Origin of the sequence: Cryobacterium algoritolerans, from assembly GCF_004402785.1 — a bacterium.
GTDB classification, from domain to species: domain Bacteria; phylum Actinomycetota; class Actinomycetes; order Actinomycetales; family Microbacteriaceae; genus Cryobacterium; species Cryobacterium algoritolerans.
Window position 1 is genome coordinate 1 of the sequence record NZ_SOFP01000054.1, and the last position, 50,712, is coordinate 50,712.

The window sequence follows — 50,712 nt, forward strand, 5'->3', positions numbered from 1 at the left end:
AAAATGAAGCTCCGCTCCCGCCCCGCCCCGCCCTGCCCCGCCGCGCCACGCCCCGCCGCGCCCCGCCCCGCCGCGCCGCGCTCGCGAGAGTGCACTTTTGGCCCTAAAACCACCGCCGAAGGGGCGAAAAGTGCACTCTCGCGGAGAGCCGGCGACCGACCCTGGAACTGACACCGGCGAGCAGGTCCAGCCCGGCCAGCCCGGAGAACTCGGCCTGCCCGGTGCCGTCCGCATCGCCTTGGTCTGCGGCGATCGCGACCGAGACGACGAGACGCGCCGGCGCCAGGGCTTCGAGGTTCAGGTGCGCTCTGGCGGTGCGATTCATTTCCCGATGAGACGCGGCGGCCGGGGACCAATGGCACTGGCGCCGGGCCGCATCGGGTTGACACTTTCGGCATGCTCGGCGAATCGAATACACAACAAATTGAAGATGTGCTGGACGCCGCGGTGATCGGCAGGATCGGCTGCCACGTCGACGACCACCCCTACATCGTTCCGATCACCTACTCCTATTGCGGTATTCCGACGGCAGCGTCTACGGGCACAGCGCCACAGGCACGAAGGTGCGGATGATGCGCGCCAATCCCGCGGTGTGCTTTGAGGTCGAACGTGTCGACGACCAGGGCCACTGGCAGATCGTGATCGCCTGGGGAATCTTCGAGCAGCTGCACGGCGATGAGGCGAAGGCCGGAATGCACACCCTCGCCACCCGCTTGGCGCCGATGCTGACCGGCACGACCGCGCAGCCTCACCTCGGCCCAGACGGGACTCCACTTGCGTCCCCTCACGCGCACGACTCCGCCCCGACGCCACACGAGAGGCAGGTGCTCTTTCGCATCAGGCTCACGGAGAAGACCGGCCGGTTCGAGAAGCGGTAGCGCCGGTCGGGAAGAGGCGGGTGCTCTTTCGCATCAGGCTCACACAGGCTCACGGAGAAGACCGGCCGGTTCGAGAAGCGGTAGCGCCGGTCGGGAAGAGGCCGGCCGACAGGCGGAAGATCTCGCCTAGTGCCAGCTCAACGGCGGACTGACCAGGCCGTCGACGTGCGCGCCCGCCGGATCCGTGTCGACGGCGACGATCCGGTTGCGCCCGTCGACGTGGACCACGGTCGGCTCGTACGCCCTGGCCTCCTCGGTGCTCATCTGGGCGTAGGAGATGATGATGACGAGGTCACCCTCGAGGGCCAGCCGGGCGGCCGCGCCGTTGACGCCGACCACCCCGCTGCCGCGCTCCCCCGCGATGAGGTACGTTTCGAACCGGCTCCCAGTGTTCACGTTGACGATGCTCGCCATCTCGCCGGGAAGCAGGTCGGCAGCATCCAGCAGGTCCAGGTCGACCGTCAACGAGCCCACGTAGTGCAGGTCGGATTGCGTCACGGTAGCGCGGTGGATCTTGGACTTGAACATGGTGCGTTGCATCGGCGGGCAACCCTTTCCACAAGAGAACCGGCGGAAACCGCCCCGCGTTACGCGGAAGCGAGGATGTCGACGACGAAAACGAGAGTATCCGTGCCGGTGATTCCCGCGGTGGTGTTGCCGGTCGTGCCGTAGCCGAGTGCCGGCGGGATGACGATGACGACCTGGGATCCGACCGTCTGGCCGATCAGCCCCTGGGCGAAGCCGGGAACGACGTTGCTCGTGGCGAATGTGGCCGGGCCACCCTTGCCCCAGCTCTGGTCGAAGACCTTGCCGGTCCCCCAAATGACGCCGGAGTACTGCACTGTCACGGTCGCGCCATCGGCGACGACGCCGCCGGTGCCCTTCTTGAGCACCTCGGTCTTGAGCTCGGCTGGCGCTTCTGCCTTGGGCACCTTCACGGTCGGTGTGCCGTCCTTGGCGAGCGTGACCGCCGGGAAGCCGTCCTGGGGCTTCTGGTCCTTGCCGTTCGCGCGGGTCGCCACCTTGCCCTTGACGTCGATGACGAAGATGATGTTGTCGGTCGCGGCGACCTTGAGGTCGGTGTTGCCCTTGGTGCCGAAGGCGTCGGCGGGCGGAACGACGACGGCGACTCGGGAGCCCACGTTGGAGCAGGCGATGCCCTTGAGGATGCCGGGGATGATGCTGGCGGTCTTGGCGACCGTGACGGTCAGTCCGGCAGCCTTGCCGTACCCGCCGCCGTTGAGCTTCGCCCCCGTGGAGGCGTTGTAGGCCGTGTATGCGATTTCAACGGCTTCGCCGTTCTTGACGGCCGCACCCTTGCCCTTGGTGACCTCAGTGCGCTCGGTGGTCTTGGCCGTGAGCGGCGAGGTGAACTTCACGGTGGGTTCGGCGTCGGCCTTGCCCGTCACCTTGACGGCATCCGAGCTCTTGCCGGAATCGGTGCAGGTGAGAGCCGTCGCGGCCGAGGTCGACTCGGCCGACGGGGACCCGCTGCACCCGGAGAGCGCGAGGACGGCCACTGTGGCAACGGAAATGAATACGGGGAGTTTACGCACGCTGATCTCTCTGTTCGTCAATGGGCCTCGAACAGTATGACCTGTCGACATCCGTGCTTGCTGTGTCTGCACGAACCGGGCGCCCGAACCGGGCGCTCGAACCGGGCGCCCGCTCGACGGTCAGAGCCCCTCGGCGATCGCGGCCGTGGCGAAGAGCCAGGCCTCTCGCGTGCGCGGTGCGAGCGCCTCGATGTTCAACGGCCCGCCGGCGACGAGGGCCGGGTCGTACGGCACGTCGACGACGGCGCGGGTGAGCTGGCTGAAGTGGTCGTGCAGCCGGCGGGAAAGCGCGCGGTCCGCGGTCTTGGCCGGCGAGGCGAGGATGGTCACGGCCTGGGCGACCTTGTCGCCATGGCCCTTCAGCCGCAGCCCGTCGAGCAGCGACGCCGCCCCGTAGGCGGTGTCCTCACGGATGGTCGAGACCACGACGAGCTGGTCGGCGGTCTCGACGGCCGCTTCCCAGTTGGAGGCGCGCATGTTGTTGCCGGTGTCGATGATCAGCACCCGATAGAACCGGCTGAGCGCGGCGTGGAGCTTCCCGAAGGCGACGTCGTCGATGCTGGCGGCCCCGGCCGGGTCGAGGTCGGAGGCGAGGGCGTCGAACCGGGCGTCGCCCTGGTTACGCACGTAGTTGTCGAGGTCGCCGACCCGGGCCGAAGTTGAGTAGGCGAAGTCTTCCAGGTCGCGCAGGAGGTCGACTGCGGTGTTGGTGTGGTGCGCGGTCTGCGCCCGCACGCCGAGGGTTCCCATCGTCTCGTTGTTGTCCCAGGCGAGGGTGTAACCGCCGCGATGGATGCCGAAGGTCGCCGCGATCAGCAGAGTGGCGGTGGTCTTGTGCGCGCCGCCCTTCGGGTTCAGCACGACGATGGTGCGCGGGCCGATCAGACTGCGCTGCACGGAAGCAACCGCCGATCGGCGCGAGAGTTCAACGGTGCCGGGTCCGGGAGAGACCAGTCCGCCGGACAGCCTGCGCACCGTACCCTGCCAGCCCTGTTGGGCCGGACCCTCCACCATCGGCGGCCGTGAGCTCATGAAGTCTGACAGGTTCGGGCCAGCGCCGGCGGGTGCGGCGCCCGTACCGGATGCGCTGCCGGAAACGGAAGCACGCACCGGCAAACCGGCGGCCGCCGGGCGGTCAGACGGTTGCGTCGGCTCGTCGTCGACATCCTCGTCGAGATCGCGGTCGAACACGAGGTTCTCGAAAAGCCCGGCGCCGGGCTCCGCGGACGGCGCCGCTGCCTCGAACGCGGTCCGGTCATCGCCGGCCGTCGCATCGGGAGCAGGCTCGATCATCGTGGATCGGTATGCCGCCGGTTCGACCGCGACCTCCGCGGAGTCGTCATGATCGCCGCTGTCCGGTGAGGTTTCCCCTGGGAGGGCGAGCGGGCGGGTCGTACTGGGCATGGCGGCCGCGGGGATGAAGTCTCCGTCCGCGTCCACGTCGCCGTCGGGGTGAACGATCAGGGGCGACTGGCCCTGCTCGTCCTCCGCGGTCAGTCGGACCGGGCGACCGATCGTGCGGGCAGTCGCCGCGACCCGATTGATGATTTCCTCGCGGACGCCGGCCTCGTCGACGGCGGTGATCCGCTGGCTCTCGCCGTCGATGGTCAGCTCGCCCGTGCCGTCGCTCCGGATCATCGCGCGGATGCGGGGAAGGGCGGAATCGTTCTTCTTCATGTGAACCTTTGTTCGTCGAGCTCAGCTCAATAAGCGTGAACACGCCGGAGTTGCCGTCGATCGTGCCCTCCCCAGCCTAACCGGGCGGTCGGCGTCCTCCCCCCGTTGGGCCGAAAACCGGCTTCACCGGCGACCTGGCCGGAGCAGGCGACAATTCCTCGACTGACGTCCCGTGGGCGGGAAGACGGACGGAAAGAGGATTGCATGGACCCCCGACCGGGGGTCATCATTGAGCGCATGAAAGATCGTGACTGGGTGTTGCTCGCCTACTGCCGATCCTGCGGGGTCTACGGCACGGCGGTCGTTGATGATGACCGCCACGTTTCCTGGCCGGAAGTCGTGCACGAACTCGATGGCAGCCTCGCCGAACGGCAGGACGCCAGGGAGGAACAGTCCTGGACCATCGGCGCCGCATAGCGGCGCAGTCGCTCCTGCGAGGCCCGGGCGGACACGAATCCCGGAGGATGAGAATTCAGGCGCGCCCGGAAGTTCAGGCGGGCCCGGAAGTCAAGGCGGGCCCGGAAGTTCAGGGCAGCGGGCCCAGGCCCTGGTGGGCGAGCCAGCGGAGGGCTCGCCCGCCGGCTCGGGTGCCGTGGGTGTCGTCGTGGTCGCGTTGCCGTCGGCATTCCACCAGGTCGTCCCCCGGGGCGATGTGCGGATCGCGGCAGGAATTCGCGTAACTGGTGTAATCGGTTTCGAGCAGGAGTTCGTCGTCAGTCATGACCCTGTGTTTCTGGTTCTGTCACACCGGGTGCCAGCGCCGTTGCCGGCCTCGGTGCGTGGACTTGGTTCGGTTGCGGCCGTGCACGTGCCGGTCCGCAGTTCGCAGCGGACCGGTGGTCACGTTTGCACCAGCCGGCCCGAAGACACTCGGATACTGCGGCGAGACTGGGGCGAGGCCGAATTGTTGAATGACAGGGTACGTCCCCGCCCGGCGAAACTCCCCTGGATCCCGCGAATTGGTCGTCGCCCTACGGCGTGGGCGGGTGTCGGTGGTGGTTCGGCGGCGGCGAGCGGTGCCCGTCGACCACATGCTTAAGGAGGTGCGGCGGCGGCCCGTCCCCGTGAATCGGGTGCGGGTGGGACCCGGGATGGGGTGGCGGCTGGTGGTCCGGGTGTGGCGGGGTCGGCGGTCCCGCCGCAGGCGGGGCGGCATCCTTCACCTCGACGACGACCGCCTGTGCGGGGCCGAATTCCTCGGGGTCGCCCGCCTCGGACGCTTCGGCAGAAAGTTCTTCCTCCGGTACGCCGTAGTAGCGGTAGAGCTCGCTCTCCTCGTCGACCGTGATCGAGCCGCGATCGCTCTCGATCCTCGGCCCGTTCCTGATCTGGGTGCGGTCGAAGGCGACGAGGATTCTGGATCCGTCGATCTTCGCCCCGGCCAGGGGCACGAACGACTCTGACATGCCGAACAGCCCGGTGCGCACCGTCACGAAGGCCGGATTCCCGGAGGCCTCGCTGAGGAAGACCTGCTCGACAGAGCCGATTTTCGCCCCGTCGCTGGTGACGACGATTCCCCCGTGGACGACGATGTCGTCGATGCGTTCAAGGGTGATCATGGTGAGCTCCTTCGGGACGGCCTGCACCAGTCTCGCGCGTCGTCGCCCATTGTCACGCGCTCGCGGCAATCATTGCGAGCACGCTCAGGCCAACCGTGACCGGCGCCAGCACCAGACCGAACAGGGCGTAACCCCGCCAGGTGATCAGCACGTTCATCTTCTCCAGCCGGCTGTGCCAGAGCAGGGTCGCCAGCGATGCCCAGGGTGTGATCAGCGGTCCGACGTTCGCGCCGATCAGCACGGCCAGCAGCCGCTTCGTCCCGTCAGCGACCGGCTCGAGCGCCAGATAGGCCGGCAGGTTGTTGATCAGGTTCGCGCCGACCAGGCTCGCGCCGGCGAGCCGAAACAGGTCCGCCGGCGCGTTCCCGGTGCCGGCCACAACCGTGAGCAGTGCCGGCAGGCCGAGGTGCGCCAACGCCTCCATCACCAGGAACAGGCCGGCGCTGAATACGAGCAGCGACCAGGGGATCAGTGCCGGGCCGAGCACCCTCGGCCGGCGCACCAGGAACGTCACCGCGAGCACTACGGCCGCAATGGCCGACGGGATCCAGACTGGGATGCCCACGACCAGCGCCGGCAGGAGGGCGACCAGCACGGCGGCGCTGACCCCGAGCAGCACCCGGTCGCGGGCACCGTATGCCGGCGCCCCGGTCGTTCCGGACGTGCGGGTGCGCTGCACCGGCACACTCTCGTATTTCTTGCCGAGCTCCTTGCGGAAGACGAGGGCCACCATGGCGAGCGGCACGATGATCGCGACCAAAGCCGGCGCCGCCGTGAGGGCGGCGAATCCCAGCGGAGTGACACCGCCGAGCCTGTGCTGCGCCAGCAGGTTCGTCAGGTTGGAGATCGGCAGCAGCAGGCTCGCGGTGTTCGCCAGCCAGACGGTCGTCAGGGCGAACGGCAACGGCGGCAGACCGACCTGGCGGGCCACCACCACTACCACCGGCGTGAGCAGCACCGCAGTGGTGTCGAGCGAGAGGAAGACCGTCGTCAGGATGGCGAAGCCGGCCACCCACAGCCAGAGCAGCCAGGCCCGGCCGCCTCCCCAGTGCCGCAGCCGGAGCGCCACCCAGCGGAAGACCCCAGCCTCGCTGCAGAGCTCGGTGACGACGGTCATCGCGATGACGAAGAGCAGGATCGGGCCGACCCGGTCGGCGAGGGTGAGCAGCGCGTCGACCGGTAGCACGCCCGTCAGCACGGCGACGGCGCCGAGCAGGAGCAGCACCGCACCGATCACCGCGAGAACCATGAGTCGGAGTGTAGCGGTCAGCGGCTCAGCCGCCGGGCACGGAGTCCTGGTGCAGCTCCCCCAGCATCATCTTCATCACCTTTCCGGTGGCCGTGCGCGGCAGCGTCTCGACGAAGTGCACGTGGTCAGGCACCTTGAAGCTCGCGATCAGGTAGCGGGTGTGGGTGAGCAGGTCGACCGCGGTCACGGCATGGTCCGGCCGGAGCACGACGTAGGCCTTCGGTCGTTCGCCCCACTTCTCGTGCGGGATGCCCACCACGGCCACGTCGAGCACGGTCGGGTGCGAGAGGATCGCGTTCTCCACCTCGATCGAGGAGATGTTCTCCCCGCCGGAGATGATGATGTCCTTGACCCGGTCCTTGAGCTCGAGGTACCCGTCGGGGTGCATCACCGCCAGGTCGCCGGTGTGGAACCAGCCTCCCCTGAACGCCTCCAGGGTCGCCGCAGGATCCTTGTAGTAGCCGAGCATGACGTTATTGCCGCGCAGCACGATCTCGCCGATCGTGCTGCCGTCGCGGGGAACGTCGGCCATCTCCGGGTCGACGACGCGCGCCGATTCGGCCTGCAACATCCCGACGCCCTGGCGGGAGATCATACGGGCTCGCTCGTCTCCCGGCAGGGCGTCCCAGTCCGACTGGTATTCGCAAATCGTGTACGGGCCATAGACCTCGGTGAGGCCGTACACGTGCACGACCTTCACGCCGAGGCGTTCCAGCTGTTCGATCACGCTCGGGGCGGGCGGGGCGCCGGCCGTCGTAATGCTCAACGGTCGCTCCAGCGGGTGCGCCTCTGCCGCGTTCGCGATCAGGCTGCAGACTGTGGGGGCACCGCAGAGGTTGGTGATGCCGAGGGTGTCGATGGCCGTCCAGACGTTTCCCGGGCGTACCGCGCGCAGGCAGACGTGGGTGGCGCCGGCCGCCGTGACGGCCCAGGGCGTGCACCAGCCGTTGCAGTGGAACATCGGCAGTGTCCACAGGTAGACCGAGTCGCTCGTGAACGAGTTGTGGAATACCTCGCCGAAGGAGTTCAGGTAGGCGCCGCGATGGGAGTAGACAACGCCCTTCGGCTTGCCGGTCGTGCCGGAGGTGTAGTTGATGGTCAGGGGGGAGCGCTCGTCGTCGATGTCCCAGCGGAGCGGCCGGGGATCGGCCAGGGCCGCGGCATCCGCGGCGGCAAGGAAGGATTCGAGGCTCTCCTGCCCGAAATCGAGGCCGCTGGAGGCAAGCCCGAACTCGGCATCGGGCATCTCGATCACGCCGGTGAGGAACGGCGACGCGGGGCGGGAGTCGCCGACCGTCGCGACCAGCTCGGCGTCGACGAAGAGGAGCGTCGCCTCGGAGTGCGCGAGCACATACTCGATCTCCGGCCGGGCCAGCCGGGAGTTCAGCGCGATCAGGATCCCGCCGGCGAGCGGCACCGCGAAGTGCGCGATCAGCATCTCCGGCACGTTCGGCGCCAGGAACACGACCCGGTCCCCCGGCGCGATCCGGGCGCGGATGCCTCGCGCCAGCCGTTCGGCGGCCGCCCGGAACTCGCTGTAGCTGTAGCGGCGGCCGCCGTAGAGGATGGCGTCCTTGTTCGGGTACACCTCCGCGGACCGTTGCAGGAACCGCATCGGGGTGAGCGGGGCATCGTTGGCCAGGCCAGTCGCCGGTTCGATGCCGCTGGTCTGGTCAAGCAGGTTCATCTGTTCGAACACGTGGGGACTCCTTTGTCCATCGTTTGCTGCGAGAGTGGAGCGGTTACGTCGTGCCGGAGATCAGCGGAATGCGCTGATGCCGGTGAGGTCCCTCCCGATCAGGAGCGACTGCACGCTCTCGGTCCCCTCGTAGGTGTGCAGGGATTCGATGTCGGCGAGGTGCCTGATCACGTGGTTTTCGAGCAGGATGCCGTTGCCGCCGAGCATGTCCCTGGCCATGGCCGCGATCTCCCGCGCCGCCCTGGTGTTGTGGTATTTCGCGAGCGAGGCCTGGATCGGCCGCAGCGTGCCGGCGTCGTCAAGCGCGGCCAGGCGCAGGCAGTGCAGCTGCATGGAGGTGAGCTGGGAGAGCATCATGGTCAACCGCTCCTGCACGAGCTGGAACGCGGCGAGCGGCTTGCCGAACTGGATGCGCTGCGTGGAGTAGTTCAGAGCGGCCTCGAAGACGGCGGTGGCATGGCCGAGGGCCGACCAGGCCACCCCGAGCCGGGTCGCGAAGAGCACAACGGAGGCCTCCTTGAAGGTGCGCGTGCCGGGCAGCACGGCCTCCAGTGGAACGCGTGCGCCGTCGAGCACGATCCGGGCCTGGTGGATCGCGCGCAGCGACCCCTTGCCGGTGATGGTGGTCGCGTGGTAGCCGGGATTGTCCTGTTCGACCAGGAAACCGCGCACATTTCCGTCGTCATCCCTGGCCCAGACGACGGTAACATCGCCGACCGAGCCGTTGCCGATCCACTTCTTCTCGCCGGTGATCACCCATTCGTCGCCGTCGCGCGTCGCGGTCGTCTCGAGGCCGACCGAGTCGGAGCCGTGGTCGGGTTCGGTCAGGGCGAAGGCACCCAGCTTCTCGGCCCGGGCCAGTGGCACGAGCCAGCGCCGCTTCTGCTCTTCGCTGCCGAAGAGGGCGATGCTGCGCAGCGCCAGCCCGCCCTGCACGGCGACCACGGTGCCCATCGACCCGTCGCCGCGGGAAATCTCCATGTTGACCAGCCCGGCAGCGAGGGCCGACATCGGGGTGAGTCCCTGACCGACGACACCGTCGGTGAGCAGATCGAGTTCGCCGAGTCTGCGGGCGAGGTGGAGCGGGTATTCGGCCTTGTCCCAGGCCTCGTTCACCTCATCCAGAGTCTCCTCGGCGAAGGCGCGGGCTCGGTCCCAGAATGCCCGGTCTGCGGCGGGAACGTCGGCGAAGAGACCGTAGTAGTCGGTGTCGAGCGGAGTGGATACGTCGTAGTCGGCCACGGTTTTACCTTTCGGGGAGTGGTGAGGAGTGGTGAGGAGTGGTGAGGAGTGGTGAGGTTACGGGTGGAAGAGGGTGCCGCGGGCGGCGAGGGCTGCGCCGGAGCGGTCCAGCAGCGGGGTCAGCCCGCCGGTGTGGTGCGGGAAGTTGGCCCCGAGGATCATGCAGGCATCGATGTCGGCGGCGCTCTGCACCGTGCCGTCGGCAAGCATCCGCCCGGCCTCATCGGCCAGGCCGTGAAGGAGCATTGCGCGCACGGCGGCGGTGCCGACCGGAAGCTCGGCTCGTTCGACCGGCGACGGCAGGATCGACTGGATCGCGTCTGCCGCGGCGGGAGTGAGGCGGCCGTCCGGCCCGACGTAGCTCGGCAGTGACAGTTGCACGAGGCGGCGCAGGCTCGGGCTCACCGTGAACCGGTCGCCGAGGCACTGTCCGAGGTGGGCGAGGATGTGCAGCTGCACGGGGGGACCGATGTGCCGGATCAGGGTGAGCGGCGTCATCGGGAACCCGTCGGCGACGAGCGCGTCGTCGACGAGTCTCGCATCCGCGCCCGCGTCGATCAGGCGGAGGGTGTCGCTGAACCAGCGGGTGATCAGCCGGTTGACGACGAAACCAGCGGAGTCCTTCACGAGCACGGCGGTCTTGCCGAGCGCCCCGGCGAGCGCGAACGCCGCGGCGACGACGGCATCGGTATTGCGCGGGGCCCGCACGATTTCGACCAGCGGGAGCACCGCGACCGGGTTGAAGAAGTGGAAACCGATCAGGCGCTCCGGGTGCAGGAGCGCCGATCCCTGGTCGGCGATCGAGAGCGAGGAGGTGTTGGTGAGCAGCAACGTGTCGGGCCGCACGACGCGTTCGACCGACTCCCAGACGCCGCGTTTGACGGCCAGGTCTTCGAAGACGGCCTCGATCACGATGTCACTGCCGGCGAGGTCGGTGATGTCGCTGGTGCCGGTGATGAGCGCCGCGACCCGGGTTGCGGTCCCCGGCGTCATGGTGCCGCGTTTCACGGCCCGGCCAAGCTGGTCGGCGATGCAGTCCAGCGCCTGGGCGACCTGCTCCGGGGTGAGATCGGTGACCCGCACGGGCACGCCGAGACGCTCCGCGAAGACCAGGGCGAGCTGGGTGGCCATCCGACCGCCGCCGACGACCCCGACCTGACTGACGGCGCCCGGTCCGCCGGGCCGGCCGCGTTTCCGGGCCGCCTGCAGGGTGAAGAACGCGTAGATGCCGGCACGGCACTCGTCGGTCTGGAGCAGTTCCCCGAAGGCGACGATGGTCTCGGCCTCGATCGGGTCGCCGCCGCGTGCCAGTCGCGCGGCCGTGCGTCCCAGCCGGCCGGCGGGCGCGGATGCCGGGCGGCCCCCGTTCCTGTGCTGCCAGGTCGAGAGCAGCTCAAGGGTCTTCTCGACGGCGGGCAGTTCGCCGGGGATCCGCTTCCGCACCGCTGCGCGCAGCGCCTCGGGCTGCCAGGCCGCCTGCGCGACAGTCCGCGAGAGCGTCGGCAGGTCGGCCGGGGTGTCCGCCGCATCCGCTTCAGCCCTCCCGTTCAGGACACCGGCCGCCCAGGCGAGTGACGCCCCGATGAAGTCGGGGTCCTCGATCACGGCGTCAGCGACCCCGAGGGCGGCAATGTCCGCCGCGGTGAGCGAGCGGCCGGAGAGGGAGCGGGTGACCGCGATCTCCGCCGCGGGGCCCGCGCCGATGAGGTCGGCGAGCAGGCTGAGGCCGCCCCAGCCCGGTACGAGGCCGAGGCGCACCTCGGGGAGACCGAGGTTGGTCGCTGTTGCGGCGACGGTACGGTAATCGGCGCAGAGGGCCAGCTCGAATGCACCGCCAAGCGCGACGCCGTTGAGGAAGGCAAAGGTGGGCAGCCCGAGCCGGCCGATCTGGTTGAACGCCGTGTAGCCATCGCGGGCGATCTGTTCACCCTCCGTGTGGGTGGCGACGGAACCGAAGGCGGCCAGGTCGGCGCCGGCGCCGAAGACCGCGCCTGTGCCGGTGAAGGCCACCGCGTCGACCGAGGCCAGGTCGATGCCGCGGACCGCGGCGGCGACGGCGGCGAGGGCCTCCCGTGTCCAGGAGATCAGCCCGCCGGCCGGAGGCGTGAAGACCACCAGCGCGATCGTGCGGCCACCGACCATCCGGTTTGTGACGTCGATTCGTGTGGTCAACACACCGTTCACGGTGCCCCCTTGCGCCGGTCGAAAAGCTTCAGCTACAAGTTGTACCTGACACACAGTCTCAGGTCAAGTGGCACTGAGTCTCAGGCGTCGGGTGCGCTCGTCGCCGCGCGGAGCCGTTCCTCGACGGCCCTGGCCACGTCGCCGGGGTCCATCGAGGCGGGGAAGACGGCGACGAGCAGGTCCAGCCCGGGGTCGGCCGTCCCCGCGGGCGGGCGGCCGTCGGGTCGGAACATCAGCCGAACCCCGGCGAGTTCGTCGGCCAGCTCTGCGGGCAGGTCGGCGGCACGGGCGCCGGCGGCCGTCGAGCGGATCAGGCGGCGTAGCTCGTAATTGTGGGTGGCCGTCACCGCGGCCGCGAAGCGGATGGCGGCCAGCGCCGGCACCATGGGCAGAGAGGACCTGAGGTAACTGGCGAACATCCGTTCGTACCGGATCACCATGACGGTCTCACGGTCGCGTAGCACGGGGGTCGCGCGCACGACCAGGTCCCTGATCCGCCCGACCTCGAGGCGTTCACGGAACCGTTCGAAGACCATGGTCGCCGCCTCGCAGACGGCCAGCCACGGGTCGGCGTGCGGCAACTCGAAATGGCGCACGATCTGTTCGAGCAGCTCATCGTGGTCGGCGAAGATCACGTCGTCCTTCGAGCCGAACTGCCGGAAGAACGTGCTGCGGGACACCCCGGCCGCCTCGGCGATCTCGGTGGCGCTCGTGGCCTCGTAGCCGCGCTCGTGGAACAGTCGCACCGCGACATCGGCGACCTCGACCCTGGTCAGCGGTCGCTGGCGCGCGGGCAGAGGCTCGGTGCTCCGGGAATCGCTGCTCGAGGAATCGTTCTGCAGGGGATCGGTCATGGTCTGCCGAAATTATCACGGAATCCGGCTCGCCCCGGCTCAGCGGGGCGCCGCCGGATCGATCCGCTCGAGGTGCTCCGGCACCCGCACGTTCCAGCCCAGTTCGTGCTTGATCCGCAACCGCAGGGTGTCGGAGGCCGCCGGCTCGCCGTGGGTGAGATACGTCATCACCGGTGCGACCAGGGCTGCGCGCATCCACTCGATGATCTCGTCGGAGTCGGCGTGGGCCGACAGGCTGCCGATCTCCACGACCTCAGCGGTGATCGGGACGTCCCGGCCGAAGATACGCAGGGTGTCGTCACCGCGCAGGAGGGCGGCACCGCGGGTGCCGCCAGCCTGGAAGCCGGTCAGGATGATGGCGTTGCGCGGGTCTGAGCCGTAGGCGGCGAGGTGGTGGAGCACCCGGCCGCCGGTGAGCATTCCGCTGGCGGAGACGATGATCATCGGGCCGCCGCGCAGGTTGAGCAGCTTGGATTCGTCGACGGTGCGCACCATCCTGGCGAGGTCGTACATGCTGTGGAACTCGGTCTCGGTCAGTCTGTGCTCGCTCTGGTGCCGCTGGTAGATCTCGGTGGCGTTGACCGCCATCGGGCTGTTGAGGTAGACCGGGATGTCCGGTATCTCGCCGTGGTCACGCAGCCGGGAGAGGTGCAACAGCACGGTCTCGGACCGGCCGACCGCGAAGGCGGGGATCACGATGACGCCGCCCCGCCCCGCGACCCGGCGGATCACCTCGCCCAGTTCCGCCTCCGGATCCGCCGGGTCGTGCGTGCGATCCCCGTAGGTCGATTCCGACACGAGCACGTCGACGGTCTCCAGCGGGCGAGGCGGGTGCATCAGGGGGTCGTTCGCCCGGCCGAGGTCACCCGTGAAGTGCACGGTCGAGTCGCCGACCGAGAGCCGGATCTGGGCCGCCCCGAGGATGTGGCCGGCCGGAACGAAGGTGGCCCGGATGCCGCCGCCGAGGTCGATCTCCTGGTCGAAGTTCCGGGGCCGGAACGAGTCGAGGCTAGTCACGGCATCCTCCGCCGTGTAGAGAGGACGAGGGTTCTCGTGCCGGGACGACTTGCGCTTCCTGGCGAAATTCGCCTCCTCCTCGAGGAGGTAGCCGCTGTCGGGCAGGAGCAGCGAACTGAGCTCCGTGGTTCCCTTCGTCGCGTAGACGGGGCCGCCGAAGCCGTCCCGGACGAGAGCCGGGAGGTAGCCGGTGTGGTCGAGGTGGGCGTGCGTGAGCAGCACGGCGGCGAGGGACTCCGGCGAAACGGGAAACGCGAGCCGGTTGCGATTGCGCAGCAGCTTGTAGCCCTGGAACAAGCCGCAATCGATGAGAATCCGGCGACCGTCCGATTCGACCAGGAACCTCGAGCCGGTGACCGTGTCGGTAGCCCCCAGGAACTGGAGCCGGGAATCTGTCCGCTTCGTCATGATGATCACCCAATAGAGATCGCCTGAACTCCGGCAAGACTGCACCATCTCGACCGGCCCGCCCGCCTGCTGGGAAGGGAATCGGCCGAATCACCGGCTCATTCCTCACGCTAATTTTGAAGCCGGTTGGTGTCAAGGCTTCGCGGGAACCGCGTACATCCCGGGGGACGTGCGTGGTCAGCGGAGGGCAGCCGGCACTTCCGGCTCGGCGATCACGTCGACGGTGCCGGTGGACGCACCGGCGACCATATGGGCGTTCGTGAGGAGGCAGCCGTCGGCGAAGGCGCCCGGCCGGGCCTTTTGGGGTGCTCGGCATCCGGCGCTCCGTCGCGCGCGAAATGACGACCGGTCATTTCGGATGGTCTAATCTGGCCATCTCACGCTCTTCGGGAGGAGCCACCGGATGACCGACGCCGCCAGGACCGCACCGCGCCGCGCAGGGCGCCCGCTGGAGAAAGTGTTGTCGCGGGGCAGGATCACCATCGCGGCGCTCGAGGTGATCACGATCGAGGGCTATGGCGGTTTCACCATGTCGAGCCTGGCCAGGACACTGAAGGTCGCGCCCTCCGCGCTCTACAACCACGTCTCCTCCAAGCAGGAGGTTCTGCAATGGCTGGAAGACCATGTGATGACCATGGTCGACGTGAGCGGGTTCGGCTCAGAGCCGTGGGATGCCGCAGTGCGCCGCTGGGCGTGGTCCTACCGGGACGTGTTCGCCAGGCACGCTCCCCTGGTTCCCCTCGTGGCCGTGCTGCCGGTCACAGGCGCGCCTGAGACCCTGAAAATGTACGAGACCGTCGCCGTGGGACTGGCCGAGGCCGGCGTGCCAGGGGAGACGATCATCCCGGCCATCGTCGCCGTCGAGTCGTTCATCTTCGGCTCCGCCCTCGACGCCAACGCGCCGGCCGACATCTTCGACACCGGCGACCTGGCCGACTCGAGCCCGACGTTCACCGATGCCGTCCGGAGCCAGGACCGTACCTCCGGCGCAGCCCCGGCCGACGCGGCGTTCCGGTTCGGGCTCGAGGCGCTGCTCGCGGCCCTCGAGTCCACCCGGTCGGGGCCGCACGCCTGATTCCAGCCCAAACATCCGGAACGTTATCTTTTTTCTTTCGAATTGGCTTGCATTCCGGTGCCGTCACATTCAAACTAAACGAACCCAATTCATTTAGTCGGCAGTGCGACGCCATCCCTCCCGTCGCGCCTGCCTTCCCCACCCACACATCGTCAGTGAAGACGCATGAAAGGGATCATCATGACCGAACTCTCGACCAGGCCTTCCCCGGCCTCCACGGCCGCAGGCCACCAGCCGCACGTGCACAGCGACCAGCTGCACGATGCGGCCGGAACCACCCACGGCATCACCCGGAAGGGCCTCAAGGGCGGTCAGATAGGCCTCCTCGCCGTTGTCGTGATGGGGGTGTCCTCGGTGGCCCCGGCGTACAGCCTGACCAGTTCCCTGGGCGCGACCGTCAGCGAGGTCGGATTCCAGGTGCCGGCGATCTTCATCGTCGCCTTCATCCCGATGATCCTGGTGGCCCTGGCCTATCGGGAGCTCAACGCCGATTCCCCGGACAGCGGCACGTCATTCACCTGGACCACCAAGGCCTTCGGGCCCTTCATCGGCTGGATGGGCGGCTGGGGGATGCTCGCCGCCAACATCATCGTGCTCTCCAGCCTGGCTGGCGTGGCGGTCAGTTTCTTCTACGTCTTCCTGGGCGAGCTCTTCGGCAATCCCTCCCTGGCCTCTCTCGCCGACAACACCGCCGTGAACATCGCCACCTGCCTGCTCTTCGTGGCCCTGGCCGTCTGGGTCAGCTACCGCGGCCTGCACACCACCAAGCTCGTTCAGTACAGCCTGGTCGGTTTCCAACTCGTGGTCCTCGGCATCTTCACCGTCATGGCCCTCATCGGCGCCGGCTCCGCCGACTCGACGACGGCGATCCCGTTCAGCTGGGAGTGGTTCGACCCGACCCAGGTGCAGAGTTTCAGCCAGTTCGCCGCCGGGATCTCGCTGGCCATCTTCGTGTACTGGGGCTGGGATGTCTGCCTCACCATGACCGAGGAGACCAAGGGCGGCCAGAAGACCGCCGGCAAGGCGGGTACCTTGACCGCGCTCGTCGTGCTCGGCCTCTACCTCGCCCTCATCGTGGCAACCATGATGGTCTCCGGCGTCGGGGTCGACGGTATCGGCCTCGGCAACCCCGACAACCAGGGCAACATCTTCGCCGCCATCGCGTCTCCCATCATGGGACCGCTCGCCATCCTGATCTCCCTGGCAGTGCTGGCCAGCTCGGCCTCCTCCCTGCAGTCCACGATGACCTCCCCCGCGCGCACGCTGCTGGCGATGGCGCATTACAACGCGCTCCCGCCGAAGTTCGCCAGCATCAGTAAGCGGTTCGGTTCGCCCGGCTACGCGACGATCGCCGCCGGCGCCATCGCCGGCGGGTTCTACGCGGTGATGACCATCATCAGCGTCAATGTGCTCAATGACACCGTCATGTCGCTCGGTCTGATGATCTGCTTCTACTACGCGTTGACCTCCTTCGCCTGCGTCTGGTACTTCCGCCAGAGCCTCTTCGGCAGCATCCGCAATTTCTTCATGCGCCTGATCATCCCCGGTCTGGGTGGACTCATCCTCACTGTCGTCTTCGTGCAGACCGCGGTGAGCAGCTGGAGCCCGGACTTCGGTAGCGGCTCCGAACTCTTCGGGATCGGTCTCGTCTTCGTCATCGGCGTCGGGCTGCTCCTGCTCGGCACCCTGGTGATGGGGCTGACCTACTGGCGCCAGCCGAGCTTCTTCCGCGGCGAGACCCTGCGCAAGGACACCCCGGCACTGGTAGTCCCCGAGTAGCAGCCGACCGGCGTCCGCGCCGGAGGGCCGCACCATCCCGGTTCCACAACCGACCGGGACGGTGCGGCTCTTGTCGTCCCGCCGCCATCCGGTCATACTGCCCGCGAGGCCTGCCGATCTTCCTGAGCCGGCCTGGCGGTTTCTCACCGCCAATCGCACGGGCACACCCGTCGCAAGGCGGGGTCGCAAAGGCACGGGACCGTCAGAGGTCAGCCGGCCTACCGATTGGATAGGACCGGCACAGAATGAGTTTCCCCTTCGTAGAATCCAGCGTCCGCAACGGGCGAGCGGAGCCCCCCGTTCCAACGGATCCCTCGCACGAGGCCGCCCCGGAGGCCACCGGCGCCAGGATCTCCTGGTTCGGCCCGTCGCCGGCCGTCGCGGCAACGCGCAAATTGCGCTGAGCCTGCGCGTGCCGTAACTTCTGAACCGGTGCCGCGCCCGCCGTCCGGGATCGTGGTCTGCCGCCGTGTCGTCGACCGGCGTGCCGCCGGAATGCACGGGAGTGAGAAATGTCCGATGTTGAGCTGCTGGTCTACGCCGATCGACTGGGCGGCACCATCCCGCAGCTGCAGGCGCTGCTCGACGGGCCGTTGCGCGCGTTTTCCAGCGTGCACGTGCTCCCGTTCTACATTCCATTCGACGGGGCGGATGCCGGCTTCGACCCGATCGACCACGCCTCGGTCGACCCGCGCCTCGGCACCTGGGACGATCTGCGGGCACTCGCCCGCACCCGCGGGCTCACCTCGGACCTGATCGTCAACCACGTGTCATCCTCCTCGGCGGAGTTCGTCGACTGGCTCGCCCGTGGCGACGCGTCGGACTTCGCGGGGATGTTCCTCACCTTCGACACCGTCTTTCCCCACGGCGGCGGCGAGCGCGCCATCACCGCGTTCTACCGGCCCCGCCCCGGCCTCCCGTTCACGGCCTACCAGGGTGCGGACGGCAGCCGCCACCTCGTCTGGACGACCTTCATGCCCAGCCAGGTCGATCTGGACGTGAACCACCCGGCCGCACTCACCTACCTACGGCGAGTCCTGCGGGCCCTCGCCGACGGCGGCGTCAGCACCGTGCGGCTCGACGCTGTCGGCTACGCGGTCAAGACGCCCGGCACCGACAGTTTCATGACGCCGGAGACGCTCGCGTTCGCCGAGGTCGTCGTCGCCCTGGCCCATGAGGCCGGGGTCGACGTGCTCGTGGAGGTGCACGCGCACTACAGCCAGCAACTGGCGATCGCGCCGCTCGTGGACTGGGTCTACGACTTCGCGCTCGCCCCCTTGCTGTTGCATTCCCTCGGCACCGGGACCGTCGATCGCCTCGCCCGCTGGCTCGAGATCCGGCCGGAGAACGCCATCACCGTGCTCGACACCCACGACGGCATCGGAATCATCGACGCCGGCCCGGGCGGGGAGCGGCCCGGCCTGATCGACCAGGCCGAGATGGCCGCCATCTTCGCGCGCGCCGACGTGGCCACCGCGGGACACTCGTCGATCGCCTCGGTGGTGCCGGAGTGGTTCACGCTCCCCCACCAGATCAACGCCACTTTCTTCAGCACCCTCGGTGGGGAGACGGTTCCCTACCTCCTCGCCCGCGCCGTGCAGCATTTCCTGCCCGGCCGCCCGCAGGTCTACTACGTCGGGCTGCTCGGCGGGCTCGATGACACCGCACTGTTCGACGAGACCGGCAACGGGCGTGACGTGAATCGGCACCGCTACCCCGCCGACGAGGTCGACCGGGCCCTCGACGCCGAGGTGACCCAGGCGCAACTCGGGCTCGCCAGAATGCGCACCGGGCATCCGGCATTCGACGGCGAGTTCAGCTGGACGACCCGCGGCGACGACGAGGCGCGGCTGCTGTGGTCGAACGGTGACGCCCGGGCGGAGCTGAGCGTGCGCACCACCATCGGTGCGTCGAGCTTCAGAATCGAGTTGTCGGATACCGGTGTCACGCAGGTGATTGACACCCCAGCCGACCTGGCACGCTGGGGACAAAACGGGCGTTGATCTAAGCCCTTCCCACTTTTACTTGTCCCCTTTACGGCCGACAGCGGGATCGGTCCGGCCGCGCTACCGTGACTGCATCGACCTGAGTGTGATCATTCGAAGACGGTCGCGGGGAAGGCACTTCCATGAAGAGAGTCGCATACTGCGGAAAATCGTTCCTTACCACCGACGGCGCGGCGGACGCCCTGCTGCAATTGGCGGTCGCCCTGCCGGCCTGCAACAGCTCCGAGTTTCTGGAGCTGCCGGCGCTCACCGATGACGGTCACACCATGCTGGTGCAGCTCGTCGTCGGCCCGACCAGCGAATTCCTCAGCGTGCCGGAGAAGACCCGGGCCAAGGATCCGGACACCGCCGACGCCATCGCCTACCTTCGGGAGCGCACCCGGGTGCTGAACACCCGAGCCGAGCCGGCCTATGCATACGCGGAGGCCGACGCGGGCACACTGTCCAATAACGGCTGGGACGACCTGTACGGGATCTGAGCAGCGTGATAGCTGGTTGACTGTGGGGGTGCGCACACCTCGAACCCGCTGTTACCGTGATGGCCTCCTCGTCGACGAGGGCTTTTCTCTCGCCGACGTCTCCGAGCACCTGGAGGTACCCGACTCCGTGGTGTGGGTCGACCTCGATGATCCGGGCGAAGACGACCTCGCCCTCCTGACGGACGAACTGGGCTTGCACGAACTCGCGGTCGAGGACGCGCTCAGCCTGGGCCAGCGGCCGAAACTCGACCGCTATCCCGACCACCTCTTCCTCTCCGCGCACTCCGCCGACCTGGACCCTGCCACCTCGCGGGTGACCACGCACGAGATCGCGGCCTTCATCACCGGCCGCGCCCTCGTGACCGTGCACCGCAACGGCCGGTTCGACGTGGACGCGATCGTCGCCCGGTGGGACTCCTCTCCCGACCTCACGAAGAACGGCGTCGCGTTCCTGGTGCACGGGCTGCTCGACTATCTCGTCGACGGCTACTTCGAGGCGGTCGAGGCCCTCGACGACGAGATCGAGGAGCTCGAGAGCCGGTTGTTCGTTCCCACCGCGGATCAGGAACTGGTGCAGCGGCGTTCCTTCGAGCTTCGCAAGAGCCTGGTCACCCTGCGGAGGGTGATCCTGCCGATGCGCGAGGTCGTCAACACGCTGCTCCGCCGCGACCTGCACCTGCTCGGCGACGAGATGGGACCGTATTTCCAGGACGTCTACGACCACGTGCTTCGAGCGATGGAATGGACCGAGAGCCTGCGGGACCTGGCCACCAGCATCCTCGAGGCCAACCTCGCGATCCAGGGGAACCGGCTCAACGTGATCACCAAGAAGGTCACCGGATATGCGGCGATCATCGCCGTGCCGACCGCCATCACCGGGTTCTACGGACAGAACGTGCCATACCCCGGTTTCAGCCAGGAGTTCGGCTACTACAGCTCCATCGGCCTGATCGTGGGCCTGTCGGCCCTGCTCTACATCCTGTTCAAGCGCAACGACTGGATCTGAGTCACGGCACCCAGTAACCGGTCTTGCCGAGCAGCTGGGTCTCGCGGTCGGCATCGGGCGCAACGTCCACCTCGGGGCCGAACACGCCCATCTCCCGCCAGGCCGGAATCTCGGGCCCGATCTGCTCCCACAGGTTCTCGACGAGCGGCGCGGGCATCGTGTAGTCCAGCCCGATCAGTTTCGCGATCGACCAGGCCTGGAACGCACGGTAGATACTCATGTGCTGCAAGTAGTCCGCGAGCGGGAAATCGCCGTAGCTCAGGTGGACGGTCTTTTCCGGATCGAGGTCGGCCGAGACCGCTGTGGTGGCCAGATCGCCCAGCCGGTCGTAGGCTCCGATCGGATCGTCGCCGAGCAGGTCGCCCGCATAGTCATCGCCGACCTCGGCGATGGTGCGCCCAGCCAGCACCGCGGGCAGCCAGGCCTCGTCGCGGGCGTGGTCAGCCAGGATATCGCGCAGGCTGGGGTTCTTTGTGCGGGACCAGTCGCCGGGCGCCGGGAGAGCCAGCTGCGCGGGAGTGATCCGGTCGATGACGGAGCGCAACGCGGCATCCGACTGGAGGAAGAGTTCTCTCTGCTTCATCCCGGCACGCTAGCACCCCGGGGCGCCGCTCGAAACGGGAGTCGGCAGGCCCGGTGAGGCGAACCGGGACCGCTACTGCCGCTTGGCGGGGTGACCCGCGCGATGCGTGTCCCTGATCCGGCGCCCGGCCTCGACCGCCTTTCTTTCCTGTTCGGCCGCCTTCACGCTCGTGCGTGTGTCGCGCGCCGGCAGTTGGATGGTCTCTTCGGCGGCGATTCCGGCCTGCAGCTCACGGCCGCGTTCGAGTTCGGCGTCGAACTCGGCCCCGAACAACAGGCCGAGGTTGGCCAACCAGAGCCAGAGCAGAAACACCACGATGCCGGCCAGGGGACCGTAGGTCTTCGCATAGTTCGCGAAAGTGGCCAGGTAGAACCCGAAGCCCACCGAGGCGACAAGGATCACGAGCAGGGCCAGCACCGCGCCGACGCTCAGCCATCGGAACCGTGGCTGCCGGGCATTCGGGGTGGCGTAGTAGAGGATTGCGATCAGGAACACGACGGCGGCGGCGAGGAGCGGCCACTTGAGCACCGACCAGACCACCCGGGCGGTCTCGCCGACGCCGAGGGCGTTGCCGACGGCATCCGTCACCGGCCCCGAGAGCACGAGCACGATGGCGACGACGAGGATGAGCAGGATGGCGGCGACGGTTACGAGCAGTTGCACCGGCTTGAGCTTCCAGAACGGCCTGCCCTCCTCGACCTCGTAGATGCGGTTCATCGCCCGGCCGAAGGCGCCGACGTAGCCGGATGCCGACCACACCGCCACCGCGATGCCCGAAGCGAGGGCGAACCCGGCCGCCGGCGACGTGCTGAACTGCTCAATCGGGCCGCGGATCACCTGGAGCGCCCCCGCGGGGGCGACGGAACCGAGGATTGATAGCAGGGCGCCGGCCGACCGCTTGCCCTGCCCGACGACGCCGAGCAGGGACACGAGTGCGATCAGCGCCGGGAACAGGGACAACACCGCGTAATAAGTCAGCGCGGCGGCGAGGTCGCCGCACTGGTCCCTGCCGAATTCGCTCACCGTGCGGCGCAGGGCGTACAGCCAGGACCGCTTCGAGACGTCGGCCGGGGATTCCGGCTTGCGCGGGTCGTCCGGGGCAGGTGCCTCGGGCTGTCCGTCGGGCGGGGAGTCGGCGGCGCGACGGTGGCGTCTGTCCGGCAGTCTCATGGGTTCTCCTGGCTTCGGTCTGTTCGGGCTGGATCGATCCGAACAGGGATGATTGGGGGCCGCAGTTCGCCCCATTCGATGACGGCCCCCGGTCGTGCGACAACTCGGCTAGCGAGCGCGTGGTCTCAACTGCCTGGCGCGGCAGGGTCGGTCGGCGCGGGGTTCACGAGGCCACCGCGGATCTGGCCAGCGGCCGCCCGGTCGCCTCGGCGAGCGGGCTTCGGAGCGAACTGCGCCCGGCCTGCCAGCTTTTCAGCAGGTGTTCGGCCACCCAGCCGTCCATGGCCAGGCAGGCCGCAGCCCCGAACATTATGTCGGGGAGAGTCTGCGGGTCGTCTTCGGCGAGCGCCCCGGCAAGGTCCCGGCCGGCGATCTGCTCGTGCACGGCATCCGCTTCGATGTGCTCATCGAAGTAACGGGTGACGGTCTCGTAGAAGCCCAGACGGCGGAACCCGTCACCGTAGAGCCGGCTCGGGATTGCCGAGGTCATCTCGAAGGCGGCAAGGTGGCCGACGATGGCACCGCGCAGGCGACGGTTGAGCCCGAACAGGCTCATCATGTTGAACGAGCAGAGGACGAGCGCCGGCACCTGGTCCACGTAGCCGGCGTAGCGCGTATCGAGGCCCAGCCCGCACATGGTGTCGGCGAACAGGCTCGAGTGCATGCGTTCGGGGCGTCCTCCGCCGTATTCGTCGGCCTGGATCTCGATCAGCGCCGCTTTGGCGCGACCGGTCAGTCGCGGGATGGCCCACGAATGCGGGTCGGCTTCCTTGAGTGTGTAGATGGACCGGTGCACGATGAATTCGACCGCTTGTTCCTCGGTCGCCTTCCGCGCCAGGTACCGGGACAGGCTGGGACCCTGATCCGCGATGGTCAGCGCGAAGAGGGCGCGGGCGACGGCGTCCTGGTTCGAGGACGGCAGCGGGGGTTGGGGAACCCTCGCGCGCAGGCTGGTTTCGAGGGCCTGCTCGATGGCCACCCGGGCGACGATGGTCGTGGGGTGCCATTCCCAGGCCGGGTCCGACTGCACGACGCCCCCGTAGTGCAGGCCGTAGAGCAGGAACAGGGTCAATTGGAGATCGTCGTCGTTGACGATATCGGTGCACTGCCCGAGCGCCTCAGCGGTGGCGACGATGAATCCGCCAAGGCTGGAACCGGAGTCGTCGGCCGGGAGGGAGAGCGCGGTCAGAAGCTGGGAGCTGAGAGGTCCCCGCGTCTGGAACGGCGCGATCGGGAAGGACGGGAAGGAGAGGTGCATGAGGTCACGGTCCTGGGTGAGGTGCGTCTGGGGTGGTGCGGCGAGGTGAGGTTCGGCCCGCCCGGTGTGCAGGTTCGAGCCGGTCGTGGTCGACGGGTGGAGGACGGATGCGTGCGGCGGGCCCGATGGCCCGCCGCACGCTGCCGAACCGCTAGTCCTTGAAGATGTCCTTGATGTTCTCGCCGGCCTTCTTCGCGCTGGCCGAGGCCTGCTCGGCCTTGCCCTCGGCGATCTTGGAGTCGTCGTGGGTCGCCTTGCCGACTGCCTCGGTGGCCTTGCCCTTGACGTCCTCGGCGGCGTTGCTGATCTTGTCGCCTGCACTCATGTTGATCTCGCTTTCGTTCGATGTTTCGTGGCGGGGAAGCTCGGCGCGGCTGCGCCAGGCGAAAGTCAGGGCGTTTTTCGGGTCGCCGGTAACCGGCAGGTGCAGGTCGGTGACGGTCCCGTTGGCCTCGGTCACGTGCAGCCCCGCCGTGCCGAGCGCGTGCACTCCGGCGACTTCGCGGGCGGCGAGGTCGATGACCCTCCCCGACACACTGTCGTTGCGGATGGTGCGGCCCCGGCCTGTCGCCGACCCTGGTTCGGCCCCCAGCGCGCGTGCCGGGACCAAAGCGTTCGGAGAAGCACTGCTCGGATCCATAGGAGACTTCAATCGTTGGGGGCCTCACACGTTCGTGGCCCATACCGCGGTTTGGTTCAGGTGTTCACCTGTAGGACGCGACCTGTGACATATTTGTCACGCAATCGTGAGAAAAATTTCGGCGTACAACGTGACTGCAGGAGGGGGATGGCATGCCCGCGACGCTCAGGGAACACGTCCCGTCCCCGCTCGACACGGCATCCGACCTGACGCTGGCCGATCGCGCCGCCGACGGGGATGTGCGGGCGTTCGAGGTGATCGTGCGCCGTTACGGGCCGCTCATGCGGGTATACGCCGCACGGGTACTGGGGTCCAACGACGAGATGGACGACGTCGTTCAGGAATCGTTCATCACGGCCTGGCAGCAGCTCTCCACCCTCGAAGACGGCGGCGCGGTTAAAAGTTGGCTGATGCGCATCGTGAGCCGTAAGAGCATCGACCGGTTGCGGGCGAGACGCCAGCACGCCGACATCGATCTCACCGAACCGGCCGCGCCCGAGCATCAGTCTCCCCATAGACTGGCCGAAGCGGAGTCCCAGACCGAGGCACTGTCACGCGCTCTGGTCGATCTGCCGGAGGACCAGCGGCGGTGCTGGACGCTGCGTGAACTCGCGGAGTGCAGCTACGGTGAGATTGCCGAAGAGTTGGAGCTTCCCGTCTCGACGGTTCGGGGCCTGCTCGCACGAGCACGTAAAACTCTTCTCCGGGAAATGGAGGAATGGCGATGACCTCACCAGACGAGCCATTCGTCGCCTTCGACCTGGACACCGCCGACCGTGAATTGACCCACCTGGTCGGCCACACCATCGAAGAGCTGAGCGACTACCTCGACCGGAACCGCACCCCCGCAGACCCGACCATCGACGACTCGCCGCAGTGCCAGATCGCCCTGCGCAGCCTGCAACGCCTCCGTGGCGTGCAGCGTTCCCTCCTCTCCAGCGACGTGGAGCGTGAATCGGAGCGCAGCGACGGCTGGGTCAGGTCGATCCTGCAGAACATCAATCTGGAGGCCCGCTCGGGCCGCGACATCCCCATCGCGCATCCCTCACCGACAGCCAGACTCGTCGTCACCGAGGGCGCGGTTCGCGGGCTCCTGCGGGCGACGGGCGACGGGATCGAAAACATCATCGTCGGCCGCTGTCGCCTCGACGGTGACGTGACCGCGCCCGGCACCCCGATCACCATTCGCGTGGACGCCGCCGTGTGCCAGGGCGAGAACATCCCGGCCAAGGCCCAGGCCCTGCGCCAGTCGCTCTACGCCGCCCTCGCGCAGCACACGGATCTGACCATCGCCGCGATCGACATCACCGTTCGTGACCTGTACCTCAGGCCGGCCACTCCCCCGAGCGAAACCGAGCAGCGATGAGCGACGTTCTCCCCCCGGCGGACCACCTCGACGAGGCCGTCCTGGCCGTTCCCGGAGTGGACACCCTCTACTCCGCCGCTCCGCTCATCGCCACCGTGATCACGAGCGCAGTGGATGCCCTCACCCGCCGCCCGCCATCGGCCAACTCGGTTCTCGTCGCCCGCGACAAGGCCGGTCTCTCTGTGGCCGTGAAGATCGGCGTGACCGACGGCTACGCCGCGACCGATGTCTGCCGACGCGTGCACGATGCGATCATGGAACACCTGCGAGGCCGCGCGGACCAGGAGATCGCCGAAATCGCCGTGACGGTGGCCAGGATCGGCTGAGGGACGGCAACGGCAACGGATTCGTGCTCCCCGGGGTGGGTCTCCTCCTCACCGGGACAGGAGTCCTCGTCGGTCTCATCTAGCCGGGGAGGCGAGCAGACGACTGTCGCCGACAAACCGCTATCCCCGATCGGACCCGGATTCAGCCTTTCAGTAGTTCGACGAGTACTGCAGCTTCGCTGATCTCGGCCTGTTTGGTAGCGGTGATCAGGGTCAGGTTACCGTGCCGGGCCAGGGCGCGCAGGTGCTCGACGGCTTCCGCACGCTCGGGTTCCTCGAGCTCGACCCGGTAACGGACCCCGAATTCCGCGTAGCGCTCTGGATCATGGTTGTACCACTTGCGCAGTTCCGTGGACGGAGCAACCTGCTTGCACCATTCGTCGAAGTCGGCCTCCCCCTTGCTCAGCCCCCGAGGCCAGATCCGATCCACCAACACACGTTGGCCATCCCCTCGCGCCGATTCGTCATAGGCTCGGCCCACCTTCACCTGATGTTTACTAACCATGATCCACCCGCTTCCTCGCTGGCTCCAGTCTCGCAGTCCTGACCATGGACGGCCAGCGCTCACCGTTCGAGCAGAAATCACAGCCGCCCGCCCTCAGACGGGCCAGACTGATTCGCCTGATCTGTCGTCGTCGATACCTTGTGCCAGGAGAACTTCCAGGCCTTGCCTGAACTTGACCTTGCCGCCGTGGGCCGGATGGCGGACCTTGGCCGCATCCTGCCCGCAAAGAAGCACGCTGCGGTGGGCCGCATTGCCGACAGCGACGACCGTTCGTATGCCGAAGAGTTGAGCCAAGGCCGTCCACACCGGAAGCCCGGCGGAGATTTCAGGAGCCGAGGGCGTGCGATTGGACAGCGGGATCCCCGGCTGGTGTGGATGAAATGGGTAGGCACTCCACAGCAGCGGCAGAAAATCCAGTTCCGTGAGCGTCTGCCACATCACGGTCGCGGTCGGTTCAGACGCGACCGGCGCGAGCTCAGTCGGCACCAGATAACCCTTATCGGACCCAAACAGCCCGAAGTGCTCAACCCCGTTCCGGAGAATTGCCCGGTTGGTAAACGGTGTTCCCGTCATTCTCATGCCTCGATAACCGGGCGCCTCCCCGAGGAGCAGAACCCGGGGCCGGTGCTCAGCCATTTCGCGTAAATACAAACCCAGGTTTCGGCGCCGAGCGGCGTTCTCCGGAAGGGAACTATCGAAGGGATTGAAACTATTCGGTCGAGCTTCTGTCTGGGCGAGCCGTTCCACGAAACCTTCGATCGAATCCGAATCCGGGCTCTTGGAGCCCGCGTGGTCTTCGCGAAGATCCTTCGCCTCCGACCACCGTTCCGGCGCTCCGCGGCTGGGCGCACGGACCGCCAGTTCCAGTTCAGTCGGGGCGAGTGCTGCCAACGAAACCCGTTGCATATCGTCACTTCTTTCCTGGTCTCTCTGGATGAATATCGGTCAGGCGATGATCGTCCACGGGTTCTCGATCAGGCGGGTCAGTGTCTGCAGGAACTGCGCGGCGAGGGCGCCGTCGATGATGCGGTGGTCGGCGGACAGTGTGTAACGCATCCGGTGTCGCGGGAGGATCGCGTCGCCGACGACGACGGCTTCCCGTGCCATGCCGCCGACCCCGAGAATGGCGCCTTCGGGCGGATTGATGATCGCCGTGAACTGCTCGACGCCGAACATACCGAGGTTACTGATGGTGAAGGTTCCGCCGGACATCTGCTCGGCGGTGAGTTTCTTCTCATTGGCCAGGGACACAAGGTGGCGGGTCTCGGTGCCGAGCTGGCTGACGGTCTTCTGGTCTGCGTTCTCGATCACGGGAACGACGAGCCCATTGCCCGAGGCGATGGCCACACCGACGTTGACTCGTTTGTGCACGAGCACCTCGCCGCCGGCATCGTCGATGTACGACGCATTGATCAGCGGATGCTCCCGCAAGGCGAGCGCACTGGCCCGGATCAGCAGGTCGTTGATGCTCACCTTCGGCCGCCCCGCTGCCACGAGCTGCGCGTTCAACTCGGTGCGCAGGTGAACGAGGTTCTCGGCATCGGCGACAGCCGTGACATAGAAGTGCGGAACGGTCCGGGCGCTCTCTCCCAATCGCCGGGCGATGACGCGGCGCATGTTGCTGAGCGGGGCCGCTTCGGAGCCACGCTTGTCGTCGATGGGCGGAGCGGATACGGCCGGTGTTGTTGGTTTTGACGCGGGCACTCCGGGCGCGTCGGCGAGCGCGGTTGGCTCGCCTGCGCCGGCCGTCACAGCGGCTGGGTGGGCGAGCAGTTCGTCGGTGTCGGCACGGATGATGCGGCCGCCGGGCCCGGTGCCGCGCAGTTGGCTGAGGTCGAGATTGTTCTCGCGGGCCAGCTTGCGCACGAGCGGAGACGCGAACAATCGCGCACCGTCGTCGTGCACCGCATCCGTCGCCCGAAGCGGTCGGGAGCTGGGAGCGGGCGATACGGCGTCGAGCTCAGAGCTGGCCGGGATGCGGGCCACGTCGGCCGAGTCGGCGGGCGTGGCATCCTGCTTGCCATCGTCGAGCAGCGCAATCGGTGTGCCGATCGAGGCCTGCTCACCCTCCGGCACGAGGTGTTTGACGAGAGTGCCGGCCTCGTAGGCCTCGAATTCCATCGTGGCCTTGTCGGTCTCGATCTCGACGAGCACATCGCCGATCTCGACCCTGTCGCCCGGTTGCTTGTGCCAGACCGCGATCGCACCTTCCTCCATGGTGTCGGAGAGGCGAGGCATGGTGATTTCGATCATGAGTTGTTGCCCATCGAGGTACGGCGGTGACCGACGGCGTCGAGAGTCTGGCGGATGGCGCCGATGACATCATCCGCTGACGGCAACGCGGCCGTCTCCAGTGGTTTTGAGTAGGGCAGGGGGATCTCGGCCATCGCGACGCGACGCACGGGCGCGTCCAGATAGTCGAAGGCTCCGTCGGAGATCGTCGCGGCGATTTCGGCGCCGATCCCGTAGGTGAGCCAGTCGTCCTCGAGCACGACGGCTGCGTGGGTCTTCTTCACCGATTCCACGATCGTCTCGCGGTCGAGGGGGCGCAGGCTGCGCAGGTCGATCACCTCGATGTCCAGGCCATCGGACTGCGCCAGTTGCTCGGCGATCTGGGAGGCGACCCACGCCATCCGTGAATACCCGATGAGGGTGAGGTCTCGCCCCGGCCGGGTAACTGCGGCCCTGCCGATGACCGCGGGAGCATCACCATCGGGCACTTCACCCTTGGTGTTATAGAGGGAGAGGTTTTCGAGAAACAAGACGGGGTCATCGTCTCGGATCGCCGCGAGCATGAGCGCCTTGGCATCCGCCGGTGTGCTGGGGGCGACGACCTTCATGCCGGGCACGAAGGCGTAGTACAACTCGATGTTCTGCGAGTGGGTCGCGCCGAGCTGCTGTCCGCCACCCCCCGGGGTGCGAATGACGAGGGGCACCCTCGCCTGGCCGCCGAACATGCCGTAGATCTTGGCGGCGTGGTTCACGATCTGGTCAAGGGCAAGCAGCGAGAAGTTGATTGTCATGATCTCGACCACGGGGCGCAACCCGAGCATGGCCGCGCCGATCGCCGCGCCCGTGAAGCCTTCCTCGGCGATCGCAGTGTCGCGCACGCGCTTCTCGCCGAATTCGTCGAGCAGACCTGCGGTGATCTTGTACGCGCCCTCGAAGAGACCGATCTCCTCGCCCATCAGGAACACGTTTTCGTCGCGCAGCATCTCCTCGCGGATCGTATCGTGCAGCGCCTGGCGGTAGGTCATGATGCTCATTGGTTTGTTCCTCGCTCAGGGATCGGCGCCGGTTCGTACAACGGTTCACCGGGCAGTCGGCGGGAGTCGTTGGGCACCGGTGTGGCGTAGGTGTAGTCGAACAGCGTCGAAACGTCCGGGAACGGGCTGTTCTCGGCGAACGCCGTGGCCTCGCTCGCGCGGGCCGTGGCCTGCTCATCGATGGCCGTCATCGTCTCGTCGTCGAGCAGCCCGTCGGCGATGAGCCGGGCGGCGAAGGTGGGGAGGGGATCGCGTTCCTTGACGAGGATGAGCTCCTCGGCCGTGCGGTACTTCGCCGGGTCGACCACGGAATGCCCACGCAGCCTCTCGGTCATCACCTCGAGCAGGACTGGTTTGCCGGCGCGCGCCGATGCCACGGCACGCTCGGCCGCCTCGAACACGGCCAGCGGGTCGAGACCGTCCACCCGCTCCGAGTCCATCCGGTAAGCGGAGGCCCGCTTGTAGAGTTCCGGCTCCGCCGAGGCCCGGTCGACCGTCGTCGCCATGCCGAGCAGATTGTTGATCACGACATAGACGATCGGCAGGTTCCAGAGGGCTGCGATGTTGAGCGACTCATGGAAGGCGCCGATGTTGGTCGTGCCGTCTCCCATGGTGCAGAGCACAATCTCCTCGCCGTCGCGGTAGTCGATGGCGAGAGCCGCGCCCGTGGCAAGCGGAAGCTGGCCGCCGACGATACCATAGCCGCCCAGCATTCTTTTCTCCATGTCGAACATGTGCATCGAGCCGCCCCAGCCCTTGGAGACCCCGTCGGCACGGCCGAAGAGCTCGGCCATCACCCGGTTCGGGTCGATGCCGCGGGTGATCGCGTAGCCGTGCTCGCGGTAGTTGGTGAAGAGGTAGTCGGTGGGCTGCAGCGCCGCCATCAGGCCGACGACCGCCGCCTCTTCTCCGAGGTTGAGGTGGCAGTAACCGCCAACCAGCGCCTGAGTGTACGCGCGGGCGGCGCGCTCCTCGAAGCGCCGGATCAGCATCATGCCGCGGTAAAACTCGATCAGCCGGTCGTCGCCGGGCGTCGGGTGGCCGACGTGTGGGTTCGACGAGGTTGGGGTCGAGGCTGCCGTCGGGTCCACGGGGTTGGTGGGCTTGCGCACGGTCGGCTTCCGCGGCATCCGCGTGTGAGCGGTCATCGGAGAACTCCTTTTCCTCTCCCCTTGTGGGGTGGAGGTGATCTTCATTTTAATGATACGAACTAGTATCATTATAACTCCGTAGTACCGTCGCTTCATAGAGCCGGAGCACAGGAGGACGCAGTATGGAGTCGCTGAACACGGCGCAGCCGGTTCGCAAACGCGGCCGACCGACCGAAGACGAGCGCGTGGAACGTCGCACCCAGATTCTGGAGGCCGCGCTGCCGATCTTCCTTGAGTACGGGTTCGGCGACACCACAGTGGATCAGCTCGCCGCCGCAGCCCGCGTCACCAAGCGCACGCTCTACAACTATTTCGGCAACAAGGCCGGGGTATTCACCGAGATGCAACGGCGCCTGGCCTCAATGGTGAGCGGGGATGCCCCTGCGCACGACACCTTGGAATCGCTCGCAACGCGCATCGTCCTCCGCTTGCACTCGGCCGAGATGATCGGGTTGCATCGCCTGGTGATCGCAGAGTCGCTCAGATTCCCAGAGTTGGCCAGGAACCTCTATGACAACGGCGACCTGCGCCACATCTCTCGTCTCGCTGACCTCGTCCGGGCCGAATGGGGTCTGAACGCCTCCTCGTCGAGCGCCGCGGCCCTCTTCAGCCTGTTGCTCGGCGAAGACTACCGGCGGCGGCTACTCGGGCTGATCGGCCCCGCGACGACGGAGGAAGCAGCCAGGCATGCTCTCACCGCCCTGACAACGATCGGCACCGGGCGAGGAGACGGCTCCCACTGAAAGGAAATTGCACACGCCCAAAAGCCGTGCGATGCGGGGTGTCCGGGCCCACAGGCGGCCTTGCCATCGTCAGCGGTCGCTAACTGCTCATCCGGTTTCTGCGTGGCAGGGTTGACTGGGCTGCTGCGGGGATTTCGGACAGCGGAATTAGTGGATTCGTCTAAGCTGCCAAGGCTGGCTGCTGATAACCATAGTGGACTTCGTTGGGCCGTCGGTAACCGAGCGCTGAGTGCCGGCGTCAGCTGTTGCAAAACCCCTCGATGTAGCGGATGATGTCGCTTCGAGCCTGGGTCTTGGTCGCGTAAACGGTCCGATATACGCGCTCGTTCTTGAGCATCGAGAAGAAACTTTCCGCCATGCTGGTGTCCCAACAGACCCCGGTGCGGCCCGTGGATGAGCGCATGCCCAGGCTGGTCACGAGGGTCCTGAAAGCGGCTGAGGTGTAGACGCTTCCGCGATCGGAGTGCCAGATTGCGTTCGGCAGGATCAGGGTAGTTACAGCGGCATTCTTGAGAGCGTCCTCGACAAGCTCGGTGCGCATGTGATCGGCGATGGACCACCCCACGACCCTCTTTGAGAAGCAGTCGATGACCGTGGCGAGGTAGACGAACCCCTGCCACGTGTGGATGTAGGTGATATCTCCGATGAACTTCACCCCCGGACGGTCGGCGGTGAAGTCGCGTTTGACGAGGTCGGGCATGTTCGCCGCGGCCAGCGCATCGGCCTCCGTCGTGACGCGGAAGGGTCGTGGTTGGCAGGCTACGAGGCCCTCCTGGCGCATGAGTTGCCGGACGAGTTCGGGGGAACACTCCGTCTGCTCGGCGACAAGGTCCGCATGGATTCGGCGATACCCGTAGGTTCCCTCGGTCTGCTCGAAGTGGTACTTGATCCGCTCCACGAGGACCTCCCGGCCTGTGCGAGGACGTTGAATCTGCTGCTCTCGAGCCGCCACAGCGCACTCTGGAAATCGTCGCGACGAAGGTGCGGGATTCCTGGCAGTCGGGCGGGTCGCCACCCACCGCATGCCTCAACTCGCACTTGCTCACACCCGCTCACAGATGTTCCGTTACTGCTGCGTTACCGCTGGGTCAATCCCGGCAAGCAAAACCCCCTGATTCGCAATGAAACAAAGGGATGCAGGGGGCTTGCAAATGGCGGGTTGTTCCCATAACTCACAGGCCGCTGAATCACTGGGCCGTTTTTCGGCACTTTCGCGCACATCCTCTGCACTCTGCCGAATGATCCTCTGAGCGCGTCCGTCCGCGAACTTGAGAACTTCGCCGCTGAGACTTCGGATGGCCTCCATGTTCGCCTCCACCAGGTCGGGCCCGTGCGAGAGCGCTGGGAGACCCTCTCGAGGACTTCCTCGTCGGTCAAGTCGTCAAGCCACGCTGCAAGCCCTTCCATGTCGGGCACTTCAGGTATCGGCCACAGAAGCTCATTCGGTGATCGGCCGTTGACCAATCGCATTGCGGGTTCCAGTGAGGGTTCCCAAGTAGGACCGCAACGGCTGGGCGGCGGCTCGAAGGTTGGCGGCGGATCTGTGGCCGTCAAGGTCCGTTTGCGGGGAATCCGTGAATTAGTTCTCTTGGGGAAGTGTCGTATCTGTCGCGCGGGGTTCGGGTGTGGTGGGGTCCGGTGGGTCGGGCCGGCCGACCCACCGGATTCAGGTTGTGTTATTTCAGGGTGATCAGCACGGCGAGGGGTACGCCGTCACCGAGGTCCACCTTGACGGAGTACGTGCCCGGGGCGACCAGTTGAAGATGTACTCCTGGCCGCTGTACCGGAACACGTTCCCGGTGGTCGATGCGACGTTCGTGCTCGCATTCATGACGGGACCCTCAATACCGTTGGTCACCTGCGCATAGGTCAGTTTGATGGTCGCGTTAGTGATTGATGCGCTTGTCCCGGTGAGGGTGACCTCGACCGGGATGGTGCTGCCGGCCTTGAAGGTGGAACTCCCATCGGCACTAAACGGTGCGGGCACACCGGACCAGAAGTAACTCACACTGACGTGGAAGCTCGCCGTACCCGTGTTCCCCGACGGGTCCGTCGCCGTGCACGTCACCGTGGTTTGCCCGAGAGCGAACGTGGCCCCGGACGCCGGAGTACGCATTGCCGGGAGTATCCCGGCGACGATGTCGTGAGCGGTTGCACTCGGGTACGTGGCCACTGCGCCCGAGACCGACGTCGCCGTAGCCGTGACATCGGTTGGGACAGTCAGGACCGGCGGGGTGGTGTCGACCACGGTCACCGTGAATCCAGCCGACGCGGTGTTACCTGACGCATCAGTCGCCGTGCATGACACGGCTGTCACCCCGACTGGAAACGTGGTCGCCAACGTGTCCCCGCTCCCGCAACTCCCCAACCTGACGAGCGACGGCGGCGGCCGTGGTCTCCACACCTGGATCTTCGCCCAATCCATGTCCCAGCTGGTTGGCAAGTGGGGGCCCGAAGCGGCCACCACGATCTTTGAATCCTCGGCCGCGAAGATCATCTTCGGCGGCCTCGCCGACGAAACTTTCCTCGAGAAAATCTCCCGCCTCATCGGCACCCACCAAGTCACCCAAACCAGCAAGTCCCTGCAGCGAAACGGTGCCGGGCGAGACACCCACTCCACGTCCACCAGTGAGCGGGAAGAGCGCCGGATGAAAGTCGAAGACATCCGCAAGATCCCCGAGGGCCACGCCCTGCTGCTCTACCGCGAGAAGGAAGCGCTCGTGCACCTCACCCCCTGGTGGAAACGCCCCGACGCAGACCAGCTCCACCAGTCCCAGGAATGGTCGCTGAAGCTGGAGGGTATCACCGCATGAGCGACGACGATGAACTTGATCCGATGCGTATTGAAGGGCTCGACGCCCGCCTCGTTAACGTCGAAAAGATCCTGCCCGACGTCTTCGACATGTACGAACTCCGCGCCCCAGGCGGACCCTACTATTGGGAAGCACTCCCACACGATCAAGCCGTGAAGCTCTGGAACGAACTCGGCAAGTTCGTGGCCTGGCGAGACTCCCGTTACCTCACCAACCTGGCCGACCCCAGCTACCGACTCCCGGGATGCTGGTACCGCCACCCCATCGCCGTCGAAGAACTCACCGCGCTCATGGTCGCCCACCGCGCCGCTTACGACACCCGCTCTGCCAAAGCCTCCACCGCACTCGTCGACTGGCACCATCGCGCACTCTGGCCCACCCTCGACTCGCTCAAGCTTCGTGCCGGGATGGCGGGCTGCCGCGACCGCGGCGAACACCGCGAACCCCGCGACGGTTCTAAAGCATTCCGCATGACCGAGGGATACCTGCGCTACGGCGACATGAAAAGTTGAAGTGCCAGCCCCGACGACTTCGCTTGCCGTAGGCGAGTTAATGCACATCCACGATTACCGGGCCGGCGCGAAGCTTTTGAGCGGAATCCGATGCCAGCTCAACAGCACAATCGATGATCCGGACCATCCGTGTTGGCTGCCTATTCGATCGGGTGTGGGCTCCGGCACCGGAAGTGCAGGATCACAGGATCATCACAAAAACTGGTCCAACGTTTTGGAGCGGGGCACCCGCCGCAATCTGAGTTCCCACAAGTTCAGGCATCGGTGGCTGTGTCAGCGTCGTTCATGGGCGATATTCAACTCTTATGGCCCACGGACGATCAGCGTTTTGTCTTGTTTCTCCAGCGGTTCGCTCATTCCGGGCAGCGGACTGGAGTGCCTAGACTCGCCATATGTTCAAAGAAAAGTTCCTGTGGGCGGCTGTCGCCCTTCCATGGAGAACGAGCTGCCGGCACGGAGCCAGGGCAAACGCAAGAACCGCCTCCTTGGCCCCGGAGAAGTCGATTTTGGCGGCTACTGTACCTCATAAAACCCAGTTTTAAAGCGCACAAATCATGCGAGTGCCGGGGCCACAACCTTGCCGAACTCTGCCCGTCCGACGGCGCCGAACACAATGTTACGTCCCCAGCCCAGCACCTCAACGAGGAGAGAAAATGAAACGCATCAGGACGATTGCAGCAGTAGTAGCTGTGGCGGCGGTATTCGCTACGACCGCATGTACCAGCACGCCACCCGGGTCCTCTTCTGATCCTTCAGAGAAGGCAAACCTCACGTTTTGGTCATGGGTGCCCGGCGTGGACAAGGCCGTGGACCTTTGGAATAAAGAAAACCCGAATATTCAGGTCAAGTTGGAGCAAACACCTGCGGGAAGCTCCGGAACGTACGCGAAGATGTACTCTGCTTTGAAGGCAGGCAAGGGGGCGCCCGATCTCGCTCAGATCGAATACCAGGAACTTCCCGGATTCGTTCTTGAAAATGGTCTTGTTGATCTCAAGCCCCTCGGGATGGGCGTCGAGAGCAGCAAATTCGTGGACTGGCAGCTGGCTCAGTCAACATTCGGCGACTCCGTATACGCGGTGCCTCAAGCATCCGGACCGATGGGCTTGTACTACAGGGAGGATGTCTTCTCCGCCCTTGGGCTGAAGGCTCCGGCGACGTGGGACGAATATGCCGCGGCCGCCAAAACCATTCACGACGCAAACCCCAACCAATACATCAATACTTTCGCCCCTGGCAACTCAGCTTGGTTTACGGCTCTCGCGTGGCAGGCAGGCGCGAAGTGGTTCGGCCTCGACGGAGACACTTGGACCGTGAACATCGACTCGGACACCACAATCAAAGTTGCCTCCTACTGGGACAAACTTCGCGAAGCCGGGCTCATCAAGACCGAACCTGATTTCGCCAACGGGTGGTACAGCGACCTCCAGAACGGCAATATCGTCGCTTGGCCGTCTGCCCAATGGGGTGGGTCCATCCTCTCGGGGAACGCCCCGACGACTGCAGGGAAATGGAAGGTCGCCCCACTGCCGCAGTGGGATAGCACCTACGCCTCCGCGAACTGGGGTGGCTCGAGCACCGCAGTGCTCAAGGGCGCGTCGAACGCGCAGGCTGCGGAGAAGTTCGCGGTCTGGCTCAATACTGACCCGCAGAGCATCAGCCTTCTTATCGCTGGCGGCTACGGCTGGCCAGCAGCGAAGAACGCGCTTGCCGGATCTACTCTCGACAAACCAGAGGAATTCCTCGGTGGCCAGAACGCAAACAAAGACGTCTTCAAGAAGTCTGACGAGTCCATCAATACGTCGTGGGGTTGGATACCGACAACTGCCAACACCTACACCCACCTAAACGATGGCTTCCAAGCGGCCGTGGAAGGCAACGGGACTTTCGTGGACGCGGTGAAGGCCGCCCAGACCGCGACGATTGCTGACTTGAAGGCAAAGGGATTGAAAGTTCGCGCAGGGGACTGACAATCAGGACGCTGCGGGGTCAGACCCTACGATCATTATCCGGCCCCGCTTCCTCCCACACGGCGACACCCAAAAACCACAGAAATCATCCAGGAATTGCAGAGAAAGACAGCGTCATGACAACCACGCGATCCAGGCACCGACTAGCGATAACCGGGCTACTAGGCCCCTTTATCGTCCTCTTCACCCTGGCGATGGTCCTGCCCCTTGTCTATGCGATCTACGAGAGCGTGACCGGCATCCAACGTTCCGGCGCATTCGGTCAGGGCGGTAGCAGCCCCGTTTTCGTTGGCCTAGACAACTACATCACCGCACTTGGCGCCTCGGCGTTCGTCGCCAGTCTCGGCCGGGTCCTCCTGTTCGCAGTCGTTCAGGTACCGGTCATGATTATCCTCGCCACCGCTCTGGCGCTTCTGCTCGATGCAGCATCTGCCTGGGGTGTGCGGTTCTTCCGATCGGCGTACTTCTTGCCGTACGGGGTACCTGGTGTTATCGCTTCGATTCTGTGGGGTTTTCTCTACACCCCGGGACTGAGCCCGCTGGTCAACTTCGGGTCAGCTCTCGGACTGGATCTCGACTTCCTCGGCGGAGGTTCGATCCTGTGGTCCATCGCCAACATCGTCACCTGGCAGTATGCCGGCTACAACATGCTTGTGATCGTCGCCCAACTGAAATCTATCGACGCTGATCTCTTCGAAGCAGCCTCCATCGATGGCGCGAACGCGTGGCAAGTTATCACTCGGATCAAGCTGCCGCTTATCCGCCCGGCCATCGTGCTCACGACTGTCTTCACAATCATCGGTACCATCCAACTCTTTGCAGAGCCGCTCGTCCTCAAACCGCTTTCGAGCGCAATCACCTCTAGCTTCACGCCCAACCTCTCTGCCTATAACGAGGCATTCGCGAACAACAACTACAACCTTGCCGCCGCAGAGTCAGTCCTTCTCGCACTCGTCGCATGCGCGTTCTCATTCGGATTTCTCAAACTCGTCACTCGAGGGGGGAGCCCATCATGACGACCACTGAACGCACTCATACCGGCAAAAAGGGAAAGGATCAGTCGCCAAAGCAACCAAGCACGGTCCAAAAGCCACGCAGGATTCAGCGCAGCCCCGGCTGGAGAATTCTGGTAACCGCAGCCCTCGCGGTTGCCGCCGTCTACTTTCTCTTTCCGGTGTATTGGCTCACAATCGCCGCCACCAAATCCACAAGTAGCCTATTTGGATCTTCCGGGTTGACCCTGGACCACCCGCAGCTGTTGACCAACCTGGTCAATGTCGTGACCTACAACGGCGGAATCTTCGGCCGATGGACGCTCAACAGCGTCCTATATTCCGGGGTCGGCGCCGTCGTGGCCACAATCTGCTCTCTCGCGGCTGGATACTGCCTAGCAAAATTCACCTTCCGCGGCCGCGAGGTCTGGTTCAACATCATTCTGGCCGGCGTGATGATTCCCGGAACAGCACTGGCTCTTCCGCTGTTCCTACTCATGAGCCAAGTCGGCCTCGTCAATACCTACTGGTCTGTGCTCCTCCCTTCCCTCGTGAGCCCGTTCGGTGTTTATCTCGGCCGCATCTACGCGCAGGCCGCCGTCCCAGACAGTCTCCTTGAGGCATCGCGTCTCGATGGGGCCGGAGAATTCCGGATCTTCTTCACTCTTGTCCTGCGATTGATGATGCCCGCCGCCGTGACGATCTTCCTGTTCCAATTCATCGGCATCTGGAACAACTTTTTTCTGCCGCTCGTCATGCTCTCCGACCAGAGCCTCTATCCAATTACCCTCGGTCTCGTCCAATGGCAGAGTGTCTCAGATCGTCACCCCGAGTTGTACCAACTGGCCATCGGTGGCGCGTTCCTATCCGTCATCCCGATCATGATCGCCATAGTGAGCCTGCAACGATTTTGGAAGGCGGGTCTCACCGAAGGAAGCGTCAAGGGATGAAACGTTCCTCAAATACCCTCCACGATCGATAGAAGGAAACGATGACTCCCTCACGTCTCACCACGACCCCAGCGCAACTTCCCGCCAAGCTGACGATCACCCTCTGGGACTTCACCTGGTATACCCAAACAGCCAAGGGCGAACCCTTTTACGATCTTGATCGTGCCTTCGCTGAAGCCGTGGATCGCGGCTACAACACCGTGCGCATCTGCGCAGCGCCTCTGCTCCTCTTCGGAGAACACGACATCGACACGACGGCGCTTCAATTCGTGAACATGGGCGGCGACACCGGTCAGCGCACGAGGTGGTACAACGCCACCGGAGGCGCCGTGCTCAATGGACGAGCCCACCTCTTGGCTCTTTTTAAGGCGGCCAAACGTCACGGCTGCTTCGTGATTATCTCGTCATGGGAATACCAGCAAAGTCCCGCATTTCTCTCCAACTCGTCGTGGCACGACATGCTCCGCGCAATTCCCGCGGAGAATAGGCACGAGGCACTTGCCCATGCTGAGGCAGAACTGGTGACTTACCTCAAGGAAGAGTCACTTGACGACCGCATCGCGTATGTCGAGATCCACAACGAGGTCGACCTATCCCGCCTGACAGAAGTCCCATCGGAGGGCCTTGATACTTTCTGGGCGCAACGACCGTATCTCGACAATGCCCTCCGGCTTCTACAGGACGCCCATCCCGACGTCTTATCGACAGTGTGCTACGGCATTCCGCCTTACCTGGACCTCGCCTCCATCCCAGACAACGCGCAAGTCGCACACCAACACTTCTACATCTACGGAGTCCTTGCTTCTCTCGAAGCATGGGCGCAGGTTCGCGCAGAGCCGCCAATTTTCCCAACCGAGGAACTGAAGTCCATTCTTAGAGACGACGCACCCCCGTTCGACGAATGGACTACAACGATCGAACCGTGGCGGTTACAAGCGACGGGAATCACCACAAGCATGTTCTACGCCTACGACTGGGTGGACCCGATCGCCTGGGACGCGTGGATGTACCGGCACTTCGCAGAGCATGAAATTGCGATGAAACAGGCGTTGGAGGCCCGGTTGCAGGCCGTCATGATCTGGGCCACCCACCACGACGTACCTGCGGTGATCGGCGAAGGTTGGATCGGATACACGCCTCTTGAGGCCGATTTCGAGGATGGGCCAGTCGGACAATACTTCGCGACCTACGCCGTTCAACGGTGCGCCGACCTGGGCTACTGGGGAACGTTGCCCGGGTCAAACTCAGCTCCGCACCACCCGGGGTGGGCGAACGTCGAATTCCAACGACGGATGAACAGGCTGTTTCAGGAAGCAAAATAGCGGGATTCAAAGAAGCGCGCCCACCATTTGTGAGCAGCTCCATACCCGCCCGGCGCTGTCGCGCCCGAAAGCGCAGTGCCGCAATGTGAGACGCGTTAGCGCCAGACCAGGCGTTGCGCGGCATCCCCGAGCGACCGCCCATTCCATGGTTTCGTGAAGTCTTGTCGACCGCTGAAGCAAGAAATGCCCAGCAAATAGGGTCGGATGGGCCACCGTGATGCACGTATTACGGCGGACTAAAAGTTGTTTTGTCTAGGTTGTCCATTGAATCGTGTATTCCGGACCCAAGCTGACCAACCATAGGCTCGCCCTATGCTCACTGAAGGGCCCTCGCGGGCATCAAAAATCATTCTCCCCTCAATCCCCGCTGCCCTGGCAGCTGCGCCCGTGGCAGCATGGTCCGAACCGATCAGCATCGACACATACCTCCCAGAGACACCGGACCACTTTCCCGCGTTTCTTGAAACTCGCGTCTACCAAGGCTCGTCGGGACGGGTGTTTCCATTGCCATTCCACGAACGCATCAGTCAGACCAAGTCTCCTCACCTGTGGCAAGCGATACATCTTGAAAACGAGTGGCTCCGTCTGGTAATCCTTCCAGAGCTCGGCGGCCGGATACACATCGCTTACGACAAAGTGGCTAAATACGACATGTTCTATCGCAACAACGTCATCAAGCCCGCTCTTGTGGGCCTTGCGGGGCCCTGGATCTCGGGGGGGATTGAGTTCAACTGGCCTCAGCATCATCGCCCGGCCACATTTCTCCCGACCGACGTCAGCATTGAGCGCGAAGATGACGGCTCGGTGACTGTCTGGTGCTCCGACCATGATCCGTTTGCTCGGATGAAGGGCATGCACGGTATCCGACTGCGGCCGAATAGCTCAAAGATCGAAGCGCGGGTGCGCCTCTACAACCGGTCCGAAACTCGCCAGACGTTCCTGTGGTGGGCGAACGTCGCGGCCGCCGTCAATGACGACTACCAGTCGTTCTTCCCAACAGATGTCAACTACGTCGCTGACCATGCCAAGCGTGCCATCGTAAGTTTCCCGCACGCCCGGACGCCCTATTACGGCATCGACTACCCGAGCCGGGTTACCCCGGAGAGCCCCGATGCTGACCGGCTGGACTGGTACCGCAACATTCCCGTGCCGACCTCGTACATGGTTACCTCTACCGACGGCGAATTCTTTGGTGGATACGATCACGGCCGAAATGCCGGCTTTGTTCACTGGGCCAGCCGCGACATCTCCCCGGGCAAGAAACAGTGGACTTGGGGAAACGCACCATTTGGGTGGGCTTGGGACAGCAATCTTACCGATGCCGATGGTCCGTACGTGGAGCTGATGGCCGGCGTCTACACCGACAACCAGCCCGACTTTGCGTATCTGGCCGCCGGCGAGACGAAAACGTTCAGCCAATTCTGGTATCCGCTTAGCCAGATAGGACCGGCTCAGGAGGCAAGTGCTGATGTGGCCGCCCGGCTGGACATCACCGAAGCCGGAGCGCGCATCGGAATAGTTTCATCTGAAGTCATTCCGCACGCCCACGTACGACTAAGCGCAAGCAATGGTCGCGTTCTCTACGATGGCACCCACCGTCTCAGCCCTGCCGGTCCGTTCCGTCATGATGTCTCCTTTTGCCAAGAGCAGCCAGGCGATGAACTTGAGCTACGCATCTTTACCGACGAGAAAACCATGCTCACTCTCAATCCACGACAGGACGAAGTGGTCACTGAGCAACCCCGGCACGCTGAAGAACCGGCCGCTCCCAGCGATGTCGGCACCATCGACGAGCTAGTCCAAATCGCCGTCTATCTCGACCAGTATCGACACGCGACGCGATCCTCGGAACCCTACTGGCGTGAAATCCTGACCCGGGACCCCCAGGAGTCACGAGCCACCGCCGGACTCGGTGCGCGGCTCTATGACTGCGCTGACTATGAGGGCGCCGTCGAGATGCTGTCCCGAAGTGTGACTCGGCGCACTCAATGGGCACCCACTCCGCTGGATGGGTCAGCACACTACCGGCTCGGCCTCGCCCTCTCGCGGCTCGGACGACAGCGAGAGGCACTCAACGTTCTCGCACGCGCCTCATGGGACAACGCGTACGTAGTCCCGGCACGCTATCTTCTCGCTCGTGAGCACGCCAAGATGGGGCAGATCGACGTCGCTATCAAAACGCTTCGAGACGTACTCACAGCGGACAATCGTCACCTGCAGGCAGCCGACTTGCTCGCGCTTCTACTCCAGACGGCCGGCCACCTTGCCGAGGCCGACCAGGTTCTCGCCAATACCCTAAGCCAAGATCCGCTCGATGCATGGGCACTACACCTCCGCAAGCAGCCCGTCACGTCGGACGCCACGGTAATGCTCGACGTCGCGCTTGAATACGCCGCCGCAGGATTCATCGATCACGCACTCACGGCACTAGACGACGCAGTGGCGCTCCTTCCCCTCCTTGCGCCCGGGCAAGTAAACGTAGGGCCACTAATCTCCTACCACCGTGCCGCTCTCCTCCACCAAGAGGGCAAAGCACAGGAGGCCAGAGCCGCTGTAGATGCAGCCAGCCTTGGGTCCTCAAAGCTCACCCTCCCATCACGCCTCGATGATGTCGATGTGCTCCGAACGGCTCTCGAAATTAAACCGGGTGACCCACTCGCAGCCTCCCTGCTAGGGCACTGGTACTACGACCGTCGCCGGTATGCTGACGCGATCCGCCTCTGGCACCTCTCGCTCAGCTCCAACCCGTCCACTGAAGTAGCGACCGTCGTCCATCGGAATCTTGGCATCGCCTCCTATAACGTGCTCCGCGACTTCGATGCCGCGACCGACCACTACCGCTGCGCCCTCAACGGGGAACCTGGCAACGCGAAACTCTGGTTTGAATTTGACCAGCTTTCTGCGCGGCTTGGGACGTCCACTGAGGAACGTTTTATACAGCTGGAGAAACGTCAGGAGATCGTGAACCAGCGTGACGACTTGACGGTGTCATTTGCGCAACTTCTGATCGATGTCGACCGAGCGTTCGATGCTCAAACTCTCCTCGCTGAAAGACAGTTCCAGCCATGGGAAGGCGGAGAGGGGCAAGTCCTCGCTGCCTGGGATCGGGCCGCCCTCTCCCTAGCTCGGAGCGCCAATACCTCGAACAACCACGAACTGGCCATCAGGCTCTTAGAAGCAGCGCTTCGACCTCCGCGAAACCTCGGCGAGGGGCGGCATCACCTAGCCAACGTCTCCGAGCTGCAGTTGGCGCTTGGAGATTCCTGGGCTGGAGCTGGCGACATGTGCGCGGCCGAAGGGCACTGGCAACAGGCTGCACAGTCAACCGGTGACTTCACCAAGATGTCGGCAACACCGTTCAGCACCCAGACACACCACGCGATCGTGGCACTCCACAGACTCGGACGCCATGAGCAGGCGCAGCAAGTCGCCCGGAAACTCGCTACATGGGTAAATGAATATGAGGGATCAGTGGCAAAAATCGACTTCTTTGCAACGAGCCTCCCCACAATGCTGCTGTTCATTGACGACCCAGCAGCCGAACGCGACCACGTCGTCTCGACTATCCGCACACAACTCTCGGTACTCAAAAATATGGATAGTGCCACTCGCGAAACGGCGAACTCCTAGGGCAGGCCCCGAACGGAAACACCACAGCCAGCAATCCCACACTTCCAACCTCCAGGGCTTCCCTACGAACACGAGGAGACATCATGACCGCTCCCTCATCTCCATCACCCTTCGCCGCAGGAATGAAGCGGCGGAGTTTCCTTGCCGGTGCATTGTGCGGTGTTGGATTCGTCGCGCTACCAGTGTGGCCGGCAGCTGCGCAAGCGTCGGCGGCTGTCACCCCAGGAGGAATGCCTATTCTCAATACCCATCCTCCAACTGAGCCGTCTGGCACGCACGTGCAGCGAGTCGGCGAAACCAATGTGGTCTTCTCCTATGGAGCGGTGCTGCCCAGCTTCGATGGCTGGCGCACTAGAGAACCGGAACGGGACTACATCGACCTCGATGGACAATGGCGTTTTGCATCGGACCCCGAGGTTATCGGGCTGGACGGCGGCTGGAACAACTCCAGATACGACGACAGTGAGTGGCAAAGCATCGCCGTCCCTTCCGCGTGGGACTTGCTCGACACACCAGCTTTCGGCTCTCTGGATGGCAGCCACTTTGGCGAGGGTACGGCATTCCTCGACGGCTATGCCTGGTACCGGCGTGAAGTGAAACTACCCGGCGGTTGGACGGAGCGTCATCTGCGGCTTAACTTTCTAGCCGTTGGCTACAGCGCCGATGTGTGGCTCGACGGTATCCACCTCGGTAAGCATGAAGGCGCCAACACGCCGTTCTCGTTGCCGATCACCGACTCGATCCGGCCTGGCCGATTGCACACACTCGCCATTCGCGTGTTTCGTCGAGCTTCCTATACCTCGTACAGTCCGCCAGGCCAGCCAGTCACTGACGACTTTGAGATCCCATACAAGCCCGTCGATTACTGGCCATATGCCGGCATCACACGCTCAGTCTGGCTCGAAAGTGTCGCTCCAACATCGATAAGCAAAGTGCTCATCACAACCGCGGATGGTCAACTTGACGCGCGCATCATCCTCGAAAACCATAGTCATGCGGACTTCACCGGAAACGTACAGCTAGACCCTGGTTTTGAGTCCACGGCAGAGACCATGTCCATTCCGGTCCATGTCCCGGCCGGATCGGTAGTAGTCGCGTCCATCATCATCCCAATAATGCAGGCGCCAACCTGGAGCGCTGATGAGCCCAATGTACTCACCGCCCAAGCAACTCTCTTCACAACTACCCCAGGCCACGACGGACGCCACCACCCCGTCGACCGATTGACGACGAACTACGGCGTCCGTGATCTTGGCATCGCCAACGGTCAACTGAACATGAACGGGAATCCTCTGTTCCTGAAGGGACTGAATTGGCACGAGGAAACAGCCAAACACGGACGCTCCATGACACCAGCCGAATACGACACCGAGCTGAACCACATCCTCGCGCTCGGCGCAAATTTTGTGCGTAACAGCGTCTACAACAGGCACCCGTACCTCTACGAGTGGGCCGATCGAAACGGAGTCATGGTCATGGACGATCTCGACACCATGTGGCTAAACACAGCACAAGAACGTGAGCAGACCGAACGCTACGGGCTATCACGAGCATTGGCATTAGCAATGGCTTGGAATCAACACAACCACCCGTCCGTCATCCTGTGGGGGTTGCAGAATGAATCCGAGATCGATGGCTCCGGCGCTCCCGTCTATCGTGCGTGGCTTGCCGATCTCAAGGCAGCCGTCAACGCCGTTGACCTCACTCACCGGCCAGTAACGTGGTCCTCTTCAACCACCAACGATCCGGCCTTCGACCTCGCAGACGTTATCGGATTCAATGAGTACTTCGGCTACTTCTACGGGCAAAACACCGACCTCGGACCAGCGATCGACCGTGTCCATGCCGCCCACCCAAACAAACCCATCCTGATCACGGAGAACGGGACCTGGGCCCTGTCCGGGAATCATGGCAGCTCAAGCGAACAAGGAACTGAGGAATGGCAAGCAACCTACATCGCCGAGCACTGGGAACAGGCCGTCGCTCGGCGCGAGTTCATGGCTGGCTACACCCTCTGGGTTCTGAAGGACTATAAGGAACGCGCGGGATACAACCAGGAATACAACGGCGTCTCCGTGCTCGGCTTGATCACCTTCGACACCGAAAAACCCAAGCTCGCCTACGACACCTTTAGGTCCTTGCGTCTGAAATGATTCAATTCGGTTGGTGCCAGCACGAGACCCCCACCCCCGCGACAGCAACCACCATCCGAATAACGGGCGGCATTGCTCACCCTCACCTGGGGATTCGATCCCTAACCGCCTGTCATATCGGCGAATCCTTGCTGCATAGCCCAGCGGAAAACCCACAGAAGACCGGAACTGTCAAGGAAGAAGGCACGCTATGACGGCGATCCGAGACCACTCAAAATGTGGTGGCAGTCCTGGACTATGAAGCTGTCAGTTCACCAACTTGAAAGCGGCGACCCCTCCCTCGAGTTATATCGGATCAGCAACGAATACCTGCAGCTTGTCTTCCTACCATCCGTTGGCGGTCGCCTTCTGTCCCTCCAGATCGCAGGGAAAGAACTGCTGTGGATCAACCCAGATTTCTTTGACAGAAAATTTCGCGCTCTCAAGCCGAGACTCTCCTGGGCAACACTGGACGGTACGTTCGCCTCTTGGGCCAACGTCGGTGGTTCCAAGACCTGGCCGGCACCGCAAGGAGAAAATGCAGGGCAATGGGCGGGCCCACCCGATCCTGTCCTCGACGCGGGCGAGTGGACCTTCGAATCCACCTGGCTCCCAATTGAGAAAGTACAGCAGGTCATCATGGCCAGCCCCAACGACGCTCGAACTGGCCTTCAAGTCAAACGCGAATTCCGGATCCCCGCCACCGGCTCCTCATTCTTCGAACACACCACCTTCACGAACGCATCCCACCGCAATGTGCGGTGGTCTCTCTGGGAAGTGTGCCAAATCGACACTTTCGCGGCCCGAGACGGGGCAACGGACTCCGCAGTAGAAGTCGCCGTCGCGTCCAACCATCCACCTATCGAACTCGCACGATACGCAGGCGCAGTAAGACCAACCATCGCAGACGGCATCGCGCGAGTGCCGATCGAACCTGGGGTCGCCAAATTCGGATTCCCCCACTCCACTGGAGAGATTAAGTGGCGAGGACCTGCAGGAACCAGTCTCGCCCTCAAAACCACCGTCGACGAGGGAGCGGAATACCCAGACCACGGATCACGGATCGAAGTATGGGCGCAATCCCCGGTATCGTATGCCCTCAACGAGCTCAGCGGTTTTCATCCGAACGCGTGGCTCGTCGAATTGGAAGTGTTATCGCCCCTGCATACGATCGAGCCCGGAGGCTGCGCAGGCCTCGATATCCAGTGGTCTGCCCATACGACTGGCACACCCTAGCGACTGCCCAACGGATCAGCCCCTGTCGTGCTTCCGATAGACAGAAGGAGTCAGCCCGTGGATCTTCTTGAACTGGCGAGCAAAATAGAACGAGTCCTCGTAACCAACACTATGGGCGATCATTTCTACCGGCTGGGTAGTCGTGTCAAGCAACTCGCGGGCGCTAGCCATCCGGAGTTGAGTTTGGTAATTCAGGACCGCCAAACCGGTGTGCCCCTTGAAAAGTGCCGCAAAATGGGAATTACTCAACCCCGCCATCGCAGCGAGGTCCGTCACGCTTATTCGCTGGGTGACGTGGCCCCGCAGGTAGTCAATCGCCCGCTCAATGGAGTTGCTCGTCCCCCCAGCACTAGCTCTGTCTGACGCAAGCAAAGCCATCAAATGCCAAGCCGCGCCGGCTGCTGCGAGAAGGCTCGAATCTGTTGTGTCACGCTCCATCCATTGGATCACCTCGGCAACCAGCGACACAGTTGCGTACATGTCGGACAGCGTCCGAACGGGCGCACTAATTGTCATGCCCGCGAACGAGAGAAACCCTTCAAGGTCACTTCCGTCCAGATGCAACCACCAAAGAGTCCAAGGGTCGTCAGAATCAGCCCCGTACGAATGAGCCTGATGCGGAGGCAAAATAATGACCTGCCCCGCGGTGACAGCGAACCTGCCCGCCGCGGTGACACACCAGCCTTTGCCTTTAACACAAAGAATTACGACGGCTTGGGGAATCGGGCTTTGCCGCACTCGGCCATGAGAATGCGCCTGTGGAAAATACCCGCAGTCCGTGACGACAAGGTGCGACGTCCCGGGATGCGCCAGCGCCTCCCTCACTCGAGGGCGTGGCACCACAAGCATCCGCTGACCCGGGAAACCATCCGGGATCACACCCGACAAATCGGTCACCGCTGTCATCGTTCTCTCCAGATACTCAACCGTTCTCTCGTGTTCGACGGCCTCAATCGATCGTACCTTTGTCCTTAGACACAAGTGCGATCACGACCCAGGGCCGCTTCCCTCCACCCTCCGGGGCGCGGGAGTACCGTCCTGGCACGAGCACTTTCATAGTCAAGAGGAGTAAAGAAGCGTGAAGAGGTCGACTCGAAAGACGCTCGATGAGTTTGCTTTTACCATCCATTGCGTGTGGCGCAGAGTTCATGCACACGCCACAGCGCTCGGGCGCCTAGACGCCGATATCCCGAACTGGGTCGAGCGATCCCGGCGCATTCGCCTCCACACCGGTCCTTGGCCCAGACACCAAGAATGTCTTTCAGCAGGCGGGACGGGATTTTGACGGTCAACCACGAAACCTCCTCACTCAAACGCGAAACCAAGTCGCCGACCTTCACAATCGGTATTGACGATTTCTTGCTTCATGGCAAGCCGTTTCAGATCATTTCGGGCGCTCTGCACTACTTCCGCGTGCACCCAGATTTATGGGCCGACCGAATCCATAAGGCCAGGCTGATGGGTCTCAACACGATCGAGACATATGTTCCGTGGAACCAACATGCCCCGCAGCGCGGCGTGTTCGACACAACAGCCGGACTCGACCTCGCCCGATTTCTACGCCTCGTCTCAGAGGAGGGTATGCACGCAATCATCCGGCCCGGCCCGTACATCTGCGCTGAATGGGACAACGGGGGACTGCCGGCCTGGCTGACCGCTGACCCCGACGTGCGTATCAGACGATTTGAGCCTAAATTCCTCACGGCCGTCCGCGAGTATTTTGAACAACTGCTCCCCATCATCTCGGTTGCCCAGATCGATCGAGGAGGGCCCGTCATTCTCTTTCAAATCGAAAACGAGTACGGAGCCTACGGGGCCGATAAACCATACCTCCAGGCTCTAGTCGCTATGGCCCATGACCTTGGTATCACCGTGCCCCTCACGACGGTCGATCAGTCGACCGACCAGATGCTCGACGACGGCAGCCTCCCCGAATTGCACCGAACTGCTTCGTTTGGCTCCCGAAGCAATGAGCGACTCGCAACGCTACGCCGACACCAAACCACAGGCCCGCTCATGTGCTCCGAATTCTGGGACGGATGGTTCGACCATTGGGGCGAACACCACCACACGACCCCCGTTGCGGATGCGGCCCACGAACTCGATTTGATGTTAGCCGCAGGCGCATCCGTCAACATCTACATGTTCCATGGCGGCACGAACTTCGGATTCAGCAACGGCGCGAATGACAAAGGCACCTACAAGTCCCAAGTCACCTCCTACGACTACGACGCCCCCCTTGACGAAGCCGGATACCCAACTGAGAAATACCACGCATTCCGCGAAGTCATCGGCCGTTATTCACAGCTCCCTGCCTGTGTCCCAGCGTCAGCAACAAACGCACCCGCCTTTCAAACGCCGTTCCAAATCACGGTTCCGCTGACCGACGTGCGCGAGAAACTTGGCAGATGGAGAGTATTTGAACACGCACCAACGATGGATCACACTGAGCAATACCGTGGCCTCTGCATCTACAGAACCACTCTGAACCATTCCGACGACAAGATCGCCCGCTCGGGGATTTTACGTCTCGCAGAGATCCGTGATCGCGCGCTCGTGTCGATCGACGGCACAAGCGTCGGAGCACTTAACCGTGACAACAGAGAGAGAGCAATTGCGTTGCCTGCGGGCGACATCCTGGAACTGCTCGTGGAGGACCTTGGCAGAGTCTCCTATGGCACCCGTATTGGAGAGCCAAAAGGAGTAATTGGACCGATCACTCTCAACGGTGAAGAACTGGTGCATTGGGAGGTCCTCAGTCTGGACCTCACCGCAATTGACGGATCCCTCTTTGCCGGCATTCCCACCCTGAATTTAGACCCGATGGGGCCGAGCTTCTCGAAGACCGAATTCACCCTGTCCGCAAGTACCGATCTCTTCCTCGATACCTCTGAATGGGGAAAGGGAATCGCCTGGATCAACGGATTCAACCTCGGACGCTACTGGTCGCGAGGACCTCAGAGCACCCTATACATTCCCCGCAGCCAACTGAGAACTGGAATCAACGAACTTATAATATTGGAGCTGCATGCGCACGCCCAGTCAACCGCGCGTTTCTTACCCCGGCCATCGCTCGGAAACACCGACTACTAGGGCGTGTCTCCTAAAGCTGTTTTGAGTGATGCCCAGTGGGCACTGATCGCCCTGTTGTTGCTGTCGACGTCGGTAGGGCGGCGGGGTCGGCCGTTCCGTGACGACCGCCGGGTGATCGAGGGCATTATCTACCGTTACCGGTGCGGCCTGCCGTGGCGTGATGTTCCGGCCGAGTTCGGTCCGTGGCAGACGTCTTCCACGCACCACAGGGGGATCTATCGAATAACACGAATCTGCGCACCGAACCGCCTGATCTGTGTGTGATCAACTCTTTGTAGGTCGTTTCGGCACAGGAAACCGGCCAAGTTAGCGGCTGGTTTCCTGCCAAAAGAGCGATAAAAATCAGGCCAGGCAATGCCCCTCCACGACGTTGGATTTGGGGAATGCGC

General features: G+C 64.4%; 45 protein-coding genes, 2 pseudogenes and 1 riboswitch. Of the genes and pseudogenes, 22 read left to right on the forward strand and 25 right to left on the reverse strand.

Features of this window, described 5'->3' with window-relative positions:
* Positions 1-103 precede the first annotated feature (103 nt).
* Together E3O19_RS12135 and E3O19_RS18120 are read right to left on the reverse strand one after the other, a co-directional pair.
* Complete coding sequence (locus E3O19_RS12135) at positions 104-325, reverse strand: hypothetical protein (protein WP_134567941.1); 222 nt, start codon at positions 323-325, stop codon at positions 104-106.
* Positions 322-483: a hypothetical protein gene (locus E3O19_RS18120; RefSeq protein WP_198413901.1), complete on the reverse strand. Its 162-nt coding sequence runs from the start codon at positions 481-483 to the stop codon at positions 322-324. The genes E3O19_RS12135 and E3O19_RS18120 overlap by 4 nt, the downstream gene beginning before the upstream one ends.
* A 29-nt stretch (positions 484-512) precedes the next feature.
* Between E3O19_RS18120 and E3O19_RS12140 the strand changes: the two genes are divergently transcribed.
* Positions 513-878, forward strand: a complete 366-nt coding sequence (locus E3O19_RS12140; RefSeq protein ID WP_198413902.1) for a pyridoxamine 5'-phosphate oxidase family protein — start codon at positions 513-515, stop codon at positions 876-878.
* Between the two features lie 126 nt (positions 879-1,004).
* Here the strand turns inward: E3O19_RS12140 and panD are convergent, their stop codons facing one another.
* The 3 genes from panD to E3O19_RS12155 all read right to left on the reverse strand — a co-directional run bounded on the left by panD (position 1,005) and on the right by E3O19_RS12155 (position 4,111).
* The gene (panD, locus tag E3O19_RS12145) at positions 1,005-1,418 is read right to left on the reverse strand and encodes an aspartate 1-decarboxylase (protein ID WP_134567943.1); all 414 of its coding nucleotides are present in this window, start codon (positions 1,416-1,418) and stop codon (positions 1,005-1,007) included.
* A 47-nt stretch (positions 1,419-1,465) separates the two neighbouring features.
* Entirely contained in the window at positions 1,466-2,434 is a 969-nt protein-coding gene (locus tag E3O19_RS12150) for an FKBP-type peptidyl-prolyl cis-trans isomerase (protein ID WP_166804560.1), read from the reverse strand.
* 120 nt (positions 2,435-2,554) lie between these two features.
* Entirely contained in the window at positions 2,555-4,111 is a 1,557-nt protein-coding gene (locus tag E3O19_RS12155; protein ID WP_134567947.1) for a MinD/ParA family ATP-binding protein, read from the reverse strand.
* A 237-nt stretch (positions 4,112-4,348) separates the two neighbouring features.
* On the opposite strand from E3O19_RS12155, the gene E3O19_RS12160 reads away from it, so the two are divergent.
* Positions 4,349-4,528 (forward strand): hypothetical protein, encoded by a 180-nt coding sequence (locus tag E3O19_RS12160; protein WP_134567949.1) that lies wholly within the window; start codon positions 4,349-4,351, stop codon positions 4,526-4,528.
* Between the two features lie 109 nt (positions 4,529-4,637).
* Here the strand turns inward: E3O19_RS12160 and E3O19_RS12165 are convergent, their stop codons facing one another.
* From E3O19_RS12165 to E3O19_RS12200, 8 genes are all read right to left on the reverse strand, one after another.
* Entirely contained in the window at positions 4,638-4,832 is a 195-nt protein-coding gene (locus E3O19_RS12165; protein ID WP_134567951.1) for a hypothetical protein, read from the reverse strand.
* A gap of 250 nt (positions 4,833-5,082) precedes the next feature.
* Entirely contained in the window at positions 5,083-5,670 is a 588-nt protein-coding gene (locus tag E3O19_RS12170) for a PRC-barrel domain-containing protein (RefSeq protein WP_134567953.1), read from the reverse strand.
* A 52-nt stretch (positions 5,671-5,722) separates the two neighbouring features.
* The gene (locus tag E3O19_RS12175) at positions 5,723-6,919 is read right to left on the reverse strand and encodes an SLC13 family permease (RefSeq protein WP_134567955.1); all 1,197 of its coding nucleotides are present in this window, start codon (positions 6,917-6,919) and stop codon (positions 5,723-5,725) included.
* Between the two features lie 25 nt (positions 6,920-6,944).
* Positions 6,945-8,618, reverse strand: a complete 1,674-nt coding sequence (locus E3O19_RS12180) for an AMP-binding protein (RefSeq protein WP_338145098.1) — start codon at positions 8,616-8,618, stop codon at positions 6,945-6,947.
* 60 nt (positions 8,619-8,678) lie between these two features.
* Positions 8,679-9,860 (reverse strand): acyl-CoA dehydrogenase family protein, encoded by a 1,182-nt coding sequence (locus tag E3O19_RS12185; protein WP_134567957.1) that lies wholly within the window; start codon positions 9,858-9,860, stop codon positions 8,679-8,681.
* Positions 9,861-9,917: 57 nt separating this feature from the next.
* A complete protein-coding gene (locus tag E3O19_RS12190; RefSeq protein WP_134567959.1) occupies positions 9,918-12,035 on the reverse strand; it encodes a 3-hydroxyacyl-CoA dehydrogenase NAD-binding domain-containing protein in 2,118 nt (705 codons plus the stop codon).
* Between the two features lie 89 nt (positions 12,036-12,124).
* Entirely contained in the window at positions 12,125-12,898 is a 774-nt protein-coding gene (locus E3O19_RS12195) for a TetR/AcrR family transcriptional regulator (RefSeq protein WP_134567961.1), read from the reverse strand.
* Positions 12,899-12,937: 39 nt separating this feature from the next.
* Complete coding sequence (locus E3O19_RS12200) at positions 12,938-14,323, reverse strand: MBL fold metallo-hydrolase RNA specificity domain-containing protein (RefSeq protein ID WP_134567963.1); 1,386 nt, start codon at positions 14,321-14,323, stop codon at positions 12,938-12,940.
* A gap of 403 nt (positions 14,324-14,726) precedes the next feature.
* On the opposite strand from E3O19_RS12200, the gene E3O19_RS12205 reads away from it, so the two are divergent.
* From E3O19_RS12205 to E3O19_RS12225, 5 genes are all read left to right on the forward strand, one after another.
* Positions 14,727-15,398 (forward strand): TetR/AcrR family transcriptional regulator C-terminal domain-containing protein, encoded by a 672-nt coding sequence (locus E3O19_RS12205; RefSeq protein ID WP_134567965.1) that lies wholly within the window; start codon positions 14,727-14,729, stop codon positions 15,396-15,398.
* 180 nt (positions 15,399-15,578) lie between these two features.
* Entirely contained in the window at positions 15,579-17,177 is a 1,599-nt protein-coding gene (locus E3O19_RS12210; protein WP_134567967.1) for an APC family permease, read from the forward strand.
* Positions 17,178-17,327: 150 nt separating this feature from the next.
* A riboswitch (cyclic di-GMP riboswitch) is annotated at positions 17,328-17,403 on the forward strand.
* A gap of 286 nt (positions 17,404-17,689) precedes the next feature.
* Complete coding sequence (locus E3O19_RS12215; RefSeq protein WP_134567969.1) at positions 17,690-19,180, forward strand: alpha-amylase family glycosyl hydrolase; 1,491 nt, start codon at positions 17,690-17,692, stop codon at positions 19,178-19,180.
* 125 nt (positions 19,181-19,305) lie between these two features.
* Positions 19,306-19,662 carry a hypothetical protein gene (locus E3O19_RS12220; protein ID WP_134567971.1) on the forward strand — a complete coding sequence of 119 codons (357 nt, stop codon included), beginning with the start codon at positions 19,306-19,308 and terminating at the stop codon, positions 19,660-19,662.
* A 28-nt stretch (positions 19,663-19,690) separates the two neighbouring features.
* Positions 19,691-20,668, forward strand: coding sequence for a magnesium transporter CorA family protein (locus E3O19_RS12225; protein WP_241981352.1), 978 nt, complete (start codon positions 19,691-19,693; stop codon positions 20,666-20,668).
* A gap of 1 nt (position 20,669) precedes the next feature.
* Here E3O19_RS12225 and E3O19_RS12230 read toward each other — a convergent pair whose 3' ends face one another.
* The 4 genes from E3O19_RS12230 to E3O19_RS12245 all read right to left on the reverse strand — a co-directional run bounded on the left by E3O19_RS12230 (position 20,670) and on the right by E3O19_RS12245 (position 24,004).
* The gene (locus E3O19_RS12230) at positions 20,670-21,251 is read right to left on the reverse strand and encodes a hypothetical protein (protein ID WP_134567975.1); all 582 of its coding nucleotides are present in this window, start codon (positions 21,249-21,251) and stop codon (positions 20,670-20,672) included.
* A 72-nt stretch (positions 21,252-21,323) separates the two neighbouring features.
* The gene (locus tag E3O19_RS12235; RefSeq protein WP_198413903.1) at positions 21,324-22,421 is read right to left on the reverse strand and encodes a YihY/virulence factor BrkB family protein; all 1,098 of its coding nucleotides are present in this window, start codon (positions 22,419-22,421) and stop codon (positions 21,324-21,326) included.
* Positions 22,422-22,584: 163 nt separating this feature from the next.
* Positions 22,585-23,679: an iron-containing redox enzyme family protein gene (locus tag E3O19_RS12240; protein ID WP_134567977.1), complete on the reverse strand. Its 1,095-nt coding sequence runs from the start codon at positions 23,677-23,679 to the stop codon at positions 22,585-22,587.
* Between the two features lie 151 nt (positions 23,680-23,830).
* A complete protein-coding gene (locus E3O19_RS12245) occupies positions 23,831-24,004 on the reverse strand; it encodes a CsbD family protein (RefSeq protein WP_134568023.1) in 174 nt (57 codons plus the stop codon).
* A 467-nt stretch (positions 24,005-24,471) separates the two neighbouring features.
* On the opposite strand from E3O19_RS12245, the gene E3O19_RS12250 reads away from it, so the two are divergent.
* The 3 genes from E3O19_RS12250 to E3O19_RS12260 are packed head-to-tail and all read left to right on the forward strand — an operon-like array spanning position 24,472 to position 26,011.
* Positions 24,472-25,047 carry an RNA polymerase sigma factor gene (locus E3O19_RS12250; RefSeq protein WP_134567979.1) on the forward strand — a complete coding sequence of 192 codons (576 nt, stop codon included), beginning with the start codon at positions 24,472-24,474 and terminating at the stop codon, positions 25,045-25,047.
* Positions 25,044-25,685 carry an Asp23/Gls24 family envelope stress response protein gene (locus E3O19_RS12255; protein WP_134567981.1) on the forward strand — a complete coding sequence of 214 codons (642 nt, stop codon included), beginning with the start codon at positions 25,044-25,046 and terminating at the stop codon, positions 25,683-25,685. The genes E3O19_RS12250 and E3O19_RS12255 overlap by 4 nt, the downstream gene beginning before the upstream one ends.
* Positions 25,682-26,011, forward strand: coding sequence for a hypothetical protein (locus tag E3O19_RS12260; RefSeq protein ID WP_134567983.1), 330 nt, complete (start codon positions 25,682-25,684; stop codon positions 26,009-26,011). Before E3O19_RS12255 ends, E3O19_RS12260 begins: the two co-directional genes overlap by 4 nt.
* 142 nt (positions 26,012-26,153) lie before the next feature.
* Here E3O19_RS12260 and E3O19_RS12265 read toward each other — a convergent pair whose 3' ends face one another.
* The 5 genes from E3O19_RS12265 to pdhA form a co-directional block, all read right to left on the reverse strand.
* Positions 26,154-26,516: a DUF488 domain-containing protein gene (locus E3O19_RS12265; RefSeq protein ID WP_174776935.1), complete on the reverse strand. Its 363-nt coding sequence runs from the start codon at positions 26,514-26,516 to the stop codon at positions 26,154-26,156.
* A gap of 93 nt (positions 26,517-26,609) precedes the next feature.
* Positions 26,610-27,422: a uracil-DNA glycosylase gene (locus E3O19_RS12270; protein ID WP_134567985.1), complete on the reverse strand. Its 813-nt coding sequence runs from the start codon at positions 27,420-27,422 to the stop codon at positions 26,610-26,612.
* Positions 27,423-27,461: 39 nt separating this feature from the next.
* On the reverse strand, positions 27,462-28,769 hold the full coding sequence (locus E3O19_RS12275; RefSeq protein ID WP_134567987.1) for a dihydrolipoamide acetyltransferase family protein: 1,308 nt from the start codon (positions 28,767-28,769) through the stop codon (positions 27,462-27,464).
* Positions 28,766-29,782 (reverse strand): alpha-ketoacid dehydrogenase subunit beta, encoded by a 1,017-nt coding sequence (locus tag E3O19_RS12280; protein ID WP_134567989.1) that lies wholly within the window; start codon positions 29,780-29,782, stop codon positions 28,766-28,768. The genes E3O19_RS12275 and E3O19_RS12280 overlap by 4 nt, the downstream gene beginning before the upstream one ends.
* On the reverse strand, positions 29,779-30,930 hold the full coding sequence (gene pdhA / locus E3O19_RS12285) for a pyruvate dehydrogenase (acetyl-transferring) E1 component subunit alpha (RefSeq protein ID WP_241981354.1): 1,152 nt from the start codon (positions 30,928-30,930) through the stop codon (positions 29,779-29,781). Before pdhA ends, E3O19_RS12280 begins: the two co-directional genes overlap by 4 nt.
* Positions 30,931-31,055: 125 nt before the next feature.
* Here pdhA and E3O19_RS12290 point away from each other — a divergent pair, with 125 nt between their 5' ends.
* Positions 31,056-31,676: a TetR/AcrR family transcriptional regulator gene (locus E3O19_RS12290; protein WP_134567993.1), complete on the forward strand. Its 621-nt coding sequence runs from the start codon at positions 31,056-31,058 to the stop codon at positions 31,674-31,676.
* A gap of 160 nt (positions 31,677-31,836) precedes the next feature.
* On the opposite strand, the pseudogene E3O19_RS12295 reads toward E3O19_RS12290, so the two are convergent.
* Positions 31,837-32,700 (reverse strand): annotated as a pseudogene (locus E3O19_RS12295) (IS3 family transposase).
* A 666-nt stretch (positions 32,701-33,366) separates the two neighbouring features.
* Positions 33,367-34,101, reverse strand: a complete 735-nt coding sequence (locus E3O19_RS12300) for an HYR domain-containing protein (protein ID WP_134567995.1) — start codon at positions 34,099-34,101, stop codon at positions 33,367-33,369.
* Here E3O19_RS12300 and E3O19_RS12305 point away from each other — a divergent pair.
* The 9 genes from E3O19_RS12305 (at position 34,019) to E3O19_RS12345 (ending at position 47,230) form a co-directional block, all read left to right on the forward strand.
* Positions 34,019-34,489, forward strand: coding sequence for a type IV secretory system conjugative DNA transfer family protein (locus E3O19_RS12305; protein ID WP_420898611.1), 471 nt, complete (start codon positions 34,019-34,021; stop codon positions 34,487-34,489). The two genes, E3O19_RS12300 and E3O19_RS12305, sit on opposite strands and share 83 nt — an antisense overlap.
* Positions 34,486-35,001 carry a hypothetical protein gene (locus tag E3O19_RS12310; RefSeq protein WP_134567999.1) on the forward strand — a complete coding sequence of 172 codons (516 nt, stop codon included), beginning with the start codon at positions 34,486-34,488 and terminating at the stop codon, positions 34,999-35,001. Before E3O19_RS12305 ends, E3O19_RS12310 begins: the two co-directional genes overlap by 4 nt.
* Positions 35,002-35,654: 653 nt before the next feature.
* On the forward strand, positions 35,655-36,968 hold the full coding sequence (locus E3O19_RS12315) for an ABC transporter substrate-binding protein (protein WP_134568001.1): 1,314 nt from the start codon (positions 35,655-35,657) through the stop codon (positions 36,966-36,968).
* A gap of 116 nt (positions 36,969-37,084) precedes the next feature.
* Positions 37,085-37,984, forward strand: a complete 900-nt coding sequence (locus tag E3O19_RS12320; RefSeq protein ID WP_134568003.1) for a carbohydrate ABC transporter permease — start codon at positions 37,085-37,087, stop codon at positions 37,982-37,984.
* A complete protein-coding gene (locus E3O19_RS12325; protein WP_134568005.1) occupies positions 37,981-38,910 on the forward strand; it encodes a carbohydrate ABC transporter permease in 930 nt (309 codons plus the stop codon). Before E3O19_RS12320 ends, E3O19_RS12325 begins: the two co-directional genes overlap by 4 nt.
* Positions 38,911-38,951: 41 nt before the next feature.
* On the forward strand, positions 38,952-40,232 hold the full coding sequence (locus tag E3O19_RS12330) for a cellulase-like family protein (RefSeq protein ID WP_134568007.1): 1,281 nt from the start codon (positions 38,952-38,954) through the stop codon (positions 40,230-40,232).
* 312 nt (positions 40,233-40,544) lie between these two features.
* Complete coding sequence (locus tag E3O19_RS12335; RefSeq protein WP_134568009.1) at positions 40,545-43,862, forward strand: DUF5107 domain-containing protein; 3,318 nt, start codon at positions 40,545-40,547, stop codon at positions 43,860-43,862.
* Between the two features lie 83 nt (positions 43,863-43,945).
* Entirely contained in the window at positions 43,946-46,015 is a 2,070-nt protein-coding gene (locus E3O19_RS12340) for a glycoside hydrolase family 2 protein (protein WP_198413904.1), read from the forward strand.
* A 237-nt stretch (positions 46,016-46,252) separates the two neighbouring features.
* Complete coding sequence (locus E3O19_RS12345) at positions 46,253-47,230, forward strand: hypothetical protein (protein WP_134568011.1); 978 nt, start codon at positions 46,253-46,255, stop codon at positions 47,228-47,230.
* A 15-nt stretch (positions 47,231-47,245) separates the two neighbouring features.
* Here E3O19_RS12345 and E3O19_RS12350 read toward each other — a convergent pair whose 3' ends face one another.
* The gene (locus E3O19_RS12350; protein WP_134568013.1) at positions 47,246-48,136 is read right to left on the reverse strand and encodes an AraC family transcriptional regulator; all 891 of its coding nucleotides are present in this window, start codon (positions 48,134-48,136) and stop codon (positions 47,246-47,248) included.
* A 348-nt stretch (positions 48,137-48,484) separates the two neighbouring features.
* Between E3O19_RS12350 and E3O19_RS12355 the strand changes: the two genes are divergently transcribed.
* Together E3O19_RS12355 and E3O19_RS12360 are read left to right on the forward strand one after the other, a co-directional pair.
* On the forward strand, positions 48,485-50,323 hold the full coding sequence (locus tag E3O19_RS12355) for a glycoside hydrolase family 35 protein (protein ID WP_134568015.1): 1,839 nt from the start codon (positions 48,485-48,487) through the stop codon (positions 50,321-50,323).
* A gap of 3 nt (positions 50,324-50,326) precedes the next feature.
* Positions 50,327-50,533 (forward strand): annotated as a pseudogene (locus E3O19_RS12360) (transposase); the annotation flags it as partial.
* Positions 50,534-50,712: the final 179 nt, after the last annotated feature.

Excerpts from the sequence above, each read along its gene's own strand:
- E3O19_RS12135 (WP_134567941.1), bottom strand. The coding sequence starts at position 325 with ATGAATCGCACCGCCAGAGCGCACCTGAACCTCGAAGCCCTGGCGCCG.
- panD (WP_134567943.1), bottom strand. The coding sequence starts at position 1,418 with ATGCAACGCACCATGTTCAAGTCCAAGATCCACCGCGCTACCGTGACG.
- E3O19_RS12155 (WP_134567947.1), bottom strand. The coding sequence starts at position 4,111 with ATGAAGAAGAACGATTCCGCCCTTCCCCGCATCCGCGCGATGATCCGG.
- E3O19_RS12160 (WP_134567949.1), top strand. The coding sequence starts at position 4,349 with ATGAAAGATCGTGACTGGGTGTTGCTCGCCTACTGCCGATCCTGCGGG.
- E3O19_RS12165 (WP_134567951.1), bottom strand. The coding sequence starts at position 4,832 with ATGACTGACGACGAACTCCTGCTCGAAACCGATTACACCAGTTACGCG.
- E3O19_RS12170 (WP_134567953.1), bottom strand. The coding sequence starts at position 5,670 with ATGATCACCCTTGAACGCATCGACGACATCGTCGTCCACGGGGGAATC.
- E3O19_RS12175 (WP_134567955.1), bottom strand. The coding sequence starts at position 6,919 with ATGGTTCTCGCGGTGATCGGTGCGGTGCTGCTCCTGCTCGGCGCCGTC.
- E3O19_RS12195 (WP_134567961.1), bottom strand. The coding sequence starts at position 12,898 with ATGACCGATCCCCTGCAGAACGATTCCTCGAGCAGCGATTCCCGGAGC.
- E3O19_RS12200 (WP_134567963.1), bottom strand. The coding sequence starts at position 14,323 with ATGACGAAGCGGACAGATTCCCGGCTCCAGTTCCTGGGGGCTACCGAC.
- E3O19_RS12205 (WP_134567965.1), top strand. The coding sequence starts at position 14,727 with ATGACCGACGCCGCCAGGACCGCACCGCGCCGCGCAGGGCGCCCGCTG.
- E3O19_RS12210 (WP_134567967.1), top strand. The coding sequence starts at position 15,579 with ATGACCGAACTCTCGACCAGGCCTTCCCCGGCCTCCACGGCCGCAGGC.
- E3O19_RS12215 (WP_134567969.1), top strand. The coding sequence starts at position 17,690 with ATGTCCGATGTTGAGCTGCTGGTCTACGCCGATCGACTGGGCGGCACC.
- E3O19_RS12220 (WP_134567971.1), top strand. The coding sequence starts at position 19,306 with ATGAAGAGAGTCGCATACTGCGGAAAATCGTTCCTTACCACCGACGGC.
- E3O19_RS12230 (WP_134567975.1), bottom strand. The coding sequence starts at position 21,251 with ATGAAGCAGAGAGAACTCTTCCTCCAGTCGGATGCCGCGTTGCGCTCC.
- E3O19_RS12235 (WP_198413903.1), bottom strand. The coding sequence starts at position 22,421 with ATGAGACTGCCGGACAGACGCCACCGTCGCGCCGCCGACTCCCCGCCC.
- E3O19_RS12240 (WP_134567977.1), bottom strand. The coding sequence starts at position 23,679 with ATGCACCTCTCCTTCCCGTCCTTCCCGATCGCGCCGTTCCAGACGCGG.
- E3O19_RS12245 (WP_134568023.1), bottom strand. The coding sequence starts at position 24,004 with ATGAGTGCAGGCGACAAGATCAGCAACGCCGCCGAGGACGTCAAGGGC.
- E3O19_RS12250 (WP_134567979.1), top strand. The coding sequence starts at position 24,472 with ATGCCCGCGACGCTCAGGGAACACGTCCCGTCCCCGCTCGACACGGCA.
- E3O19_RS12255 (WP_134567981.1), top strand. The coding sequence starts at position 25,044 with ATGACCTCACCAGACGAGCCATTCGTCGCCTTCGACCTGGACACCGCC.
- E3O19_RS12260 (WP_134567983.1), top strand. The coding sequence starts at position 25,682 with ATGAGCGACGTTCTCCCCCCGGCGGACCACCTCGACGAGGCCGTCCTG.
- E3O19_RS12265 (WP_174776935.1), bottom strand. The coding sequence starts at position 26,516 with ATGGTTAGTAAACATCAGGTGAAGGTGGGCCGAGCCTATGACGAATCG.
- E3O19_RS12270 (WP_134567985.1), bottom strand. The coding sequence starts at position 27,422 with ATGCAACGGGTTTCGTTGGCAGCACTCGCCCCGACTGAACTGGAACTG.
- E3O19_RS12275 (WP_134567987.1), bottom strand. The coding sequence starts at position 28,769 with ATGATCGAAATCACCATGCCTCGCCTCTCCGACACCATGGAGGAAGGT.
- E3O19_RS12280 (WP_134567989.1), bottom strand. The coding sequence starts at position 29,782 with ATGAGCATCATGACCTACCGCCAGGCGCTGCACGATACGATCCGCGAG.
- pdhA (WP_241981354.1), bottom strand. The coding sequence starts at position 30,930 with ATGACCGCTCACACGCGGATGCCGCGGAAGCCGACCGTGCGCAAGCCC.
- E3O19_RS12290 (WP_134567993.1), top strand. The coding sequence starts at position 31,056 with ATGGAGTCGCTGAACACGGCGCAGCCGGTTCGCAAACGCGGCCGACCG.
- E3O19_RS12300 (WP_134567995.1), bottom strand. The coding sequence starts at position 34,101 with ATGGATTGGGCGAAGATCCAGGTGTGGAGACCACGGCCGCCGCCGTCG.
- E3O19_RS12310 (WP_134567999.1), top strand. The coding sequence starts at position 34,486 with ATGAGCGACGACGATGAACTTGATCCGATGCGTATTGAAGGGCTCGAC.
- E3O19_RS12315 (WP_134568001.1), top strand. The coding sequence starts at position 35,655 with ATGAAACGCATCAGGACGATTGCAGCAGTAGTAGCTGTGGCGGCGGTA.
- E3O19_RS12320 (WP_134568003.1), top strand. The coding sequence starts at position 37,085 with ATGACAACCACGCGATCCAGGCACCGACTAGCGATAACCGGGCTACTA.
- E3O19_RS12325 (WP_134568005.1), top strand. The coding sequence starts at position 37,981 with ATGACGACCACTGAACGCACTCATACCGGCAAAAAGGGAAAGGATCAG.
- E3O19_RS12330 (WP_134568007.1), top strand. The coding sequence starts at position 38,952 with ATGACTCCCTCACGTCTCACCACGACCCCAGCGCAACTTCCCGCCAAG.
- E3O19_RS12335 (WP_134568009.1), top strand. The coding sequence starts at position 40,545 with ATGCTCACTGAAGGGCCCTCGCGGGCATCAAAAATCATTCTCCCCTCA.
- E3O19_RS12340 (WP_198413904.1), top strand. The coding sequence starts at position 43,946 with ATGACCGCTCCCTCATCTCCATCACCCTTCGCCGCAGGAATGAAGCGG.
- E3O19_RS12345 (WP_134568011.1), top strand. The coding sequence starts at position 46,253 with ATGAAGCTGTCAGTTCACCAACTTGAAAGCGGCGACCCCTCCCTCGAG.
- E3O19_RS12350 (WP_134568013.1), bottom strand. The coding sequence starts at position 48,136 with ATGACAGCGGTGACCGATTTGTCGGGTGTGATCCCGGATGGTTTCCCG.
- E3O19_RS12355 (WP_134568015.1), top strand. The coding sequence starts at position 48,485 with ATGTCTTTCAGCAGGCGGGACGGGATTTTGACGGTCAACCACGAAACC.